The 57,359-nt window shown below is 47.8% G+C and carries 57 protein-coding genes and 1 riboswitch (2 of these 58 cut by a window edge); of the genes, 15 read left to right on the top strand and 42 right to left on the bottom strand.

All coding sequences use genetic code 11. From position 1 onward, the window contains the following. The 7 genes from ADS79_RS11345 to ADS79_RS11315 all read right to left on the bottom strand — a co-directional run. Positions 1-1,150 carry the 5' portion of a stage V sporulation protein D gene (locus ADS79_RS11345; RefSeq protein ID WP_049738514.1) on the bottom strand. It extends 779 nt beyond the left edge of the window, so 1,150 of the gene's 1,929 nt are visible here — the first part of the coding sequence; the start codon lies at positions 1,148-1,150; the stop codon falls past the left edge of the window. A gap of 63 nt (positions 1,151-1,213) precedes the next feature. Next, positions 1,214-3,670, bottom strand: a complete 2,457-nt coding sequence (locus tag ADS79_RS11340; protein WP_084765861.1) for a PASTA domain-containing penicillin-binding protein — start codon at positions 3,668-3,670, stop codon at positions 1,214-1,216. A 108-nt stretch (positions 3,671-3,778) separates the two neighbouring features. Next, positions 3,779-4,201 carry a cell division protein FtsL gene (gene ftsL2 / locus ADS79_RS11335; protein WP_049738513.1) on the bottom strand — a complete coding sequence of 141 codons (423 nt, stop codon included), beginning with the start codon at positions 4,199-4,201 and terminating at the stop codon, positions 3,779-3,781. 35 nt (positions 4,202-4,236) lie between these two features. Continuing rightward, entirely contained in the window at positions 4,237-5,181 is a 945-nt protein-coding gene (gene rsmH / locus ADS79_RS11330) for a 16S rRNA (cytosine(1402)-N(4))-methyltransferase RsmH (RefSeq protein ID WP_049738512.1), read from the bottom strand. 17 nt (positions 5,182-5,198) lie between these two features. Next, on the bottom strand, positions 5,199-5,630 hold the full coding sequence (gene mraZ, locus ADS79_RS11325) for a division/cell wall cluster transcriptional repressor MraZ (protein WP_049739062.1): 432 nt from the start codon (positions 5,628-5,630) through the stop codon (positions 5,199-5,201). Between the two features lie 152 nt (positions 5,631-5,782). Continuing rightward, complete coding sequence (locus ADS79_RS11320; protein ID WP_049739061.1) at positions 5,783-7,042, bottom strand: adenosylhomocysteinase; 1,260 nt, start codon at positions 7,040-7,042, stop codon at positions 5,783-5,785. A gap of 94 nt (positions 7,043-7,136) precedes the next feature. Next, complete coding sequence (locus ADS79_RS11315) at positions 7,137-8,078, bottom strand: LysR family transcriptional regulator (RefSeq protein WP_049738511.1); 942 nt, start codon at positions 8,076-8,078, stop codon at positions 7,137-7,139. Between the two features lie 124 nt (positions 8,079-8,202). On the opposite strand from ADS79_RS11315, the gene ADS79_RS11310 reads away from it, so the two are divergent. The 3 genes from ADS79_RS11310 to ADS79_RS11300 all read left to right on the top strand — a co-directional run bounded on the left by ADS79_RS11310 (position 8,203) and on the right by ADS79_RS11300 (position 11,560). Further along, complete coding sequence (locus tag ADS79_RS11310) at positions 8,203-9,474, top strand: APC family permease (RefSeq protein ID WP_049738510.1); 1,272 nt, start codon at positions 8,203-8,205, stop codon at positions 9,472-9,474. 173 nt (positions 9,475-9,647) lie between these two features. Further along, the gene (locus tag ADS79_RS11305; RefSeq protein ID WP_049738509.1) at positions 9,648-10,349 is read left to right on the top strand and encodes a FadR/GntR family transcriptional regulator; all 702 of its coding nucleotides are present in this window, start codon (positions 9,648-9,650) and stop codon (positions 10,347-10,349) included. Then, the gene (locus tag ADS79_RS11300; RefSeq protein ID WP_084765808.1) at positions 10,346-11,560 is read left to right on the top strand and encodes a CynX/NimT family MFS transporter; all 1,215 of its coding nucleotides are present in this window, start codon (positions 10,346-10,348) and stop codon (positions 11,558-11,560) included. Before ADS79_RS11305 ends, ADS79_RS11300 begins: the two co-directional genes overlap by 4 nt. Before the next feature lie 37 nt (positions 11,561-11,597). Here the strand turns inward: ADS79_RS11300 and ADS79_RS11295 are convergent, their stop codons facing one another. From ADS79_RS11295 to ADS79_RS11250, 10 genes are all read right to left on the bottom strand, one after another. Further along, on the bottom strand, positions 11,598-12,653 hold the full coding sequence (locus tag ADS79_RS11295) for an S-layer homology domain-containing protein (protein ID WP_049738508.1): 1,056 nt from the start codon (positions 12,651-12,653) through the stop codon (positions 11,598-11,600). A 168-nt stretch (positions 12,654-12,821) separates the two neighbouring features. Continuing rightward, positions 12,822-14,444, bottom strand: coding sequence for a bacillithiol biosynthesis cysteine-adding enzyme BshC (gene bshC, locus ADS79_RS11290; RefSeq protein WP_049738507.1), 1,623 nt, complete (start codon positions 14,442-14,444; stop codon positions 12,822-12,824). Between the two features lie 241 nt (positions 14,445-14,685). Further along, positions 14,686-15,243 carry a helix-turn-helix domain-containing protein gene (locus ADS79_RS11285; protein WP_049738506.1) on the bottom strand — a complete coding sequence of 186 codons (558 nt, stop codon included), beginning with the start codon at positions 15,241-15,243 and terminating at the stop codon, positions 14,686-14,688. A 53-nt stretch (positions 15,244-15,296) separates the two neighbouring features. Next, positions 15,297-15,695 (bottom strand): DUF3397 domain-containing protein, encoded by a 399-nt coding sequence (locus ADS79_RS11280; RefSeq protein WP_049738505.1) that lies wholly within the window; start codon positions 15,693-15,695, stop codon positions 15,297-15,299. Continuing rightward, positions 15,692-16,657, bottom strand: a complete 966-nt coding sequence (locus ADS79_RS11275) for a ketopantoate reductase family protein (RefSeq protein WP_049738504.1) — start codon at positions 16,655-16,657, stop codon at positions 15,692-15,694. Before ADS79_RS11275 ends, ADS79_RS11280 begins: the two co-directional genes overlap by 4 nt. Before the next feature lie 168 nt (positions 16,658-16,825). After that, the gene (locus tag ADS79_RS11270) at positions 16,826-18,364 is read right to left on the bottom strand and encodes an acyl-CoA carboxylase subunit beta (RefSeq protein ID WP_049738503.1); all 1,539 of its coding nucleotides are present in this window, start codon (positions 18,362-18,364) and stop codon (positions 16,826-16,828) included. A 14-nt stretch (positions 18,365-18,378) separates the two neighbouring features. After that, positions 18,379-19,152 carry an enoyl-CoA hydratase gene (locus ADS79_RS11265; RefSeq protein WP_049738502.1) on the bottom strand — a complete coding sequence of 258 codons (774 nt, stop codon included), beginning with the start codon at positions 19,150-19,152 and terminating at the stop codon, positions 18,379-18,381. A 28-nt stretch (positions 19,153-19,180) separates the two neighbouring features. Then, the gene (locus ADS79_RS11260) at positions 19,181-20,080 is read right to left on the bottom strand and encodes a hydroxymethylglutaryl-CoA lyase (protein WP_049738501.1); all 900 of its coding nucleotides are present in this window, start codon (positions 20,078-20,080) and stop codon (positions 19,181-19,183) included. A gap of 50 nt (positions 20,081-20,130) precedes the next feature. Then, a complete protein-coding gene (locus ADS79_RS11255; protein ID WP_049738500.1) occupies positions 20,131-20,343 on the bottom strand; it encodes an acetyl-CoA carboxylase biotin carboxyl carrier protein subunit in 213 nt (70 codons plus the stop codon). Between the two features lie 37 nt (positions 20,344-20,380). Continuing rightward, positions 20,381-21,718 (bottom strand): acetyl-CoA carboxylase biotin carboxylase subunit, encoded by a 1,338-nt coding sequence (locus tag ADS79_RS11250; protein ID WP_049739059.1) that lies wholly within the window; start codon positions 21,716-21,718, stop codon positions 20,381-20,383. Between the two features lie 298 nt (positions 21,719-22,016). On the opposite strand from ADS79_RS11250, the gene ADS79_RS11245 reads away from it, so the two are divergent. Beyond that, positions 22,017-22,484, top strand: a complete 468-nt coding sequence (locus ADS79_RS11245) for an N-acetyltransferase (protein ID WP_049738499.1) — start codon at positions 22,017-22,019, stop codon at positions 22,482-22,484. A gap of 172 nt (positions 22,485-22,656) precedes the next feature. Here the strand turns inward: ADS79_RS11245 and ADS79_RS11240 are convergent, their stop codons facing one another. The 3 genes from ADS79_RS11240 to ADS79_RS11230 form a co-directional block, all read right to left on the bottom strand. Continuing rightward, the gene (locus ADS79_RS11240) at positions 22,657-23,295 is read right to left on the bottom strand and encodes an RsfA family transcriptional regulator (RefSeq protein ID WP_049738498.1); all 639 of its coding nucleotides are present in this window, start codon (positions 23,293-23,295) and stop codon (positions 22,657-22,659) included. A gap of 142 nt (positions 23,296-23,437) precedes the next feature. Further along, positions 23,438-24,196 (bottom strand): enoyl-CoA hydratase/isomerase family protein, encoded by a 759-nt coding sequence (locus ADS79_RS11235; RefSeq protein WP_049738497.1) that lies wholly within the window; start codon positions 24,194-24,196, stop codon positions 23,438-23,440. Positions 24,197-24,292: 96 nt separating this feature from the next. Next, positions 24,293-24,670 carry a Spx/MgsR family RNA polymerase-binding regulatory protein gene (locus tag ADS79_RS11230; protein WP_049738496.1) on the bottom strand — a complete coding sequence of 126 codons (378 nt, stop codon included), beginning with the start codon at positions 24,668-24,670 and terminating at the stop codon, positions 24,293-24,295. Positions 24,671-25,125: 455 nt separating this feature from the next. On the opposite strand from ADS79_RS11230, the gene ADS79_RS11225 reads away from it, so the two are divergent. Both ADS79_RS11225 and ADS79_RS11220 read left to right on the top strand, forming a co-directional pair. Continuing rightward, positions 25,126-25,824: a helix-turn-helix transcriptional regulator gene (locus ADS79_RS11225; protein ID WP_049739058.1), complete on the top strand. Its 699-nt coding sequence runs from the start codon at positions 25,126-25,128 to the stop codon at positions 25,822-25,824. Positions 25,825-25,968: 144 nt separating this feature from the next. Further along, entirely contained in the window at positions 25,969-26,235 is a 267-nt protein-coding gene (locus ADS79_RS11220; RefSeq protein ID WP_049738495.1) for a DUF2626 domain-containing protein, read from the top strand. 204 nt (positions 26,236-26,439) lie between these two features. Here the strand turns inward: ADS79_RS11220 and ADS79_RS11215 are convergent, their stop codons facing one another. Continuing rightward, positions 26,440-27,558 (bottom strand): class I SAM-dependent methyltransferase, encoded by a 1,119-nt coding sequence (locus tag ADS79_RS11215; protein WP_049738494.1) that lies wholly within the window; start codon positions 27,556-27,558, stop codon positions 26,440-26,442. A 133-nt stretch (positions 27,559-27,691) separates the two neighbouring features. Here ADS79_RS11215 and ADS79_RS11210 point away from each other — a divergent pair, with 133 nt between their 5' ends. Then, positions 27,692-28,765, top strand: coding sequence for a coiled-coil domain-containing protein (locus ADS79_RS11210; protein ID WP_049739057.1), 1,074 nt, complete (start codon positions 27,692-27,694; stop codon positions 28,763-28,765). 14 nt (positions 28,766-28,779) lie between these two features. Here ADS79_RS11210 and ADS79_RS11205 read toward each other — a convergent pair whose 3' ends face one another. Both ADS79_RS11205 and ADS79_RS11200 read right to left on the bottom strand, forming a co-directional pair. Further along, a complete protein-coding gene (locus ADS79_RS11205) occupies positions 28,780-30,078 on the bottom strand; it encodes a CapA family protein (RefSeq protein WP_049738493.1) in 1,299 nt (432 codons plus the stop codon). A 94-nt stretch (positions 30,079-30,172) separates the two neighbouring features. Next, on the bottom strand, positions 30,173-30,820 hold the full coding sequence (locus tag ADS79_RS11200) for an MBL fold metallo-hydrolase (protein WP_049738492.1): 648 nt from the start codon (positions 30,818-30,820) through the stop codon (positions 30,173-30,175). A 63-nt stretch (positions 30,821-30,883) separates the two neighbouring features. Here ADS79_RS11200 and ADS79_RS11195 point away from each other — a divergent pair, with 63 nt between their 5' ends. Both ADS79_RS11195 and ADS79_RS11190 read left to right on the top strand, forming a co-directional pair. Next, entirely contained in the window at positions 30,884-31,387 is a 504-nt protein-coding gene (locus ADS79_RS11195; RefSeq protein WP_049738491.1) for a hypothetical protein, read from the top strand. Positions 31,388-31,525: 138 nt separating this feature from the next. Then, positions 31,526-32,965, top strand: coding sequence for an amidohydrolase (locus ADS79_RS11190; protein WP_084765806.1), 1,440 nt, complete (start codon positions 31,526-31,528; stop codon positions 32,963-32,965). 78 nt (positions 32,966-33,043) lie between these two features. Here ADS79_RS11190 and ADS79_RS11185 read toward each other — a convergent pair whose 3' ends face one another. The 7 genes from ADS79_RS11185 to ADS79_RS11155 form a co-directional block, all read right to left on the bottom strand. Beyond that, positions 33,044-34,864, bottom strand: coding sequence for an ABC transporter substrate-binding protein (locus ADS79_RS11185; RefSeq protein WP_049738490.1), 1,821 nt, complete (start codon positions 34,862-34,864; stop codon positions 33,044-33,046). 61 nt (positions 34,865-34,925) lie between these two features. Beyond that, positions 34,926-35,909, bottom strand: coding sequence for an ABC transporter ATP-binding protein (locus ADS79_RS11180; protein WP_049738489.1), 984 nt, complete (start codon positions 35,907-35,909; stop codon positions 34,926-34,928). Beyond that, positions 35,906-36,889 carry an ABC transporter ATP-binding protein gene (locus tag ADS79_RS11175; protein ID WP_049738488.1) on the bottom strand — a complete coding sequence of 328 codons (984 nt, stop codon included), beginning with the start codon at positions 36,887-36,889 and terminating at the stop codon, positions 35,906-35,908. Before ADS79_RS11175 ends, ADS79_RS11180 begins: the two co-directional genes overlap by 4 nt. A 3-nt stretch (positions 36,890-36,892) precedes the next feature. Then, positions 36,893-38,398: an ABC transporter permease gene (locus ADS79_RS11170; protein WP_141261030.1), complete on the bottom strand. Its 1,506-nt coding sequence runs from the start codon at positions 38,396-38,398 to the stop codon at positions 36,893-36,895. A gap of 13 nt (positions 38,399-38,411) precedes the next feature. Then, positions 38,412-39,788 (bottom strand): ABC transporter permease, encoded by a 1,377-nt coding sequence (locus ADS79_RS11165; RefSeq protein WP_174769628.1) that lies wholly within the window; start codon positions 39,786-39,788, stop codon positions 38,412-38,414. A gap of 373 nt (positions 39,789-40,161) precedes the next feature. Then, positions 40,162-40,698: a hypothetical protein gene (locus ADS79_RS11160; protein ID WP_049738485.1), complete on the bottom strand. Its 537-nt coding sequence runs from the start codon at positions 40,696-40,698 to the stop codon at positions 40,162-40,164. Positions 40,699-40,770: 72 nt separating this feature from the next. Next, on the bottom strand, positions 40,771-41,217 hold the full coding sequence (locus tag ADS79_RS11155; RefSeq protein ID WP_049738484.1) for a hypothetical protein: 447 nt from the start codon (positions 41,215-41,217) through the stop codon (positions 40,771-40,773). Positions 41,218-41,427: 210 nt separating this feature from the next. Between ADS79_RS11155 and ADS79_RS11150 the strand changes: the two genes are divergently transcribed. Continuing rightward, a complete protein-coding gene (locus ADS79_RS11150; protein WP_049738483.1) occupies positions 41,428-41,907 on the top strand; it encodes a DinB family protein in 480 nt (159 codons plus the stop codon). A 322-nt stretch (positions 41,908-42,229) separates the two neighbouring features. Here the strand turns inward: ADS79_RS11150 and ADS79_RS11145 are convergent, their stop codons facing one another. Next, on the bottom strand, positions 42,230-43,564 hold the full coding sequence (locus ADS79_RS11145) for a PhoH family protein (protein WP_049738482.1): 1,335 nt from the start codon (positions 43,562-43,564) through the stop codon (positions 42,230-42,232). A gap of 202 nt (positions 43,565-43,766) precedes the next feature. Here ADS79_RS11145 and ADS79_RS11140 point away from each other — a divergent pair, with 202 nt between their 5' ends. Further along, on the top strand, positions 43,767-44,387 hold the full coding sequence (locus tag ADS79_RS11140; RefSeq protein WP_049738481.1) for a YhcN/YlaJ family sporulation lipoprotein: 621 nt from the start codon (positions 43,767-43,769) through the stop codon (positions 44,385-44,387). A 44-nt stretch (positions 44,388-44,431) separates the two neighbouring features. Here ADS79_RS11140 and ADS79_RS11135 read toward each other — a convergent pair whose 3' ends face one another. The 3 genes from ADS79_RS11135 to ADS79_RS11125 form a co-directional block, all read right to left on the bottom strand. Continuing rightward, on the bottom strand, positions 44,432-45,619 hold the full coding sequence (locus tag ADS79_RS11135; protein WP_049738480.1) for a trans-sulfuration enzyme family protein: 1,188 nt from the start codon (positions 45,617-45,619) through the stop codon (positions 44,432-44,434). Further along, positions 45,616-46,779 (bottom strand): aminotransferase class I/II-fold pyridoxal phosphate-dependent enzyme, encoded by a 1,164-nt coding sequence (locus ADS79_RS11130; protein WP_049738479.1) that lies wholly within the window; start codon positions 46,777-46,779, stop codon positions 45,616-45,618. Before ADS79_RS11130 ends, ADS79_RS11135 begins: the two co-directional genes overlap by 4 nt. Before the next feature lie 96 nt (positions 46,780-46,875). After that, positions 46,876-46,995: riboswitch (SAM riboswitch) on the bottom strand. An 84-nt stretch (positions 46,996-47,079) separates the two neighbouring features. Then, on the bottom strand, positions 47,080-47,538 hold the full coding sequence (locus ADS79_RS11125) for a pyridoxamine 5'-phosphate oxidase family protein (protein WP_049738478.1): 459 nt from the start codon (positions 47,536-47,538) through the stop codon (positions 47,080-47,082). 150 nt (positions 47,539-47,688) lie between these two features. Between ADS79_RS11125 and ADS79_RS11120 the strand changes: the two genes are divergently transcribed. Continuing rightward, the gene (locus ADS79_RS11120) at positions 47,689-48,018 is read left to right on the top strand and encodes a DUF5665 domain-containing protein (protein WP_049738477.1); all 330 of its coding nucleotides are present in this window, start codon (positions 47,689-47,691) and stop codon (positions 48,016-48,018) included. Between the two features lie 14 nt (positions 48,019-48,032). Here the strand turns inward: ADS79_RS11120 and ADS79_RS11115 are convergent, their stop codons facing one another. From ADS79_RS11115 to ADS79_RS11105, 3 genes are all read right to left on the bottom strand, one after another. Beyond that, positions 48,033-49,427, bottom strand: a complete 1,395-nt coding sequence (locus ADS79_RS11115) for a hypothetical protein (RefSeq protein WP_049738476.1) — start codon at positions 49,425-49,427, stop codon at positions 48,033-48,035. Positions 49,428-49,622: 195 nt separating this feature from the next. Continuing rightward, a complete protein-coding gene (locus ADS79_RS11110; protein WP_049738475.1) occupies positions 49,623-49,898 on the bottom strand; it encodes a hypothetical protein in 276 nt (91 codons plus the stop codon). Between the two features lie 9 nt (positions 49,899-49,907). Then, a complete protein-coding gene (locus ADS79_RS11105) occupies positions 49,908-50,234 on the bottom strand; it encodes a YlaH-like family protein (RefSeq protein WP_049738474.1) in 327 nt (108 codons plus the stop codon). Between the two features lie 417 nt (positions 50,235-50,651). Here ADS79_RS11105 and ADS79_RS11095 point away from each other — a divergent pair, with 417 nt between their 5' ends. Continuing rightward, positions 50,652-51,125, top strand: coding sequence for a glutathione peroxidase (locus tag ADS79_RS11095; protein WP_049738472.1), 474 nt, complete (start codon positions 50,652-50,654; stop codon positions 51,123-51,125). Positions 51,126-51,210: 85 nt separating this feature from the next. Here ADS79_RS11095 and typA read toward each other — a convergent pair whose 3' ends face one another. Then, positions 51,211-53,052: a translational GTPase TypA gene (gene typA / locus ADS79_RS11090; protein ID WP_049738471.1), complete on the bottom strand. Its 1,842-nt coding sequence runs from the start codon at positions 53,050-53,052 to the stop codon at positions 51,211-51,213. A 135-nt stretch (positions 53,053-53,187) separates the two neighbouring features. On the opposite strand from typA, the gene ADS79_RS11085 reads away from it, so the two are divergent. Beyond that, the gene (locus tag ADS79_RS11085) at positions 53,188-53,805 is read left to right on the top strand and encodes a YhcN/YlaJ family sporulation lipoprotein (RefSeq protein ID WP_049738470.1); all 618 of its coding nucleotides are present in this window, start codon (positions 53,188-53,190) and stop codon (positions 53,803-53,805) included. Between the two features lie 189 nt (positions 53,806-53,994). Here ADS79_RS11085 and speD read toward each other — a convergent pair whose 3' ends face one another. From speD to ADS79_RS11065, 4 genes are all read right to left on the bottom strand, one after another. Then, entirely contained in the window at positions 53,995-54,399 is a 405-nt protein-coding gene (gene speD / locus ADS79_RS11080; protein WP_049738469.1) for an adenosylmethionine decarboxylase, read from the bottom strand. Between the two features lie 236 nt (positions 54,400-54,635). Then, positions 54,636-55,232 carry a hypothetical protein gene (locus ADS79_RS11075; protein ID WP_049738468.1) on the bottom strand — a complete coding sequence of 199 codons (597 nt, stop codon included), beginning with the start codon at positions 55,230-55,232 and terminating at the stop codon, positions 54,636-54,638. Between the two features lie 348 nt (positions 55,233-55,580). Next, positions 55,581-56,087: a DUF4446 family protein gene (locus ADS79_RS11070; protein WP_049739055.1), complete on the bottom strand. Its 507-nt coding sequence runs from the start codon at positions 56,085-56,087 to the stop codon at positions 55,581-55,583. A gap of 199 nt (positions 56,088-56,286) precedes the next feature. Then, complete coding sequence (locus tag ADS79_RS11065; protein ID WP_049738467.1) at positions 56,287-56,886, bottom strand: hypothetical protein; 600 nt, start codon at positions 56,884-56,886, stop codon at positions 56,287-56,289. 223 nt (positions 56,887-57,109) lie between these two features. Between ADS79_RS11065 and ADS79_RS11060 the strand changes: the two genes are divergently transcribed. Continuing rightward, positions 57,110-57,359, top strand: partial view of a YktB family protein gene (locus ADS79_RS11060; protein WP_049738466.1) — the 5' end (the start) only. Its footprint extends 401 nt past the window's final position; only the first 250 of its 651 coding nucleotides appear in the window; it begins with the start codon at positions 57,110-57,112; its stop codon lies beyond the right edge, outside the window.

Genomic DNA, 57,359 nt, shown 5'->3' with positions numbered 1-57,359 from the left:
TAAGGTCTATGCCTGTCTTTTTACCAAAACCAAATTTCTTGATGTATTCAAACAAGCGCTCTTTTTGCAACCGTTGTCCCATAGTTACAAAGCCAGGGTTACACGAGTTCTCTACGACCTCAAGCATCGACTCCTGACCGTGCCCCTGTCGTTTCCAGCAGCGAAGTCTTTTGCCGGCAACATTTATAAAGCCGGGATCATAAAAGCCTTCGTCCAGTTTAATGACGCCTTCATTGAGCGCGGCAGCTAATGTAACGATTTTGAAGGTGGAGCCAGGCTCATATGTTTTCCAGATGGGTAAATTGCGGTTGTATACCTCTACGGGATAATTCTGATATTGATCAGGCTGGAACGTAGGTCGACTGCCCATTCCCAAAATTTCTCCTGTTTTCGGATCCATTGCGATCGCCAGTACATCATCCGGCTGATAAGCAACGACTGCTTGGTCCAGCTCCCTTTCGATAAAGGATTGGATCGTCGAATCCAGTGTCAAATACATGTCCATACCGTTCACTGGCGCTACATAGTCCTCTGAACCTCCAGGCATAACCCTTCCCTTGGCATCTGATGGATAGGAGATGTGTCCCTTGGTCCCATTCAGGAAGGGGTCATAGATCTTCTCCAAGCCAGTCAAGCCTTGATTGTCAATTCCGGTAAAACCTAAAATATGTGCGGCCATTGTCCCGTTTGGATAAAATCTCTTCGTATCTCCAGCAAGGTAGATTCCTGGCAGATTCAGCTCTTGAATCTTCTTAGCCTTTTCGACCGAAATCTTTTTTCCTCCAGGTATTTGGTTATTGCTCATGGCTTTTTTGGTAATCGCTTTTAAGACGTCTTCTTCCTTTTGCTCCAGGATGACGGAGAGCTGTTTTGCGGTTTCTGTCGGATTCTTGATTTGTGCTGGTACGGCTACAATTGTCGGTACACTCATATTGGAAACGAGTTCATTGCCACTCCGATCGAGAATACGGCCTCGATTGGGTTTAAAATCAATCTCACGGTTCAGCAGATCATCTGCCATCTGAGCAAGCCCTGGTCCTTCGACCAGCTGCACGTATCCCAGACGAGTAATGAGTGCCGAATACAGCACGATGCCAATGATTAAAACTACAAAAATACGGCGGCGTACAGTTGCATTGGATACCCGCAAAGCGAGTCCCCCCTCGAATAGGTTGTCTCTTTTTACCATATTCGCCGGGGGGACGGGTTAGAACTATGGGCTTGTGCTCGTTTGGCCTTGCTGATTATTCGTTGCCGGAGGCGTGTTTGTCTGGGTATTTTGACCCACTTCTGTACCTTGTCCAGTAGGGGTCACAGGAGCCGTCGTACCGGCTTGTGGTGGTGTTGTACCTGCCGCAAGGGTCCCCGTTTGACCAGGATTTGCTGGCGGCTGGCTTCCTTCTGCCCCTGCTGGATTTGTCTGCACAGGCGCTGGCGGCTCAGACTCTGATTGCAGCGTCACCTGCAGCTTCTCTGTTCCAGCCAAAACCGTACCAGGCGGGATGCTTTGCTGAGTCACAAAGCCTGTCCCTGTCGATTGCACAGGAATGTTCAATAATGAACTAAACTCCATGACATCCCGTATCGACTTGCCTTTGAAGTCAGGCATTTTGGCTCCCTTTACCCGATCCGTGACAAGCAGGATCTGTTTTCCTGCTGCTACCTTCTCCAATGGCGCAGGGTATTGCTCAACAATTTTTGTCCCTGTACCAATCACCGTAACGGTTAAATTATCCTGCTTGGCACGAAGCTGGGCTGCAGTTGTGGACATCCCTTCGAATTTTGGCAGCGTCAGCTCGATTTGCGGTTGCACAGCCTGTACCGTTTGTACCTTTTTGCCAGAGCTGCTATTTGCAGCCTTGGCCGCATTCACCTGTTGCATATCTGGTTGCTGCTGCAAATATTGCAAGCTGCGCTCCATAATGGACTTAAATGCTGGAGCAATCATCGTTCTACCCCAAAGAGCATACCATTCATCCGTTGCCGGGTCGTCAATGACTACATAAACCAATAGTCTTGGATTGTCCTTTGGCGCGAATCCGATAAACGAGCCAATATAGTGTCCATCCATGATTTTACCTGTATTCGGGTCATACTTTTGTGCCGTTCCCGTTTTACCGGCAACATGGTAGCCTTCGATTTTGTACAGCTTACCAGTTCCGTTTTCACCCGTGACTACGGTTTCCAAGATATCTCTTGTCTGTTTTGCGGTCGCTTCGCTAACGACACGTCTGACTACTTCACGGCCGCTTCGCTCGACAACAGCTCCTGTATGTGGATCGCGCAGCTCCTTGACAATATGCGGCTTCAACAATTCTCCACCATTTGCGATTGCGCCAACTGCTGCAACCTGCTGAATTGCTGTTACTGTTACGCCTTGTCCAAATGTTGTTGCTGCCCAGTCACGTGGAGATTGCGGCTTCTCCAGGTTGATCAGGTTTCCTTTTTTCTCATACGGCAATTCGATTTCGGTAAGGGAGCCCATCCCGAACTTTTTAAAATAATTTCTGAGCTTTTCCAGCTTCAAGCGTTCATAGCCCAGTTTAACGAACACAACGTTACTGGAGCGCTGTACCCCTTCCAAAAAGCTGATACGGCCCCAACCCATCCCGTTGTTATGGTCACGAATCGGAATCTGACCCTTGATGGTGTATTTCCCTGAATCATATTCTTCATTCGGATTGAACTGTTTCTCTTCAATCGCAGCAGCCAGTGTAATAATTTTAAAGGTAGAACCTGGCTCAAACATCGAAGTAACCGCCTGGTTCGTATAATTCGTAATTCCTTGGTAATACGTATTCGGGTTAAACTGGGAGCGGTTTCCCATCGCCAAAATTTCACCTGTCTGCGGATCGGTTACAACAACCGTCATTCCTTTTGGATTGTACTGCTGTACGACCTTGTCCATCGCCTGTTCGACATAATCCTGTATCTGACGGTCGATAGTCAGGTAGACGTCGTAGCCATCCTTTGCAGGGATGTATTGGCCCTCTCCATCAGGAAGCTGGTAACCAGCACCGTCCTTCTGGAACTGCATCTGCCCCTTTTCTCCTTTGAGCTTATCGTTCAATTGCAGCTCGATCCCCATCTTCGGCTCATCGTATAGATCCATATACCCGATGACATGGGAGGCAAAGCTGTTATTGGGATAGAAGCGACGTGAGGTTTCGTCCAAAAAGATGCCCGGCAGCTGATTTTTCTCTACCTGCTCACCACTTGGCAGCTTCGGAAATTGCAAGGCTAATATCCGATTCTTCTGATCCTCGGTAATTTTTTGTCCATAACGACCGAGCTCCACCACTTTTGATTGCTTGGTCAAAACCTTCACCAACTCAGGTACGGGCGCATTCAAAATGGGTGCGAGGCTTGTGGCCGTGAAGTAAGGATCGCGCACTACATCTGTATCCTTGTCATCTCGCGGGATAAGCCTTGCATTTACAGTGTACCCTTTTCCTTCGTAGGCAAGGATTTCGCCGTTGCGATCCTTGATGGAGCCACGCTTCGGCTTCAGTGTCCGTTCCCGATCCCATTGACCTTGTGCGTGCTCCATAATTCTGGCGGCATCAACTGTCTGAATCCAGTAGATTCGAAAGCTTAATCCTGTAAAGATCAGGATCGTGCACAGGGCAACCATCAGCAGCCGGAAATTCATTTTTCGTTTCGTATCCATCATCCACTCACTCCATTAAGTCTTTGTTCATCGTATTTCGACTCTTTTTCCTGTTGTGAATCCGACACTTAAGAAAAAATGTTACCGCACCATCGGCAGTAACATTCATTAATGTTGTGTAGTTTGATTTTGTTGTGATGACGGAATCGAACTTGCCTGAACCTTTGCCTGACCAATCGTATGTACTGCATCCGCATTGTATGTCATGCCTTGTCTTTCTGCTTCCTGCAGAATGCGATTCCCGTTGCTCAGCTGCTCAATTTGCAGCTGGAGCGCCGTATTCTTCTCCGTTACGATTCGGTTATCTTTTTTCGTACTCTGAATTTCGTAGTTGTATTGTGAAATTTGCGAGTAGCCGACGCCTACCAAGCCCAAAGCGACTACCGTCAGAGAAATAAACAAGAGATACAGCAGCTTCTCCCCTGTCGGTATCGTTGGCTTGATTCGGATCGTACGCTTTGTTGTTTTCGTTACGGAGCGCGACTGTTGTTCCAACTCCACAGCCAGGTTTCCGCGGTAGTAGTAGCTCATCGCTTTCTCTCCTTCTCTTTGTTGTACTATAGATCCTACAGCTTCTCCGCTACCCTCAACTTCGCCGAACGCGCGCGTGGGTTCGCTTCCAATTCTTCGTCAGAAGGCAAAATCGGCTTGCGCGTAATAACCTTTACAATCGGTTCGTTCCCACATGTACATATCGGAAAGGATGGCGGGCATGTGCAGCCTTTTGCTAAATCCTGATACACCTGCTTGCAAATCCGGTCTTCCAATGAGTGGAAGGTAATGACGCTTACTCTGCCTGCTGGATTCAGTACATCAACCGCATCGACAACAGCCTCTTTAAAAGCATCCAGCTCATCATTTACTGCAATACGAATCGCCTGGAACGTGCGCTTCGCAGGATGGGGACCAGTACGTCGTGCTGCTGCCGGAATTCCTCCCTTGATCAATTCCACCAGCTCGCCCGTCGTCTCGATTGGCTTCTTTTGACGCTGTTGGACAATTTGCCGGGCAATTCGCCGGGAAAATTTTTCTTCGCCATATTGCCAGATGATATTTGCGATCTCTTCTTCGTCCCACTCATTAATGATGTCATAGGCAGACAACGTCGCCTGCTGGTCCATGCGCATGTCCAGCGGTGCATCGGCATTGTAGCTAAAGCCGCGCTCTCCCTCGTCCAATTGCGGCGAAGAAACACCCAGGTCGAACAAAATTCCGTCCACACCTGTGAGCCCCAAATCACGAATCACGTCTTTGAGATGGCGAAAATTACTCTTAACCAGGGTTACTCTATCCATAAAGGAAGACAATCTCTCACGGGCATTGTCCAGCGCCCAGTCATCCTGATCGATGGCGATCAATCGACCACCTTCTGTCAGGTGCGAAGCGATCAAGCTGCTGTGTCCGGCTCCACCCAATGTGCAATCTACATAGATGCCTCCTGGGCGGATGTTTAGTCCAGCTACAGCCTCTTCCCGCAATACAGTTACATGATGAAACGACAAGATCGTCACTCCCGTTCTTCTTGCTGCTACAAATTAAAGTCCACAAGTTTTTCAGCGATCTCCCCGAACGAGCCTTCGGACTGGGCAAAATAGTCTTCCCAGCGTTCCTTGCTCCAAACCTCCACACGGTTCGATACGCCAATAATGACACATTCCTTTTGCATGCCAGCATGGTCACGCAGGTTAGGCGGTATATTTACCCTTCCCTGCTTGTCCCACTCACATTCGGTTGCACCCGAAAAGAAAAAACGCGTAAAAGCACGTGCATCAGCTTTGGTAAAGGGAAGAGTCTTCAGCTTCTCCTCTAATTGTTTCCATTCTTCCATCGGATAAGCAAACAAGCATTGGTCCAGTCCACGGGTAATAACAAAGGAAGCTCCCAATCCTTCACGGAATTTGGCAGGGATGGTCAGGCGGCCTTTTTCGTCGATGCTATGCTGAAATTCCCCCATGAACACGCCCATTTCCCCCACTTTCCTACCTGGAGGCTCCACTTCCCCCCACTTTTCCCCACTTGAATGCCTAAATCTATTATAAAAAAAAATCCTGCATTTGTAAGCAGGATTTTTTCGCATATTTTTTTGCCGGGAAAGGACGGTTTTCGAGGGGACTATTCGACCCAGCTATCCAGGTACGATTTTTGCTCGTCAGTCAATTTGTCGATTCCGATTTGCAAAGCTTCCAATTTGTACTGAGCAACCATTGCATCCAGCTCATAAGGTACGTTCAGGACGCTTTTGCCAATGTTTTTGTATTGCTCGTTCACATAAGCCAAGGAAACAGCTTGCAGCGCGAACGTCATATCCATGATTTCTGCTGGGTGTCCGTCACCTGCAGCCAGGTTAACTAGACGGCCTTCTGCCAAGAGGTACACTTTTCGACCATCAGCCATGACAAATTCTTCAATATCTTTACGCACAATGCGAGTCGAAGTCGACAATGCATTCAGCTCAACTTTGTTTACTTCGACATCGAAGTGACCAGCGTTGGACAAAATTGCGCCATCTTTCATCACTTCGAAGTGCTCTTTGCGAATCACGTCGCGGTTGCCAGTTACAGTAACGAAGTAATCGCCTTGTTTTGCTGCCTCGAGCATAGGCATTACTTCAAAGCCATCCATATATGCTTCTACTGCTTTGATCGCGTCAATCTCCGTTACGATAACTTTTGCGCCCAGACCCTTTGCACGCATAGCAACACCTTTACCGCACCAGCCATAGCCAGCTACGACAACGGTTTTTCCTGCAACAACCAGATTAGTTGTGCGGTTGATACCATCCCAAACGGATTGACCTGTACCATAACGGTTGTCGAACAAGTATTTGCAGAACGCATCGTTTACGGCAACCATCGGGAATTCCAGCTTGCCTTCTTTTTCCAATGCTTTCAAGCGCAGGATACCTGTTGTTGTCTCTTCTGCACCACCACGTACTTGGGACAGCAGATCGCGGCGCTCGCTGTGCAGGATTGTCACCAGATCGCCACCATCATCGATGATCAGATCAGGGCGTGTTTCCAAAGTTTTGATCAGGTGCTCTTTATATTCTGCCGGATCTGGATTGTATTTTGCGAAAACGCGAATGCCGTCTTCTACAAGCGCTGCGCAAACGTCGTCTTGTGTAGAGAGTGGGTTGGAACCTGTGATTGTTACTTCAGCGCCACCCGCTTGCACTACTTTTGCCAGATAAGCGGTCTTCGCTTCCAGGTGCAGGGAGATCGCTACTTTCAAGCCAGCAAACGGCTGCTCTTTTTCAAAACGCTCGCGAATGCGGTTAAGAACAGGCATGTGCTCTTTTACCCAGTCAATTTTCAGATGTCCGTTGTGTGCCAACGACATGTCTTTTACAATGCTTTCAGAAATCATGTTCATGTATGGATGGGCCTCCTTCATATCAGAAACAATCGAGTCTATCATATCATACGCAAGTACTGCCATCATCTGTTTTTCCTAATAACGGCATATTCTACCTGACCGAATTTGTTTGAACAAACGAACCTCCTTCGCAAGCAGCCTTTTTTTCCCCCGACTCTCCCGCTGTCAAAATTTCCAGAAAGCGCAGTAGAGCTTGGGGCATCCACTTCTTCTTATGATACACTAATTGGCGATAAACCCGTACATCCGGATGGGAAAAAGGTAAAATAACCAGAGAACCATTCTTTACTTCCTCTGCTACCGCTATATAAGGAACCAAGGCAATGCCCAAATCATATGCCACACATTGCTTGATAGCTTCCAGGCTACCGAATTCAAACGACGTCACAATCGTTGCTCCTGCATCGCGCAAGACAGCCTCCATGATCGAGCGATAGCTGCATCCCGCTTCTGTAAAAATCCAGTTCGCCCCTGAAAAATCGTGTGCCTCAATCTTTTCCTTTTGCGCCAAGGGATTGGTAGGAGCCGCGACGACGACCAATTTTTCCTCGCCCAAATTAAGATTGGTTAGCTCTGGATGATCCTGCAGCCAATCGAGAACAAAGGCAAAGTCATACCTTCCTTCCTTTACTCCCAAGCGTAAGTCATGACAAATACCGGGATGCAAGGAAATACGCATGCGCGGCTGCTCCTGTCGAAACTTTTGTAGAAAAGGAGGGAGATAAAAAGCGGCAAGTGACTCTACCGTTCCGACAGTGAGTGTCCCAGCCAGCTCCGCCTGCTCAGAGAGGATAGCCTTGGTCTCGTCCAGAATAGCAAGCAATTGCTCACTGTATTCCAAAAGCACCTCTCCAGCATGTGTCAGCCTGATTTTTCTGCCCCATCGTTCGAACAAGGTCACGCCGAATTCTGTCTCAAGATTTTGAATCTGTGTCGTCACGCTTGATTGCGCATAGCCCAATACTTCAGCAGCACGAGTAAAGCTGTTCCATTTCGCTACCTCTCGAAAGGTTTGCAAATATCGGGTATCCATCCCTTTCCTCCTTTCTCATCGAAAAAACCGATTCATCTTATCTAATATTATAGATAACTCCGATCACTAAGTCTATGCTACACTACGGTTACAAGTCACTGAACAAAAAAAGAGAGGGATTCATGTGAGTAAAGCTGCTTCACAAGTACCTGGTCTTGTCAAAACATTGGGACTGCCACAAATCGTCGCTCTATACATCGGAGCCGTCATTGGATCGGGAGTTTTGCTCATTCCAGGATTAGCCGCAGAAATGGCCGGTCCAGCCTCCATTCTTGCCTGGGTTCTGATGTCCGTACTGGTCCTGCCTATGGCAATTACAATGGGACTTTTATCTGCACGCTATCCTAGCTCTGGCGGCGTCTCTACATTTGTCCGGAACGCTTACGGAAACAACGCCGGGAACATCGTCGGGTGGTTTTTTCTTTTGTCCGTTCCCATTGGCGCTCCGATCCTCAGTGTAACCGGGGCGAACTATTTGGCTGTTTTGCTGAATTGGGGCGATCTGCAAATTTATGTCGCTGCCGCTCTGATCCTGATTACTGTTGTACTCATGAATGTATTCGGTATGCACGTTGCTGCCCGAGTACAAACCATTGTCGTTGCCCTCATCATTTCGATTCTGGTTTTGGCCATTGTCGCTTCCTTGCCACACGCTTCTGTAGCCAACTTCACTCCTTTTGCTCCTCATGGCTGGATGAGTGTCATATCCGCGGCGGGTCTGTTGTTCTGGTGCTTTATCGGTTGGGAAGCAGTGACGCATTTGTCAGAGGAGTTTGTAGATCCGAGGAAAAATGCCATTCGCGGAGTTTTGTGGAGTGCAGGTATCGTATCACTGCTTTACTTGGCTGTCGCTTTCATGACGGTTGCCACCCATAGCTATGGCGCGGGAATATCTGCGGCTTCCCTCAGTATTATGGTGCAGCTATCGCTTGGACCAGTAGGAGGATGGATAGTTGCTGTCACCGCTTTGTTCATTTGTATCGCAACAGCCAATGCCTATGTCGGGGCGGCATCACGGATTGCCTACTCGCTCGCAACCGAAAAGATTGCACCACGCTGGTTCGGCATCCTGCACGCAAAGTATCGCACACCAGTAGGCGGGCTTCTGTTTCTTTCTCTTTGTTTTGTCGTTGTCCTTAGCGTGTTGTATTTTGGTGTAATCAGTCTCTCTGAACTCATCGTTTTGCCAAACGCAACCTTCTTCGCTACCTATATCGGTGGTTGCCTGGCAGGAGTTCGGCTCTTGCATGACAGCCGCGCAGGACGTCTGGCAGCCTGGACTTCACTCGTATTTACAGTCGGTTTATACCCGTTCCTCGGTTGGTCGGCTCTGTACCCGATCGTGATTGCCGTCATCTTGTTCCTGTGGCAAAAGCGATACAAAAAAACTGCCTAAACAGTAAAAACCAGAGCCCGTCCAGACGGGCTCTTTTCTATTCCCCGCCCTCTTTTCAAGCCGAAAGTGCCCACTATCTCCTGACACTTTCCTAGCTAATTGCTATTGGCAATCGACAAAATCTCTGATAAGATAAGCACATTCCCAATCATCCGATGTTTGGAGGTTTGCAAATGACATTACAAAAAACTACCCGCTCCTCTTTGGTCAAACAAGTCGTGGATCAGCTGGTACAGCGTATCGAAACAGGCACATGGTCCGTTGGAGAACGAATTCCCCCTGAGCCGGAGTTGGTAGAGCAGCTGGGAGTGAGCCGGAATACGCTGCGCGAAGCCGTACAGGCCTTGATTCATAACGGCATGCTGGAAGCTCGGCAAGGGGATGGGACCTACGTACGTTCTTCCAGCGAATTTGGTGCCGCGATGCAGCGACGCCTGCAACGCTCAACAGTCATTGAGATTCTCGAGGTCCGGCATGGACTGGAACGGGAGATAGCCAGACTCGCTGCTGCCCGCAGAACAGATGAGGATCTGGCTCTGATTCGTGAAAAGCTGACGCAGTCTCAAGCCATTCTACATGATGCTGAAGCCTACACGCTCGCTGACCTCGATTTTCATATGGCGATTGCTTCCGCTACTTACAACGGCGTCATGATTGACCTTTATAAAAACATGTCAGAGTCCCTGCATTACTCCATTAGCGGCACGCAGGAGCTGGTAGACATGAAGGATATCCTGTTCAAGCACCACACCGCTCTTGTCGAGGCAATCCGGGTGCAAGACCAGAGTGCCGCGGAAGAAGCGGCTAGCAGCCTGATACAGGTGAGCAAGACAGCTCTCATGCAGCTGATCAAGGAAGGAAGTATTCAGTTATGAACTCTCAAGCCATGGCTGCCGCGTCAAAACCACATGTGCAGCCAGCCACTCCAAATCCCATTCTGATCATAGCCGGCATTATTCTGATTACCTTTACCATGCGCTCGCCAATCACTTCTATCGGGCCTTTGGTTGGCTCCATCCGCGCAGACCTTGGCTTATCCAATGTCATGTCCGGTTTATTAACGACTGTTCCCCTACTGGCATTCGCCGTACTCTCGCCTTTGGCACCTAGTATCGGGCATCGCCTAGGTACGGAGCGAACTTTGCTTGCTGGTCTGATTACTGTACTCATGGGTATTCTATTGCGATCTACAGGATTCGTTTTTACCTTGTTCGTTGGAACTGCTTTCATCGGCGCGGGAATTGCTATTTGTAACGTGCTCATCCCAGGACTCGTCAAGCAGCGTTTTCCGCAAAAGGCAGGACTTTTGACAAGTGTTTACACCACAACGATGTCCATGTGCGCCGCTATCGCATCCGGAGTCAGCATTCCTCTCGCTCAAGGCGCCAATCTCGGTTGGCAAGGCTCTCTCGGTTTTTGGGCGATTGTCGTCCTGATCGCCATTTCTGTTTGGCTCCCTCAGCTTCGTGCAGCTGGCAAGATGTCAGCTGCTACAAAGGTGAGCACCCCGAAAAAAGGGCTCTGGCGGTCAGCTCTCGCCTGGCAGGTCACATTGTTTATGGGGCTGCAATCCTTTCTGTTTTATTGCACCATCGCCTGGCTCCCTGCTATTTTGCAGCAGAACGGAATCAGTTCAACAAACGCCGGATGGTTGTTGTCACTTGTGCAGGTCATCAGCTTGCCAGCCAGCTTTTTAGCCCCTGTCCTGGCATCCCGGTTTCGTGATCAGCGCATGATGAGTGTCGTCATTGCTCTTTTGTCGTTGCTTGGTTGCAGCGGATTACTGCTGAACGGAAACATGGTTGTACTTGTACTTTGCCTGATTTTCCTCGGCTTGGCACAGGGTGCAAGCATAAGCTTGGCCCTTACTTTTATCGTGATCCGTTCCGAAAATGTGCGCCAAGCAGCAGAATTGTCTGGCATGGCACAATCGGTTGGCTATTTACTCGCTGCACTCGGTCCACTTTTCATCGGCTATGTTTTTGACCTGACCCATTCGTGGACTCTGCCTCTCATCACACTTATGATCGTAAGTGTACTGCTCATTTTTGCCGGAATCGGCGCTGGACGAAATCAAACCGTCTAAACAGAAAAAAGGCGCGCATATTTGCACGCCTTTTTTCCTATTCGTCTTTTCCGATCATTTGAAACGCTTTGCCATCATGGGAGGACAAGTAGAAGGTTTTGTCGATGCTTCCTCCCAGCTCACCCGCGTAATATTGCACGGTCATTCTATACTTGCTGTTTCCGATCTTTGCAAAGTACATCAGCTCATTAAACCGTGGGAATCGAATATAATCATATACCTCGTATTGCATGAATGAAAAATGTTCACGCAAAAACGATTCGCTGGCAGGAAGCTTCCTTTTCTTCACATACGTTTGCAGGTCATCAAAACGACGGATCTTCTGCTGGTCCATCACTTCACGTACAAATGATGAGACTGCCTCCGTCATCCCTTTTTTCTCGTCATCCGTTACATTCCCTGGAAACAACTCTTCAATTTTATGATCCAAGCGTGTCAGCAAAACGACAGCCTGCGCTCTGCTAATGCTTTCCTGCGGGCGGAAGGTCCCATCCGGGTACCCAGCCATAATCCCCATTTTGTAGGCAGGATAGACTGTCATCACTTGATCTGCATTTTCGATAGACAAATCAGAAAAGAAAACGGACTTGGTTCCGCGATATTTTTCCCCCTCAAATTGATGCCCCAAGGCCGCCAGGAGCACACGCGTTGCCTCCAAGCGATTCATGCCCTCAGCCGGTTTTCCGGTCGGCATAATTCCTGCGGCAACCAAATGACGATACGTATTTTCTGACCAGCGGCCTTTGGCCTCTGCTAAATACGTCTCTTGTATAAACGCGTCAGGCTCATGTCCCATAAACTTTGGAATGATTCGTTCTACCAGAGTCAGAAACTGCTCCTGCGTAATCGTTTGCTCAGGTCGGAAAGTTCCATCTGGATAGCCTTGAATCATGCCACTTTTCGCCGCACTCGCAATGTCTTTGGCCGCCCAATGTCCTTTTATGTCGGTAAAGGAAGCAGTAGGTGAAACGACCCACTCTTCACGCGCATCAGCCTTTGGCAAGCCGCCTGTGGCCATTCCTGTCAGCAAAAACGACAGAGCCAGTGCCAGAGCGGTGGTTTTTTTCCCGATTCGTCGCCAATTTTTCTGCATCTCGAGTACCACCTTTCACAACAGCAATCTATTACTAGGACGCAGTTATTGTCGGAAAAGTTTCAGCATATTTTGCTAAAAATGTTACCAAAAAAGAACAACCGACCACACGCGTAAGCGATCGGCCGGTTGTTTTCACTTGTTCACTACCTGGTACATCATTCCTGTTTATACGTAAAAGATCTGATGCGTCCCGTCGTGAACAAACGGTGATTCCACCAGCCGATCCACGAGGGATAACCCGTACTTGTTGGCATATGGGAAAATCGACAGCTTGCGCTCCTGTAATCCACTGTCAGGCAGCAAGGAAGCCTCAATCCGTTTTACCCGTAAGTACTCCACATCCTCCTGCTCTTGCAGGGAGCGTACCAAACGCTCTTCCAAAAAAGATACTTGTTCAAGCAACAGTCTCGTATTCTTTTCTGCCAACCCTCTCAGTCCCTCATCCAAGCGCACCACTTCTTCGACGAGCGGTTGGTACATCGCTAATAATTGTTCCCGTGTAGCCGCAAACTGCTCTTGCAACGGATGGGGCTCTTGTCGTGCTTCCCATTCCTTTTTCCAATCAGTAAATCCGTTCAACACCTGCTCCAAGCGCAGATCCAGTCCCTCCAGAAGCCTTTGCTGGGCACCCTCTACCAGGGTGATAGACATCCGCGGCAAAACGATCGGCATTTGCATGTCAAACAACTCAAATACTTCGCGATAATACGCCCAGTACGAGATTTCTCCTGGACCACCAATAAAGGCTATCGTAGGAAAAAGATGTTCCTGCATCAGTCCTCGTGATACCACATTCGTACTGAAGCGCTCTGGATGCTCAGCCGCAAGCTTGAGTAGCTCTTCCCGGCTGTACGATGCTCGCCTGTTTACGAATCGGTCTCCATGTCGCTCCAGAAGAAGTCGATCCTGTCCTTCATATAGAAACAAATTGGCTTGGTGCTCTTCTACCTCAAGCTGCAATGGATATCCTGCGGTCTCGATGCGATCTGCGGATTTCATTAGCAGGTGGCCAACTTGTTCATTTTTTTCAATGAGCTGTTCAAAAACGGGACGCTCCAACTCCCTTACGAACGGAAGAGATGACTCTATCAGAATCAGTCCATGCTTCCCGAACAATTGAGCCATCAACCGCGCAAACCACTCCGCCACGTTTTGCGAGTCAGCAGCCGTCTGAGTGAGCAACTCACGAATCTGACGGGTCTCAGACGTCTCTGTTTGTGCATGGAAAAAGCTGTCTAAAAACTGCTTATATGCTTCCTCACTCAAGGGGAGACTGCTTGCGGAAACGCGGCCTTTTTTATTCAGCTTCATTCGCTCTTTATGCAGTCTTGTTTCTCTGTCAGTCAGCCAGTAAACATGGTCGATTTCATCGATATCATGATCTTCTCCTGCGATCCAAAAGACGGGGACGACCTCTGCCTGCAGTTCATTCGAAAGCTTTTTTGCTGTCTGAATCAAATGAACCGCTTTGTGAATCGTATAAAGCGGACCTGTCAGCACTCCTGCTTGCTGTCCGCCAATGACAACATACGTGTCCGGGCGTTTCAGCGCTTCAATTCGTTGCAGAGCCTCTTGATGATTTCCGATTTTTTGGTTAAACGTATATAAGCCCTCTGCCAGCAGTTCCCGATGGGAGTAAGACCTGCCTCGAAGATACTCCAACCTGTCCTGGTACGACTGTATGTCATAGGGATTATGGGCAAAAAATTGTAGCGCAGAGGCATTTTGCTGCTGGTATTCCTGTGCCAGCCGATTTGCCAATGGAAGCGCAAGACATTCAACATTCATGCAAGCTCACCTTTCTCAACGTGTAGGAAAGTTTAACCACTCCACCGCGCGAAAGCATCCATGCTCACACTTTCCGGAAGGCATACGAATCTTCCGCCAAAACGCGGTCGCTCCTCGGTGAACGGCCTCGATAGAGAATTTTTTAGGGCCATGGGTCTCTGCAAATTATACCACGCTCGAAAGCGACAAAAAACAAGACAACCCGCTTTTATGGGTTGTCAAAGTGTAGGACATGCTTTCTTTAAAATTGTGGAGGGGTGACAGACCAGATCAATACGACCTCTTCTTCCCCTGTATTCTCAATGGAATGAGTTTTACTGCTATCAAACGATATGCTGTCGCCTGTCTCCAAAACGTGCTCCTCATCATTAAAACGGGCAGTCACTGTTCCTTTGATAACAGTAAAGCACTCTTCACCGTCGGTTTGAACGAACTTATCTACTACCATTTCTCCTGGGGCCAGACGTACTTCAAGCATTCCCAGCTTGGCACTTCCTCCCATCGAGAGCAACGAATACGTCCCTGTTGATTCTGGAAAAACAAGTTGTCTACGTTTTTGCAAGCGAGTCACATGAACCTGTTTCTGGTCGATATCTTCAAAAAAATGAATGATGGGTGACTCGAGAGCCTTGGTGATTTTCCACAAGGAGTCTAAAGAGGGCTGTGAAATTCCTCTCTCCACTTGGCTGAGTAAGCCTTTGCTTAAACCGGTTTTGCCAGCCATAATCTCCAGCGTAAAACCACGCTCTTTCCGAATCATACGAATCTTGTGTCCGATGGTCTCGATGGGAAGTCGCATAAGTTCCAACCTTCTTTCTTATCGGAATAAATACGATATGTATTTCCAGTGCGTTACACGACACCCATCGTCTTGATTATTCCGGTCGTAAACAGCACTATATATACAATTCCAAACATGAGAAACGACAAACGCCATGCGGAAAATCCAACCTTACGCAGGGAGAGCTTGCCTTTCCACTTCACCTGAATCCAGCCTAACAACACAATGGTCACTAGGAAGAAACCAACTACCCACCACCAGAACGACAAAGCCTCTGGCCAGATGAGTCCATAAGCAGAAACGGCTGAACGAATCACCAAAAGATTCGTGATATTTATCGCCCAACGGCCTGCCAGTCGCTTGTCCCTCTTCCATCCATACAAAATCAGATAGACGATAGGAAATCCAAGAAACGGCACAACCGTTAACGTCCCCCATAAATAGGCCCAGATATTTGCAGGCACGGTCATTTACTGTCGCCTCCCTCCTTCCCCATTCCCATTGCTGATTTCAGGGTGATCACACGAAACAAGGTTTCATGCAATGGAGTTGGAATCCCGGCCAGCTTCCCCAGTTTCACGATGTAGCCGTTGATTGACTCCACTTCTGTTTGCCTGTGCCGCTTCACATCCTGCAGCATGGAGGAAAGATTTCGGGAAGTATTTCGGCATATGGCGACAATTTCCTGCCAGTCCGTCTCTCCTAATTTTTGTCCGGCATACTCTGCAACAGCACTAGCTTCTTGAAAAAGCTCTCGCATCAGCTTTTCCGTATGCGGATTATCGAGAAGAGCACCATTTGGAATCTCAAAAAGTGCGGTTAACGGGTTGATCAGAGAATTGGCCATCAGCTTACGCCATGCATATGGCTTGATTGATTTTTCAAGAACAGCCTGTATGCCAACAGACGTCGCCCATTCCACAAAAGACTGAATCACAGGATCACTGCTGTTTCCATTCTCCCATGGCCCGACACGTAGTACGCCACTTCCTGTATGCACCACTTCCGTTCCTGACAAGCGTCTTGCCCCTTCTGTATTGATGGCAAAGAAGCTGCGTCCTTCGGATAGTACGTCATGCAAAAGCTCATGATGGCCCATACCGTTTTGCAGCGCGATGATCCGTGCCGTGCTGTTTAATCGACGAAGCGCTGGCAATATAGCAGGCAAATCTGTTTGCTTGACGGTCAACAAATACAAATCCGCCTCAGGCAAGCCTTGCTCAATCGGACAAGCATCGATCGGGACAAGCCTCAGCTCTCCGTCTAATTGGGTGTAGATGATCCCATTTTGCGCGAGCTGATTTGCCTGGAGTGAACTGCGTGTGACTACTGTGACGGTTTGACCAGCGACTGCCAACCTTGCCGCATACAGCAACCCAACTGAGCCACCGCCAACCACAACGGTCCTGTGTACCTTAGCTTGTGACTGCATTTGTTCACCTACATTAATCATTACTTATTTTTAAGAATAACAGAGTTTAGGAGATTCTTCAATTGATTGGAACAAAAAAGATCAAAATTATCGAAAAATTACTCGGTTTTTGCTCTTATGAAGAGAAAAATAGACTGCCACCGGAATCGTGACAGTCTGCGCTGGTATTTAGACAGGATAAACGGGGTGCTTTCGATCCGAAAAGACCTGGCGCTTGCCTTTGTATACTTCATAGCGGCCAATGAGCTCTTTGCGCAGATCACTCGGTGGAATAATCGCATCAACGATCAGGTTGGAGGCCAGCAGGTACAGATCAATGTCTTCCTGGTATTCCTTGCGCTTCTCGGCGATAAAGGCCTGGCGCTCCTGCGGGTCTTCGATCGCCTGAATTTTATTGCTGTAGACGGCATTGATCGCTGCCTCAGGTCCCATTACCGCAATTTGCGCATTTGGCAATGCCAGGCATGCATCCGGTTCAAAAGCCGAGCTCGCCATCGCGTATAGCCCTGCTCCGTATGCTTTGCGTACAATGACCGAAATCTTCGGCACAGTCGCTTCGGCCATAGCCGAGATCATCTTGGCCCCGTGGCGAATAATTCCCGCACGCTCTACTGCCGTACCGATCATGAAGCCAGGTACGTCAGCCAGGAACAAAAGCGGGATTTGAAACGCATCGCACAGCGTAATAAAACGTGCCGCTTTATCGGCGGAATCAACGAACAGTACGCCACCCTTTACCCGCGGCTGATTGGCGATGATTCCAACCGGTTTGCCGTCGAGTCTTGCGAGTCCGGTAACCAGTTCCTGCGCAAACAGCTTTTTGATCTCAAAGAACGAGTCAGCATCTACCAATGCGTGAATCAGATCATGCATGTTAAAGGCCGCATTCTGATTCTCCGGCACGATGCTTGTAATCTCCTTGGCGGTCTCGATCGGAGCTTTTGCGGTCGCAACCGGTGGTTCGTTTGTATAATTAGCCGGAAAATAGCTGAGGTAGGTACGTGCAGACTGGATAGCTTCTCCTTCACTTGCAGCAAGCACGTCACCGCATCCACTGACCGAGCAATGCATCCGGGCACCACCAAGCTCCTCCAGGCTCACTTTTTCACCAATGACCATTTCCGCCATGCGTGGCGATCCCAAATACATGCTCGCGTTCTTTTCCACCATGATGACGATATCGCAAAAGGCAGGAATGTACGCTCCACCTGCAGCAGAAGGGCCAAACAGGATGCACACTTGTGGAATTTTTCCCGAGAGCTTCACTTGATTGTAAAAGATGCGTCCAGCACCTCTGCGCCCTGGAAACATTTCTAACTGATCAGTAATCCGGGCACCTGCTGAATCTACCAAGTAAATGAGCGGCACACGCATTTTTTCAGCGGATTCCTGAATACGAATTATTTTTTCAACTGTTCTTGAACCCCAGGAGCCTGCTTTTACCGTTGAGTCATTTGCCATGACACAAACGGTTTGACCGTTCACTTTTCCAATCGCCGTCACTACGCCATCAGCAGGCAGATCACCCGCCATGACATTCGCAAACAGGCCATCCTCTACCATAAACTCGTCGTCAAACAGCATTTTTAAGCGGTCACGAACAAAAAGCTTGTTTTGCTCCTTCTGCTTTTCGTGGTACTTGGCTTCGCCCCCTTTTTCCACGTGGGCGATTTTCTCTCGAAGTGTCTCTTCCAGCTGCTTGTTCATCAGCGTCCCCCTCTTCACTCTCCGCGATATACCGGCTTTCTTTTTTCTTGAAATGCTTGCAATCCTTCCAAGCGGTCTTTCGTTGGAACAAGTAACTGATACGCGTTGCTCTCCAGTGCAAGACCAGATGCCAAATCGACTTCCATGCCACAATCAACCGCAAACTTTGCCTGAGCGAGAGCAAGCGGTGCATTGGCAGAAATGTCGTGCGCCATTTGACGGGCTGTTTCCATTAACTGCTCCAGAGGTACAACCCGATTAACCAATCCAATGGTTAAAGCTTCGTCGGGCTTCACACGTCTGGCAGTAAAGATCAATTCTTTCGCAATTCCTTTTCCCACCAGGCGCGGAAGACGCTGTGTTCCTCCCGCTCCGGGGATAATGCCCAAAGCTGTTTCCGTCAGCCCCATTTGCGCCGTCTCACTCATGATGCGAATGTCGCAAGCAAGAGCCAGCTCAGTGCCGCCACCCAATGCCAACCCATTGATGGCAGCAATAACGGGCTTCGGTAATTTTTCCAATTCGCTGAACGTATCGCGAATTGTCCTAATGTATTGCTGCACCTGCTCCTGTGGCATCGTTCGACGTTCCTTCAGATCGGCACCGGAACAAAACGCCTTGTCTCCAGCGCCCGTCACGATGACAACCCTGATTTCTTTGTCGAGAGCAATCTCACTGATCAGGCGTCGGAGTGTAAAAAGCGTCTCCAAATTGAGGCAATTGAACACATCAGGCCGCTCAAGAGTAAGTACGCCAAGCAAGCCTTCTTTATGCAAAGAAACCGTCATGCCGCTTCCCTCCAGGATAGTTTCGGTGTTACACAGTCTTGCAGGCCAGAGACGCCTTGAGCACTTTGGAGGACAGCTCCCGTCCCAATTGCTGTTGAATAAATGCACCCGCCTCAGTCAAGCGCTCAAGGTCTACACCGGTTTCATAATCCATCCCATGCAGCATGTACACCAAATCCTCTGTCGAGATGTTTCCTGCCGCTCCTGGAGCGTATGGACAACCACCGAGACCGCCGATCGAACTGTCAAATGTACGCAGACCCTCGTCCAGAGCGGCTGCGACATTCGCCAACCCTGTGCCTCTCGTATCGTGAAAGTGACCGGCCAAGCGCTCAGTCGTAACATCCTTCACAAGCGCTCCAATTTTTTCATGGACCTGCTTTGGTGTTGCCACTCCGATCGTATCCCCAAGTGATACTTCGAATACACCCATTTCCAGCAATGCATTCGTCACGCGCCGACTATTCTCAAGTGGAACACTGCCCTCATAGGGACAACCGAACACTGTCGACACATAGCCTCGTACCCGAAGGCCGAGCGTAAGTGCCTCGCGTGCTACCTCCTGCAAAACAGGAAATGTGTCTTCAATGCTTTTGTTGATGTTTTTTTGATTGTGTGATTCGGAGGCAGACATGAACAAAGCCACCTCTCTTAACCCGCTAGCCGCTGCACGCTCCAAACCGCGTAGATTCGGAACCAGCGCACTAAACGTCACATCAGCCGGGCGAGCGATTCCCTGCAAGACTTCCTCGGCATCTGCCAATTGTGGAATCCAGCGCGGATTCACGAACGAGCTTGCCTCTACACGTTTTAAGCCAGCTGCAACAAGTTTATCAATCAACTGAATTTTAGCTGCAACCGGAACGATTTCTTTTTCATTTTGCAAGCCGTCGCGCGGCCCTACTTCTACGATTTGTACCTTGTCCATTCACTTCCCCTCCTTTCCTAGCGGGCGCTCAGTTTGTAATCATTCTAATACTATTCGAGAACGACGATGATATCTCCATCGTTGACGAAGTCGCCAATGTTCACTTTTACCTCAACAACATTGCCAGCAGCTTGTGCTTGCACGGGTACTTCCATCTTCATAGATTCCAAAACGACCACATCTTGCCCATCACTTACTTGATCTCCAGCTTGTACAAGGACTTGAATAACGGTTCCTGCCATAGTAGCTGCTACTTGTTTCATAATCAGATCCACTCCTCTTTTTTATCGTGAAGCCATTTTATTTAGAAACACGCTCTTGCACAAACCAGGTTGTGTAGGCGCCAGCAGTGAAGCGTTCGTCTGCCAATACCTCTTGTAAAAACGGAATGTTCGTTTTAATTCCAGTAATCTGAAATTTCTCCATCGCTTCTTTGGCTCGTACGACAGCTTCTTCTCTCGACGCACCCGAAACAATCACTTTTGCAATCATCGGATCGTAGAAAGGTGTGACTTGTGTCCCCGCCTCTACCCCGTCATCAATGCGAACAAAATCTAGTACAGGTGGTTGATAAAGTCCGATCGTACCTGGAGATGGCATAAAGGATACTGGATCTTCCGCATACACCCGCAGCTCAATGGCATGCTGCAAGGCTTTTACGTCTGCCTGTGCAATTCCAAGTGGATTGCCCTTTGCGATCTCAAGCTGCATCGCTACCAGATCAAGTCCTGTCATTTCCTCTGTCACCGGGTGCTCTACCTGCAGACGTGTATTCATTTCCAAAAAGTAAAAGTTTTTGTCCTCGTCCACGATGAACTCAACTGTGCCTACTCCCGTATAGCCAACTGCTTTCGCAGCCTGAACAGCTGCCTGGCATAGCTTTTCACGAGTAGTCTGATCGAGAAACGGGGACGGACTTTCTTCCAGCACCTTTTGATGACGTCGCTGTATCGAGCATTCGCGCTCCAACAGATGAATGACCTCGCCATGCTCATCACCTGCGATTTGCACCTCAATATGATGCGGACGCTCTACGTATTTCTCCACATACATCGCGTCATTACCAAAGTATGCTTTTGCACGCCCTTTGGCTGACTGGTAGGCTTGGCGCAATTCTTGTTCGTCCCGGCAAATTTGCATGCCGATTCCTCCGCCGCCAGCACTCGCCTTTAGCATGATCGGATATCCAATGGTCGCGACAATCTCCACTGCCTCATCCGGCGTGTTGACTGGCTCCTCACAACCTGGCACGACAGGTACGCCAGCTTCCTGCATGATTTGACGGGCTGTCAGCTTGTCACCCATCTGTCCGATGACTTTTGGCGAAGGTCCAATGAATACGAGCCCTTCATCACTAACTCGCTGGGCAAAGGCTTCGTTTTCGGATAAAAGACCATACCCAGGATGAATCGCATCGGCATTTGTACTCTTGGCTGCTGCAATAATGGCCTCCACATTTAAATAACTGTGTGGGACAGGAGGTGGACCGATATGCACAGCTTCATCCGCTTCTCTCACATACGGCAAGTCCTTGTCAGCATCAGAATAGACAGCGACTGTAGCGACTCCCTTCAGCTTGCATGTGCGAATAATTCGTCTGGCAATCTCACCGCGGTTTGCAATTAGTACCTTACGCATGGCAACGCTCCCCTCTTTCACAAACCCGCATGCAATCGAAAGCGTTTTCAAATGGATGACCGGTTTGCGTCATGTATTTACTACCTCCTATTGTGCCATGAGATTGAAAAGAGTTCTAGGCTGAAATTTTAAAATTTTCCCAAGGGAGTGAAAATATTTCTTGATGAAGCCCTCCGTTGTCGCTTTTTATAGCGTCGATTTAATAAAAACTCTACGGAAAGAAGATTTATGGTGTATAATAGGTACGAGTGGCCTAATGGTGGCCCGGGTAAAGAGCTGTGAGAGGAGTGGCTAACCTATGTTTGAGGTAAAACGTTTGCAAATCAACTACAAGACGCTGGAGGAATTCCAGAAGTTTCGCGAATTTGGCCTGGAGGAGCTTTCGATGAAGGAAGACCTGGAGGCGAACATCGTGGAAAACGATTCGGAATCTCCTTTTTATGGTATTTACGACAACGATCTTTTGGTAGCGCGGATGAGCCTCTACAAAATTGACGGGAAATACGATCGTTATTTCCAGCCTACACAGGATTATTATGAGCTGTGGAAGCTTGAAGTCCTGCCTGATTACCGTGACAAGGATTACGGAACAGCTCTGGTTAACCACGCGAAAAGCTTTGGCGCACCAATCAAGACAAACTCTCGTTGCCGCGCCGACCAATTCTGGCTGAATATGGGCTTCACACCTGTAAAGTACAACCCTATGCGCGATCGTGGTGAAAACCCATACGTTTGGCTGCCCGAGAACGTTGGACTGCAAGACTAGCGCTCCCCTTATATGAAAAGACAAAAAGAAGCGGCGAAAACCGCTTCTTTTTTACGTGTGTAAGAAATGACAAGCATTCGGGCCCAAGCGCATAGCAAGCTTCCACGAAAACGTGGTCGCCCTTCCGTGAGCAAGCCTCGATAGAGGTTTTTTATGTAGGCAACAGCGCCCTCTACTTTTCCACTCGCTCCAAATTCCCGTTTTCATCCATCTTAAAGATTGCTTTGGACGAATCTTCTTCTTGCAAAAAGGCTAGCTTGCGTGCGCGCTCCATAATTTGCACCAACGCACGGTAGTCATCATTAACTCCGCGCACCTGTTCAAGCTCTCTTCTTGCCTTTGCATGAGCTTCTGTCAATTCTTTTATTTCCAATTCTTTTCCTTCCAACTCTTGTTCCAGCTGCCTCAAACGACGGGACAATTCTTTTTGGTTGACCAGCATCCGAATAACTGATTCGATCTGCTGCTCTTCATCATCGGTTTGTTTGGATACTTCGCCTGTAACTGGTGCTTGCCGCTTCGGAGGCAATGCAACAGCCTCTACTTCCGGAGTGCCTTGTGCAGGAGCAACCCTGCCCATTTTTTTCAATTGCTGTCTTTGGCTTTTGGCAATGGAAATCGCGGCATCATATCGCTTGCGAACGCAGCTGTTCCATCGGAAGCCGCACGCAGCCGCAGTCCTTCCCAACCTTTGACCCACTTCTTCAAATGCGGCAAGCTGTGTACCGCCCTCGCGTATGTGGCGCAAGGTGACTTCCGCCAACACTAGATCGTCATCTTCGGTCCATGCGTCTTGTCTGGAAGCTACCATATGAGTCCCTCCCGTTACCTTTAAAAAGGATGATGTAGTTCATCCTATGCTTTTCCCTACTCTTGTAGAATCGCTTTCTACTAGAAAAAGTATGTCCAAGCGAATAAATGTTTAAACGGGAGAAACCTTTCGCGGCAAGTCGCTACCTTTTGGTGAGAAACTTTTCCACCACGGCTACATGTGCATCACTGCCCCATATTCCGGCACATTGCTCAATTTCTTTAGCAATCCGTTCTGATTGTGGCAAGCCCGCCCGTCTCCACTGCAAAATTCGCATATAAGCCACAATTCCGATGAGCGGCTGTGCAGCGATCTTGCGGGCAAAACGAAGGACATGCTCCTCCAACTGGTCAGCGGAATGTACCTCATCCACGAAGCCATATGTCTTGGCCTCCTCGGCAGACAAGCGTTCGCCAGTTAAAAGCAAAGCCAACGCCTTGGACTCGGGCAATGTATCCAACAAACGACTTCCTCCGCCCCATCCAGTCGTGATGTGCATGCTGATTTGTACAAATCCGAATGACGCCTTCTCGCTGGCAAAACGAAAGTGGCAAGCCCCCGCGAATTCACAGCCTCCACCAACAGCAGCCCCATTGACCATCGCGATAACTGGCTTTGCGTATTGATCAATCGTAGACAAAAGAGCCCCCACCTTGCTCAAAAGTGGATGCGCCTGTTCGTATCCCCTGGCTGCGATGAACTGGTTCAAGTCTCCGCCAGAGACAAAGCTTCTACCTGTGCCCGTGATAATCAGGACTTTGATGCTTTCATCTTCAGCGCATTCCTGTAAGGTAGCAAGCAGTTCATCGACCAGCTCCACACTGATCGCATTATGTACCTCCGGGCGATTAAGCGTAACTGTAGCGATGCCCTCGTTCTTGGTTATGTATAACGTTTCCATTTTGGCTCCCCAACCTTTTCATCCATCTGATTTACCTTTATTTTACCGCCAAAAGGGGAAAATGAGAAAAAGAAGAGGCCATCAGCCCCCTCTTCTTTAAGACAGCAAATTTTTCATTGCGGATGAATTAAAGCCTACAATCAGATTCTCGCCGTCCGTGAGAATCGGGCGTTTGAGAAGCTGCGGCTCTTCACTCAGCATTTCCAACAGCTCTTTTACAGACATGTCGTTGATGTCTACATCGAGGTTTTTGAAACGCTGGCTTCTCGTGGACAGAATCTCATCCAGTCCATTCGAAGTCATTTTAATGATATCAAGCAGCTCTTCTGCTGTTGGTGGATTTTTGAATAAATGACGCTCTTCGTAATTCACTCCGTTCTCTGAAAGCCATGCCTTGGCTTTCCGACAGGATGTGCAGCTCGGATACGTGAAAAACGTTAATTTTTGAGTATGTGTACGTTCAGCAACTGCCATCGGTTACCCCTCCGTCTCATCTATACAATATCGGTTGATTTATTACAGGTGTTGCTAAAAAGGATTCTTTATGTTGGCAACATGCACTTCCAAAAAGTTAGCTAATAAAAAAACCTTCTTTAATTCGGATTATAAATGTGTTATTAACACTATGTCAATAGTAGTTAATCTAAAAACTAGGCGAAAATTACTTATCTCTTCTGCTCTTGCACACTCCGACCTTAACAATCTAAGGAAAATCGGATACACTTATTATGATTTGTCTTATGAAAACCTCTATCGAGGCTTCCTCAAGGAGGAGCGACCGCATTTAGCGGACGGTTTACATGCGCTCCGGAATTCATAAGCCTTTTCAAAGAGGAGCGACCGCGTTTCAGCGGTTGGTTTTTATGCGCTCCAGAATTCATAAGCGACCGCTTATGAATTCTTATACGTTGAAGAAGGGGGTACCAAGCATGGATTACGATGCACATAAGTTGACCAGTGCTTTAGCTGACCCCACCCGTTTTTCCATTTACCAATTCGTCGCATACAGCAAAGACCCAATCACTGTCCAGGAAGTAGCTGACCACTTTTCGATCCATCCCAATGTGGCTAGGCTGCATTTAACCAAACTGGAGGATGTCCATTTGCTTACAGCCGTTACGGACAAAAGTGGCAAAGGTGGACGACCCAGTCGATTGTACTCACTGTCTGACCAAGTCGTGAGTCTACAGTTTCCACCCCGTGACTATCAGCTTCTGGCCGACATCGCGATTGAAAGTCTGCTCTCGCTAGGCGAAGCGGGTAAAGCCGCTTTGATTAATATGGGACATCGTATCGGTACAGAGATGGCAAAACGGGCGGTTGCCCAAAGCGGAATTCTGTTAAAAACGGCCACTATGGATGAAAAGCTGAGTTTGATTCATCGCCTTGTCGTTGCACAAGGATTGAAACCTGACATCGAGGTATTATCAGATGGCAAGCTACGCTTCCGTGTAAACAACTGCACGTTTTCTGATTCAGCCAAAAAATATACAAGTTCTGTATGCCATATGCACAACGCCCTTTTGATGGGAATATTCGAAACGTACTTGGGGAAAATTGAATTACGTGAGGACGAGTCCATGCTTGGTGGATGTAGGTCATGCAACTATACGGTGATTCAATACTGATAAGGAAGACAAAAAAGACGTCATAGGCTGTCGTGATGACAAAAATACGTCATACCTTAACCGTTTACACACATTCGCCCGTCCTATATAATGGGGTAGGAATCTTGTAAATCTTACCGTTCTATGCAAAAAGGGGGGACAAAAATGGATCGTATGTATCGCGTTCTTGGTTTCTGGACCATCGTAATCGCGCTGATGGCGTTCTGGGGCGGTTTGTACCCAATGTCGCTCATCTTCTTCGGTTTGACTGCATTCTTCGTAGCTCTGAGCTATATGAGCTTGACTGAACGAACGTACTTAAACATCTTCTTCGGCTTCATGTTCGTATCTTTCGTAGGATTCACGTACTATACGTTCTTCGTGATGCCAGTAGGACCACAAGAACACGCTTTCTTGCAAATGATCTTGTAAGAAAACCTTTATCGAAGCTTTCTCAAGGAGGAGCGGACGCTGAGGTACCTTGTCATGCGCTCCAGACTTAATAAGCCGCGTGCTTATTAAGTCTTATACGTTAAGAAAAAAAGATGCTCTTCTCGGGAGCATCTTTTTTGTCTATTGCATAACCGTTTTGTCCAGAACCCACGCAAGGAATACAGCGGGCTTTTTTATTTACAGCTAGCGAAAGCGCAGAATAGTCTGCTCGTCTATTTCCTTGGCTTGGACCATGACCCGGAATTTCCCCCCTAATCCTGCCGGGTCAATCAATTGCTGAATCGCGCGGTTTCGCTTCATCGCAGGGCTTCGAAATGGATCCGTATCCATGTGGGACACTGCCTTTTCTAGTAGTCCGTTGCGCATTAAAAAGCGATCCTGGCGCATGTACGCCCATTCTCGCAGACCTGCCTGCACGCCGTATGTACTCCAGTCTGAAAAGTTGACATGTGCCGTAATGTCCTGCTCTCCTGTATGAATAAAAGGATTGTCATGTGCCACGTGACGATAATAACACATGAGCGTTCCTTGCTTGCGGCTTTGATGATACAGCTCCTCCTTCAGGTCGCCGTAATCGATTGTCACTACAAACCCCTTTTTCAGAAGTCGCGAAACATCCTGCGCTGCCTTTTCCAGCTCCAGATTCACCTCGATTCGCATGCCAACGGGGAGCTTCCTGTCCAATGCTTCCAGATAAGGTGCCAGCTCAGGTGTTACCTTTCTGCAAACCTCTACAAACTCGCCCCCTCGTTCCGTAACCCAAACCTCCTGCCATCCGCCCTTTGCTTTTTCTGCGATATGAACAGGAAAAGCGTCCAGCCATTCGTTCGACAAAATGACTCCTTCGATCCTTACCTGCTCCGCTGCTTCCTCCAGGGACGAAAACCATTGTTTGGACACCTCATGCTCCTGGAGCGCTTCCCTTTGGACCTCGCGATGATAAGGACTCGCTTCGATCATCATAACAGTCAAGGTCTCGTACAGCTCCGGCGCGGCGTCACGAATCCGATCCAGCATGTGTCTGCATTGCGCCCCTGTCCCCCCACCGATTTCTACCAGCGTGGGAGCAGGCATATTACCTGCCCGGCACATATCGATTACGGCATCTGCCAATGTCTCAGCAAATACAGGGTGAACGGACGCGCTCGTATAAAAGTCTCCTTCTTTTCCTACCTTGGGCTTGTCTGACATGTAGTAGCCAAAAGAAGGGTGGTAGAGTGCCAGCTCCATATAGCGCGAAAATGGAATGGCCTTCTCGGGTTGCTTCTGTATTTCCTCTCGAATCAGCGTGTTCAAGTCCATTGGGCTCTTCTCCTGCTATCCAAATTCAAGCTATTAAGGCTATAATACGAAAAGAAGTCATACAATGTGAAAGAGATCATGAGATAAGGGGTTCTCGAGACTAGTTCCCATCATGAAGGCAAAAGGTGAAAATATGCGCAAATTTCTGCTCATCCTGTTCCTTCTCGTATGTCCATTGACTGTATTCGCTCAGGAAGAGACGTCCATTCCTTTGGAGCAGCTGATCTTGCAGCAGCATTTCACGCAAAAAGAATTGGAGCGTACACTCACCTTGATCAAGGCGGAAGAAACACGGACTTACGGGGAGATTGCACGGATTGATCTTGATCTGCAGCGCCAAAAGCTTGTGATAGAAGCCATGCAGCGACATGCAGGTGAAGTGGCCAGAGCCTACTACACAGGTGAACGTGCCAATCTTCTGACCCTATTGTTAAATGCAGAAAATTTCAATGAGTTTCTGCTAATGTTTGATTTTATCCAGATTTTATACGAGCATGATATCAAACGTTTGGAAGCCTTCCAGGCAGAACGGACCAAATTGACCGCACTTCAGGCTGACAAGCAAGGCCGCCTGACGCTCCTCCGGGATACCCGCCAAAAATACGAGGCACAATTGGCCGAGATGCTTGCAATCCAGGCTGAAAAGGAAAAGAATGTGCAAAAGCTGGACGACCCGACGACAGTTGAGGCACTCATGGATCATCTTATTGCAGATTGGGAAAAGCGCGGCTTGCCTGCCTTCCAAACGTTTTTCGGGATGCTGGCCAAGGTCATGGTTCAAGTGCCAGAGCTCGCTACACCGGATCGCATCCAATCTGATGGTCTTTTCTCGCACACCTTGACCATCAAGCAGGATGAATTTAACCAGTTTTTGATAACAAAAGACGAGCTGTTCAAGCAATCACACTTCTCTTTTGAAGATAACAAATTAACTGTCGACGGCACCTACGATCATATGCAGCTTCGACTTGTCGGCGAATACGAGCTCGTCTCCCCTTCTCAGTTGAAATTTCACATTACCGAACTAGCATTTGACGGATTCGCCTTGCCTCCGTCTACTATCGAGGAAATGGAAAAGACATACGATCTTGGTTTTTATCCGGAGCTGATCTCCCCAAACATTCAGGTAGAGGGAATCACGATGCTCAATGAGGAATTAAAGCTACAGCTAAAACTGAATCTTCCATTCGGATTTGGAAAGAAATAAGGCCAGCTCATTTGTCAGCTGGCTTTTTTCTTGGAAACAATCGTGTTTACGTGCTGCGGCATCTCTTTTTGCAATTGCTTCATGTAGTTGATGGCTTCCTTCGTCAAGGTTGGGAACTTCTCGTTGTTCTGGAGCCTTGCGAGTGTTTGAGGAATCGGATAAATGACATAATTACGCTTGCCATTCTTGCGGTAAAAATAAACGTAAGTCGGAATCATTTCTGCCTGTTCAATGCTTGCTTCCCCTGCTTCACTTTTGTGCAAGGTAAGCTGGAGAATCGCTCCCACATCCTTGTAATCCCAGCGTTGTGCAGAAATGAAATTGCCGAGAGAATAGGTGATTAAGCCTCGATGCTGACGGCCATCCTCCAGTGTGACGGTTTTCCACTCATAGGGTTGTACGACATGCGGATGAGCGCCTAGAATCAGATCGGCACCATAGGTGAGACAAAGCTCTGCTATCTTCTTTTGCGAGTCGTTTGGAAAGCGTTGATACTCTTCCCCGAAATGTAGGGCTACCGCCACAAGATCAGCACCCTTTTCCCTTGCCCGCGCGATGTCTTTTTTGATTAACTCTGGTGAAATTAGATTAATGAGATAATCTTTGCCTGCTGGGATAGGAATCCCGTTCGTGCCGTAGGTGTAGGAGACAAGCCCAAGGGTAAAACCATCTTTATGGAGCAGCAATGGCTCGTCGCGCTCCTCTGGACTGGAAAAAGTACCTGTGTGTAAGATACCAGCTTGATCCAGATATTTGATTGTCTTCAGAACGCCCTGCTCGCTACGATCCAATGAGTGATTGTTCGCGGTAGATACAGCCGTAAAGCCAACCTCTTTTAAAGTCGGGGCAAGGGACTCTGGTGAATTGAACATGGGATACCCGGAGTACCCTGCTCCACTTCCGCTCATGGTTGTTTCCAAATTTCCAATCACCCAGTCCGCTTCCTTGAACAGCGGCTCTACATGAGTAAAGAAAGGTCTGAAATCATACGTTTTTGTTGTGGGATTCCATGCTGCGTCCATCTGCTCCTGATGAACCATGATATCGCCAACGGCCATGACCGTGATGCGTTGTTCAGGAAAACGGGATGGAGGCTCGACAGGTGTTGTCGTCTGCTCCCCAGTGCTCTCTCCTGTACTCGTCTGTGTTTGCGGATCGGACTGCGCAGACGGTGCAGAATCAGATGACGGGGGTACGTTTTGAGCAGGAGTTGTGGAGAGCTGTTCCTTTTTGGCAGCCGGCGGAACACAGCCAGCTACACTGGTGCACCCAAGCGCAGCAACGAGCGCCCATAAACACCATTTTTTCTTCATAACTCGTAGCTCCTTTTTTGGTGTGACCCCTACCTCTTTCGGCGCCTGTCTGCGATATCCTCTCTTCTATGCCAAAAGAATCCCCACAAACGGCCTAGCGTAACAGCCCTGTCACAAACGGATTAAACGTTTTCTCGGAATCAATAGTCGTTTTTGGTCCATGTCCCGGATATACGATTGTCTCATCGTCCAGTTCAAACAGTTTGTCCTGAATGCTCATCATTAATGTTTCATAATCGCCACCCGGCAAATCAGTACGTCCGATGCTTTGCGCGAACAAGACGTCGCCTCCGAAGCAATGCTGTCCGATGACAAATGAACAGCTTCCAGGTGAATGGCCTGGTGTGTGCAGGACACGAATCGTCAAGCCAGCCAGCTCAAGAGTTTGTTCATCCACAAGCTCATGCTCAGCCCGCTGGCAAACGATTGGCTCTGGCAGATTCCAGCGGCTCGAACCGTTCAAATCCGGGTTTGTCAGCCACTCTTGCTCAAGTGGATGAATATAGACAGGAGCTTTTGTCAGCTCTCTTACTTGATTGAGTCCACCGATGTGATCGAGATGGGCATGAGTCAATAAAATGGCTACGACCTGTTTCCCCGCAAGGGCTTGCAGCAGATTTGCCGGTTCCATTCCCGGGTCGATGACAATCGTCTCATTGGTTTGCGGATTGGTCAGGACATAAGCATTCGTCTGAAATCCTCCCAGTGCAAAGGATTGAATAGTGAGTTGTTGGTCGCTCATAGGAACCTCCCTGATTTTTTGATACGATAGAGTAAATTGACGTTTTTACGAGGTGAATAGTATATGCGCCATATGTACGGTGTGGAACTACACGTGCCGGCTGGCAAACTGCCCGGCTTCTATGCTCAAGTCATACATAAAATCGGGGATCATGTCAATGTCTTTGACCGGGATAAACTGCTTTTTATCGTCGAAACAACGGAAGAGCGCGAAAAGCTGGAAGCCATTCTAACAAAATCCTCGATGCTGGGCGATGTCTTTTCTCTCCTGCTTCTTCCCGCATCCGCCGAGCTTGCCCATCTAGATGATTCCGGCTTCATCAGTCCAAATGAAAACATGTACCTCTATGCCGAGATCGTATCAATGTTTACCCTCACAGCTGGCTCTGGTTCGGTACAGGATCGCTGGGCAGCCATTGAACAGTTGCAAGAGCATTTGCTCGGAATGATTCCCCAAACGGATGATGAGGCACCTGTCTATATCATCGACAGGAATCTGGCAGAGCTTGCAGAAGGCATTGTCCGTGCTTATCAGATTCCCCTCACCTGGTTGCATCATGAATCGTAAACTGCCAAAGCAATGGCAGCGGGGGCAATCCAAGTGATCGGCAACGCCGAAAACTGGAATAAGGTAGATTTTTCATGTTAAGGAAGATCAATCATGCTACAATGAAAGTCTACACAATTTTTAGGCTGGAGGAACTACATGAAAAAGAAATGGACTTTATTATCTGTAATGGCCCTGGCGCTTGCCTCGGCAACTTTTTCAACGACCCATGCTGTCGAGAAGAAAAGTGCTGATCTCATCATCAAAAATGGACAAGTCTTGACGATGAACAGCAAGAAGGATCGCTTTGACAACGGAACCATTGTGGTCAAGAACAACAAGATCGTGGCCGTTGGCGATGCAAAGCTGGCAGATGAATACAGCGCACCCAAGGTTGTGGATGCAGGTGGGGATATCGTGATGCCCGGCATGGTTAACTCCCATAACCACGTGCCGATGGTCGCTTTCCGCAGCATCGGAGAGGAAGGCGTTGGAAACAGACTGTTCGAGGTCTTTTTCCCGCTAGAGGGCGAGCTCCTCTCCCGTGACCTGATCTATAAAGCGTCCATCCACGGGGCCATCGAAATGGCCATGGGTGGAGTGACCACCTACTCCGATATGTACTATCACGAAGACGAAATTGCAAAGGCAACGGAAACTATCGGGATCAGAGGCGTGCTGGGAGAAACCGTCATCAGCTCTCCGGTCGTAGACGCTCCAACGCCGTATGGTGGACTTCAATATGCCGAAGAGTTCATCAAGCAGTATAAAAACAGTGATTTGATCGTACCTGCCGTGGCGCCGCATGCTACATACACAGTGAGCCCTGAGATGCTCAAAGCTTCGAAGGCTCTGGCTGACAAATACAAAGTACCGTTTATCATTCACGCAGCTGAGTTTGCCGACGAGCCGCAGCGGATCGAGAAAAAGTTTGGCGTGAAAGCCGATTCGGTCATCAAATATTTTGACTCTATTGGCATTTTGGACAATAACACCATTTTGGCGCACGCCATCCACATTTCGGATGAGGATATTCAACTGATCAAACAAAAAGGTGCGACCATTGCCCACAATCCGATCGCCAATACAAAGGGTGCAACAGGTGTAGCTCCTGCTATCAAGATCGATCAGGCAGGCGTCGCAATGGGACTGGGAACAGACGGACCTATGAGCTCCAACACGATGGATGTATTTGGAACCATGGGATACGCCGCTCGCGTCCATAAACTGGTAAACGGAGATCAAAGCCTGATGCCACCGAGCAAGGTCGTGGAGCTGGCGACTATCGGAGGAGCCAAGGCACTCGGACTTGGAGACAAAATCGGTTCCTTGGAAGTAGGCAAGCTCGCGGACATTATCATCGTTGACGTCCATGCTCCAAACACATTCCCAACCTACGATCCATATGCAACGATTGCTTATGCAGCCGGTCCACAAAACGTCACCGATGTGATCGTCAACGGGAAAATCATTGTGGAAAACAAAACGCTCAAGACCTATGATTATCAAAAAGATTTGAAAGACATGACCGACGTATACAACAAAGTAAAAGAAGTGGAGCAAACATTGGAATTCCACAAAAAGAAACCACAAAACTAAAGTCAAAAAGCCTTTCTGCCGGGATAACCGGATGGAAAGGCTTTTTTTGCTTTTGACGTCATCACAATTTACGATTTCTTATTTGCTGCTCTCAGCATACTTTTTCAAGTATTCCTTCACTTTGTTTGAGTCTGATTTTAGCTCCAAGCCCGTTTTGACCAAAGGCGTAAGTGTCGAGGAAGCCTTGAACTTATTGTCATTATACGTTTTGATCAATTCCTCCTGATTGATTGCATACAAGACTGCTTTTCTCAAATCCTCGCTTTTGGATACTTCTCTGTTTTCCAGATTAAACAAGAGATACGCTACCCCGTTGCTTTCGAGCGTTTGCAGCTTGAGCTTGCTGTCATTTTTCACCAAGTCGAACTTCGTTTCAGGGATGCCGTAATAGACATGGATCTCCCCGCTGCGAAGTGCAGCAAGTGCGCTGTCCGCATCCTTGATGAAGCGTACGACCAGCTTGGAAATTTTCGGTTCGAACTCTGTTCCTTTGCGATAGCCTGGGTTTTTATAAAAGACGGCTTCATAGTCGTTTTTATAAGAGAGAATATACGGACCGCTTGCGGCAAGTGCATTGTTATACGTAGCGCCTTCTGTGACCGTCGCCTGATCCCCATAGGTAATGTCCTTGTTCACATCGTATTTCGCTACGTCAAACGTATTGATGCTCTCTACCTGCTTTTTGGAAACAATCCCTGCCGATTGATGGGCCAAATAGTTCAACACCTGTGGGAACGGTTTTGTGGTCGTAAGCTTCACTACTTGATATTTCCCAGCTTGGTTGTCAGCATTCGCCTTCTCGCTCGCAAGTTCACTGATCGGTGCTTTTACTCCCTTTTCAAGCGCCTCTTTGATCGTACCGCCGCCTCCGGATTGTTTTGCCGAAGTAAGGGCGTTCAAGTCCGTCACAATCTCGACATTTTGAATATGCTCATGCAAGCTATAGGTGCGATGATCTGGTACGGCATCCTTGTTTTTCGCTCGGTTCAAGGAAAAAACAACATCCTCTGCCCCTACTCGCTCTTGCGAATCAACCGCTAGCTTGTCTTTGATTTTGGCGAAGGTAATGTCGTCACGAAGCAGGAAGTAGTAATCCGAATTCCCTTCTGCGATAGCGTAGTTGTGAGACAGCGCACCCTCTGCCGTAATTTTGTCGTCATCGGTGAGATTCACCAGACGGACATACATATTCGTATTTAACATGTTAATCGAACCGTCATTTCCTTTGATCGGGTCCAGAGAAGTCAGGCTGGAGATGGCTTGCTGTAAAATCAATGGGTCTTTCCCACGCTTGGATTCGTCTACAAAATCAATTGCTTCCCATACCATCGATCTGGATTTGGACAACCGAACGCTGCTTTCCTTCAGCACGGTGTGGTTCAGCCCCTGGCTTTTTAACGAAACATACAGCGGAGCGATATATGCCTTATCGAAAACGAGACGCTGCTCCAATTTTTCATAGGTGGCTTTGTATTCGTCCGGGGTTTGCGAGGCTGCTGTATCAATTAGCTGGTCAATCTCTGGATCACTGATCGGCCCCTTGTTATAGTCGCCTCCCGTTTTGAACAACGATCTAACTGCGTAGTCTGGATTGCCGGTTACCGTTGTCCAGCTGGAGATGGCGACGTCAAAGTTCCCTGCCTTTTCTTGCGCGGTATAGCTACCGAAATCAGGCTGCAGATTTAGTTTGACTTGAAAGCCGGCTTTGGACAGCTGATCGCGAATGACGTTGGCATCTGTTTCATCTCTGCTTTGCGTGAGCAGCACAATCTCTACCGGCTTTTGAATACTCGGCTCCTTGCTCTCCTCCTTGACAACATCCTTTTTCGAAGCAACCTCGCATCCGCCTACTACAAGCAGCGTACTTAGCAAAAGTGCGGATAATCCTCTTTTTTTCATCTAAAATCCTCCTGTCCGTTATCTGACGCTATGTATAACCCACTCAAAAAGAAATGAGGAATTAATGGTAGTGAATCAGCCCTTTTGCCAGCTCCACCGCTCGATGGCAAGCCACGTAATGCTCTGCCTCAACCTCTGTCCATTCCGGATCTTTTTCTTGACAGATACTCTCTGCAAAAGGACATCTTGGTGCAAAACGACAGCCTCGCTGCGGATTAATCGGAGAGGAAATCTCCCCTTTCAAAATGATCTTCTCCTTCTTCTCCAGCACATTGACAGAAGGGATAGCCGATAGGAGCGCCATGCTGTATGGATGCAGTGGCCGTTTGAAAAATGCAGGCTTCGGTGCCTTTTCAATGAGCTGCCCCAGATACATGACCCCAACATGATCGGAGATGTGCCCTATGACCGACAAATCATGCGAAATGAACATATAGGTAAGTCCGAGCTGTTTTTGCAATTTCACCATTAAATTAAGGATTTGCGCCTGAACAGATACGTCCAGTGCACTGACCGGCTCATCGCAAACAATGAAGCTGGGATTGATCGCAAGCGCTCTGGCAATGACAATCCGCTGCCTGCGTCCTCCGTCAAATTCATGCGGGTACGAATTGCTGGCACTCTGTGGCAGTCCAATCAACTCCATCAGCTCAGCTACTTTAGCTTTTCGCTCCCTGTCCGACTTGTAGATGCGAAAGAAGGTCAACGGCTCCTCCATAATCTGTGAAACGGTCATTCGCGGGTTCAGGGAAGCATACGGGTCCTGGAAAATGATTTGCATATGCTGCCTCATTTGTCGCATTTCCTCTTTGCTAAAAGCCGTGATGTCCATTCCTTTAAACAAGATTTTGCCTGCTGTCGGCTCGTGGAGGCGCAGGATGACTCTGCCGAGAGTGCTTTTCCCGCAGCCAGATTCCCCGACGATTCCAAGCGTTTCTCCTTGCTTTACAGCAAATGACACGTCATCTACGGCATGCAGCAAGCCTTTTGGCACCGAAAAATGCTTTTTAACATGCCTGATTTCGAGCAGATTTTGCGTGATCATGCTTTCACCTCATCTCTTACCTGGAAGTGGCATTTGCAAAGATGCGCCTCTCCCTGCCATGCTGGTGAAATCGTCTCGCAAATGTCCTCCTTGTATTTGCATCTGGGGTGAAAGAAGCAGCCTGTAGGCAAAGCAGCGGGATTGGCCATACTCCCTTCGATTTGATAGAGCAGCTCCTTGTCTTCCTCCAGCTTTGGAATTGATTCAAACAGCCCCATCGTATACGGATGCTTCGGATTGGTGTAAACCTCTTGCACAGTCCCAATCTCGACGATTTCCCCGGCGTACATGATCGCTACCCGATTGCAGGTCTGGGCGACTACTCCCAAATCGTGACTGATCAAAATCAAGGACATGCTGTATTGCTCGCGCAGCTGCTTCATCAGCTCAAGCACTTGCGCCTGAATCGTTACATCCAAAGCGGTGGTAGGCTCATCTGCGATCAATAGCTCGGGATTGCACAGCAAGGCCATCGTAATCAGTACCCTCTGCTTCATACCTCCGGAAAATTGATGCGGGTAATCACTGTAGCGGTCTGCTTTTACCCCGACGGTTTCTAACAGCTCGATGACTTGTCTTTTCGCTTCTTTTTTGCCAACTTTTTTATGGGTCATGACCGCTTCTGTCAGTTGTTCACCGACACGCATAATCGGGTTTAGCGCCGTCATCGAGTCTTGAAAGATCATAGAAATCCCATTGCCGCGCAACTGTTTGTTTTCTTTTTCCGTGTTGTGAATCAGGTTCTTCCCTTTGTACAAAATCTCCCCGTCTACGATGATTCCCGGCGGGTCTGGAATCAGCTGGATGATCGAGAGCGCCGTTGTCGTTTTGCCTGCCCCTGTTTCACCGACGATCCCCAAGCTATCTCCTTTTTTGATTTCAAGATTCACACCATTCACTGCTTTTACTACAATGTCTTCTGTCACGTAATGGACATGAAGGTTTTTGATTTCGAGTATGTTTTCCACTGTCTCACCCATTTTCTATTTCAGCTTTGGATCTAAGGCATCTCTCAGTCCGTCTCCAAAAAAGTTAAACGACAGCACCATTAAAATAATGGCGATTCCCGGATAAACGGCCAGATATGATTTCGATTCGAGATAAGCGCTCCCGATTTTTAAGATGTTGCCCCACTCTGGAATATGAGGCTCGACACCAAGTCCCAGGTAGCTCAAGCTGCTGGTGGAGATGACGGCGATCCCGATCGTCAGTGTGGCTTTGACAATGATCGGTGCCAGCGAATTCGGAATGATATGCTTGAAAATGATCGCATGATCCTTTGCCCCGCAAGCTCTCGCCGCTTCGATAAACTCGAAGTTCGATACGCTCATAACCGTTGCCCTCATCGTTCTCGCATAAGTAGGTATGTATCCGATGCTGAGCGCGATGATCAGGTTGGTCGTATTGGCCCCGAAAGCCGCCACGATTGCGATAGCGAGCAGCATGCCAGGAACTGCATATAAAATATCCAGCGCTCTCATGATGAAATTATCAATGTATTTGCCATAAAAGCCCGATACCGTACCTAATAATCCACCTATGATTACTGGGATTAATGTCGTCAAAATACCAACAAGCAGTGAAATTCTTCCCCCGAAGACGATTCTGGAAAAGACACATCTGCCAAAATCATCAGTTCCAAACGGATACTCCAAGCTCGGCGAGAGCAACAGCGTTGAATAGTTGTTCTCGATCGCGAGCGAATATTCAAAAGTGAAGTAGCTGCAAATCGATAGAGAGAGCAAAACGGTAATAAAGAGGAGACCAAGCGTCGCCATCGCGTTTCGAAACAGCCTTCGCACAATATCCACCCATGTGACGAGCACTTCTTTGTTGCCATGTCTGATTTTGTGCAGCAGTGTAAGCCCCAGCAGCAAGGAAAAAAGATTGCCCGTAACCGATGTGAGAAGTAACAGGTAGGCAAGCGGCAGTAATTTGCTTGGTACCTCCCCCTTTTTCACAAACAGACCAATCACAACCAGCGCCACAATGTGCAGAAGACTTATCGCGAAAAGAATTCCCATGCCAAGTAAAAACAGATCGGCCACATAAGGCTTGAAAAGATTCAAGGCTGAGATCAGGATTACACAAAAGTTCGTCAGCGCCATGTAGATCGATAAGGTATACTCGATTGATTTTTCCTTTTTGAGCATATCGAGGGCTGCAATCGTGATTAAAATATTGCCTGCAAGCAAAGCGACGATGAGCGAGAACCCGAAAATTCTTGTCGAAGCTCTGATTTCATTGTCTTTCAAAACATCGCTCCTGATTTTCAAGGAAACGAGTAGCTGGTGCAATCCGAACACGAAGTAAATGCCGGCCACTACCAAAAAAGGGACCGATACCGTCTGCTCAAATAAATCATAGCCAGCGAAACCAAACAAAATGGCCAAGACGATCGAGGCTGACGCCGCAAAATTAGAAAGCTTGTATTCCTGAAACGCTTTTAGCTTCCGTTTGGTTTCTCGTTTTAAATAGGGAGTATTCATCCATGCACCTGCTTTAGTAATCATTTATTTTGGATCGAATCCGCGGATCGAGAAAAGCGTACAGCAAATCCACGATCAAATTGACGATCGAAATGGTCACTGCTACATAAATGACACCAGCCAAAATCCCCGGAATATCCGGAATAAACTGCTTGTCGACAATGTAGCTGCCGATTCCGTTGATGTTAAATACTTTTTCAGTTACCGCAGCTCCGCCTAGCATACCGCCAAATTGCAAGCCGATTACTGTAACGATCGGGATAAGTGCGTTTCCCAACGCATGCTTCAGAATGACTTTTCGCTCACTCAGCCCCTTTGCTTTTGCTGTCACGATGTAATCTTGGTGAATCACCTCGAGGGTAGATGACCTCGTCATTCTCGCTACCGATGCCGCCAGTCCAGTTCCCAAAACGATAGCTGGATTAATGACAGATAGCCAGTTGTCTGGATTAAAGGTAGCCGGGAGCCATTGGACCTTGATGGAAAAGTACAAGATCGCAACGAGTCCTTGCCAAAAATCTGGAATGGATAAACCGAGCAGAACAAGGACCATAAAGCCATAATCAAAGAAAGAATACTGCCTCGTGGCTGAAATAAGCCCAGATGGGATCGCCATACAAATGGCAATGATCAAAGAAATGACTGTCAGTTGAAGTGTAATCGGCAGCTTGCGCATAATTTCCGTTGATACAGTTTCGTTGCCCGCGAACGATTTGCCGAGATCAAACGTAATGAGTCCTTTAAACGAGTTCCATAATTGGACGAGATAAGGCTGATCCAGACCATAAACCTGATTAAAGTGCTTTAGCTGCTCAGGTGTAGCCGTCTGCCCGAGAATGTTCGCCGCAGGGTCCAAGGGTGACAAGTACAGGATCGTAAAAACGAGAAACGTCACACCGAAAATGACAAAGACCATCATGACCAATCGATCAAATACATATTTCAAATACGGCTTGCTGTAAATCGCAATGAACACATACATCAAGAGTCCGGGGATGAGGGACGCTGCGAAAAACAGCGGATTTTTAATCAGCTTGGAAAACGTACTTCCATAGGTAACTTTATTGATTCTGGCAGCTTTCATTGCTTCGTCGACATGAGTGGCAACCTGTTCTTGAAACACTTTTTCGACGAGCTTTTTTGTTTCTGCTTGCAGCTTTCTTTCGTTTATCTGCTTATTGAAAAAGAGGTATTTGGTCGTGAGCTCATAGCGTATATCCGCCGCAAGCTGCTCCTCTACTCCTGCTTTGCGTAAGCGAAGCTTTGTTTCCTCTCGCCATTTGAAATAAGGATCAGATTGCTTTTGAATGAAAAAGACAACCGAGACAATCAGATTAATCGGTAATCCGGAAACGAAGAGAAGAATTTTGTAGAGCTGATTTTTCAGCATTTTTTCATAGGTAATCCCAATCCGATCTCGAACATTTGGAGCGCCTGTTGTTTTTGGCTCCTCCTGTGCAATGCGCTCTGTATTGATATTGGCCATACACCAACCTCCAACGGAAATTAAAAAAGACAACAAGAAACAAACTGCGATCAGTTTGCTTCCCGTTGTCGGGTCAGCTGAAAATATGAAGATAAGGTTGCACGTTATAATTCATACAATTCCAAGTTGTTTAGTTTGAATTATATGCACTTGATTCATTCTATAAAAATCCGTTTGAACAGTCAATACATTCGTGAAACATTTATTTGTTCAAGTTGGCCATCCAGCCACGAAAAAACCGTCACCCTCCAACACATGGAAAGTAGACGGTCCGCGACTACAATTGATCAAATCGAAACCAGACAACCTTGTTATCCGTAATACCAAAATTGGCCATATACTTGCTTCCTTTATATACGACCTCTTTTTCTCCAGTCGCCTCACCATACAGCTTCTTCATTTTCTCAACACTGTCATACATGGCAAGGCCACGATATGTCTTTAGCATTTCGGCGTCTTCCTTGGCAACTCCACCGAGCATAATCGATTGGAGTTCGCCCTTCTTCACCTTAACAATCACCTGAGTGCGGTTCACGAGCAGCATGCCCATAACGGCTTCCCCTGCACCAGTTGCCATCTGATCAACTGTGTAGCTTTCTCTTGTTACCATGTCCATGAAATCAGCCTTGCTCGGTTTCAAAAGGTCCATCGCTTCTTTAATATTCTGGCCGAGATAAATACCGTTTATGCCATATTCCTTTTGATTTTCTGGATCAAAAGAGCCTGCTCCCTCATTTTGTGCGGAACATGCGACCAGCATCAATATCACTGCTACGAAAATGGCCAGGAAACGATACGTTTTTCTACTATTCATTCTGCTCACCTACTCTAGCCCGGTATGTACATCGCTTATCTTACCTTACCAACCGGCTAGGAGCAAGGAGTCTTATTCTCGTGGACCGCTTACCTTTTGACGGGGGCGATTGGGGGGCTGATTGTTGTTCACACTTTGTTTAAAACCCTCTAAAATTTTCAACAAGGAGGCAAAAAACGGAGAGCCAAAAACCGCAACAATTCCCCAGAGCCATGTACCGACTTGCCAGGAGTCTTCCACATAGGCTGAGGGGGCACCTGTGAGGATCAGAGCTGGATCGAGGCCAAGCATCCCGAATATTCCACTCGCTGCAACAACAGAAATGAGCAGATTAAAAAATCTTTTGTGATGCATGAGTCTCGCAGCATGATTGTGATCCTCCCAGCAGTCGTTTTTCGCCTCGTAATCTGTGGCTAAAAAAGGGACGATAGACTTGCATGCCTCAGTTACACCTGCAGCAGCACTCGATACTGCCGTAATATAAATTAAAAAAGCGATCGAAGAATCCAGAGTGACCATCTTTTCCCCTCCCCTATCACATATATATGGTCAGACGGGGACAACTTGCTTAAAAAACATGGCTACGCCCCATGCCATTTGGGCAGCTGCGTTTATACTTTTGATCGGTGAGAATTTTCTAAAAAAACAAGCTGCATGTTGTTTCCGACAAGCCTGTTTTGCTGTAACATGAGAATGGTATTCTACCTAAAGGAAAGGTGGTCATTTTCCATGCAAGATCAAGCATTCATTTGGAATCAATACGATTTGATTCGTGGTATGACGCTGGCTACACTGGAAAACATTGACGAAGAAACAGCAGACATCATTCCAGACAATTTCAAAAATAATATTCGCTGGAACCTGGGACATATCCTATTGTGTCAGGATTTCCTGCTGTTTGGTCCTACCGGAGCTCAGCTACCACCAGCCTACGGTGCCTTGTTTGCTCCCGCCACCAAGCCTGCCGATTGGCAAGGTGATATTCCTTCATTGGAGACACTAGCTGCGCAATTTAAGGAACAGAAAGCTCGGATCAAGGAAGGTTTGCAGGATCGATTGAATGAGCCGTTGCAGCAGCCATTTAAACTGGGCGACAAAGGCACGATTCACACCTATGGCGAAATGCTGACCTTCACTCTATACCATGAAGGCATGCATATGGGATGTATTTCCGGATTACGCAAAGGAATCGCAGCAGGTACCAAATAGATCACCATAGAACGTGGGGAAGCTGCTCCCGCGTTCTTTTTATGTCCAAATAGAAAACCGCCCCCAAGAAGGGAGCGGTCCTTTGTCGAGCCCAATTGCTTTTATGGGGTACTACCGGTTATTCTCTTTAGCACTTCAACCTCCATAGTAGAGAAAAGTTATCTAAAGGAATCGGTTTTCGCCATTGTGACTTTCGTCAACTGCTTGATCATCGTTATCCACGGATCTTCGCCTCCTGCAAGGCTATGCGCCGGTTTAACAAGAATCATCGGGCTCGACAAGAACTAGTATGAACCGTTTTTAAGATTCTATACACGAGGCTCTACAATAAATCTGCGGCCAACTGAGCAAGTACACTGCGCTCTCCTTTTTCCAGACGGATATGCCCTGCCAGCTTTTGATCCTTAAATACTTCCACTACGTACGTCAGACCATTGTTGCTTTCATCCAGATACGGATGGTCAATCTGTTCCGGATCGCCCATCAAGACGATTTTTGACCCGTCGCCTACGCGAGTCAATATCGTTTTCACCTCGTGTTTGGTTAGGTTTTGCGCTTCATCGATGATAATGAATTGACCTGGAATGGAGCGTCCGCGAATATAGGTCAGTGCCTCTACCTGCAAGCTCCCCATTCCGGCAAGAATTTTATCCAGATCACCTGGGCGCTTCGTGTTAAATAAATATTCTAAATTATCATAAATCGGTTGCATCCACGGCCGCAGCTTTTCTTCCTTTTCGCCGGGCAAATAACCGATGTCTTTTCCAAGTGGAACGATGGGCCTCGCCACCAAAAGCTTTTTGTATTTCTGCTGATCCTCAATTTGTAGTAAACCTGCGGCCAATGCCAGCAGGGTTTTTCCAGTTCCGGCCTTGCCCGTCATGGTGACGAGCGGAATATCATCCCGAAGTAGTAATTCCGTAGCCATACGCTGCTGCACGTTACGAGCGCGAATTCCCCAAATCGGATCATCATCTGATACAAGCATCTCCAATGACTTTCCATCATTGTCTACCTTGCCGATGGCAGAGATCGACGGATTCAACTCATCCTTTAGCACCAGGAATTGATGGGGGTAAAAACGGTAACGAGGAAAACAGGAGGCTAACTGCAGCTTTCTTGTTGTGTAGTACGTCTTGATGATCTCGGATGCCACCATCATTTTTTGATACCCGGTGTAAATACTGGAATGCTCGCCGACAACCCGATCCGAGAGAAAATCCTCTGCGGATATATTCAGGGCATCAGCTTTGACGCGCATCAATGCGTCCTTGCTGACGAGAATGACTGGTCGAGGCTGTGGTGCCAGATTTTCTTCCTCCTGCAAATTTAGGGCAACCGCCAAAATACGGTTGTCATTCGTCATTTCTGTAAATTGCTTCTGCAGCTTGTGCAGGGACGAGTGGTTCAGCTCTACACGGAATAACCCCCCTGTTTCTAACGTTATTCCGGTATGCAAGTGCCCCAATTCCCGGAAGCTGTCCAGAAGCCGCGATACGTACCGAGCGTTGCGGCCAATTTCATCCATGTACCTCTTTTTGGAATCGACTTCTTCCAACACCACAGCGGGTATGACAATCTCGTTGTCAGCGAAGGAAAACATCGCCCGTGGATCTTGCAGGAGTACGTTGGTGTCCAGTACGTAGATTTTCTTCAAAATCTCGCCTCCTAATACCCATCTTATATACCCTATGCAATTTTTGGAGGGATGCTCAAGTGTGGCGACGTGATGTACTAAAGTCTATGTTCACTGTCCCACAGATAGACGGACCATTGCCAGAATGAAATCAGGCAGCAGGGAACACAATACTTGTAACCCTGCCCTCCGCAACGAGGAAGGCAATACCGGGAAAGGGAGAATGCCTGTGAAACGGATCGTAATCGGCTGCCTCGGTGTTTGCTTGCTGCTAACTGCATGCATGTCGAGCAATAAACCACCGGCGAATCAGGCTGCGCCACAGCCCAATCAACAAGCCCCCCATACGCAACGCGTACAGCAAACTACCCCAGCGCCTGCTTATAACCAGTCATCGCAGGCGACAGCGGATCGCCTTGTACAGCTCGCTACACGTGTGAAAAAGGTTCATGGCGCTACGGCTGTCGTCATCGGAAAGCTGGCTGTCGTTGGCATTGACGTAGATGCTCATCTCGATCGTCCTGAAGTCGGAGTAATCAAATACTCCGTTGCGGAAGCCCTCAAGGAAGACCCTCAGGGTGCAAATGCAGTCGTCACCGCAGATATTGACATTGTGCAGCGTCTGAAGGAAATGGCTGCTGATATTCGTCAGGGCCACCCTGTCTCCGGATTTGCTGAAGAGCTCGCAGATATCGTAGGTCGCATCATTCCTCAGCTGCCGAGAAATGTGAAAAAAAAGGAAGAGCCTACGACAAAGACAAATGAACAGCGTATGAATAAGGATGGCAAAGCAACGCCGCATGGAAATAACAAGATTAACGTCAATCGCGGGACTACACCATAAAGTCTAGGTTGTGCTTTGCAAAAGAAAGAGGCATTCCCCTCAGGCTAAGCCCGGGAGAATGCCTCTTTTTGTTCCTCTATTTTTGGGAGTGGCGGCAGATATTCCAATGCCTGCTTCAAATCCTCAATCAAATCGTTGACGTCCTCCAGGCCGGCAGAAAGACGAATGAGTCCATCCGTGATACCACGAGCTGCGCGCTCCTCGGCAGGCATGGCTGCATGCGACATTGTAACAGGATAAGAAAGAATCGTTTCCACTGCACCGAGACTGACCGCTACAATCGGCAGCTTTACCCGATCAAACAGCGCCTTCGCCCGCTCCCGACTGCCTACATCAAAGGAAAGCACGGCTCCATGCCCGCTCGACTGGCTTGCTTGAATTTGATGCCCTGGATGGTCCTGCAGGCCCGTATAGTACACGTGTGTGATTTCAGGATGGGCCTCAAGCCAATGCGCCAATTGATCCGCTGTATTCGTACTGACGTCCAGGCGTGCCTTGAGCGTTTTAAGTCCTCTCATCACCAGCCAGCAATCCTGCACACCCAGAATGGCTCCCATGCCGTTCTGAATGAAATAGAGCTGTTCTCCCAGAGCAGCATCACGAGTGACGGCCAATCCAGCAACAACATCACTGTGTCCGCCAATGAACTTGGTGGCGCTGTGAATCACGACATCGGCCCCCAGTTCTAGCGGGCGCTGGTAATAAGGCGTCATGAACGTATTGTCCACGATCACGAGCAGGTCTTGCTGTTTGGCAATCCGACAGACGGCTGCGATGTCGGTTACTTTTAAGGTTGGATTCGAGGGGGTTTCCAGGTAAATCCCTTTTGTCTCGGGTGTAATCGCTGCACGTACCGCATCGGTCGAGCTCGCATCAACAAAGGTCACCGAGATCCCCATTCTCGATAAGACTCGGGTCAAAAAGCGGAAGGTTCCCCCGTATACATCCTCTGCCACTATAACGTGGTCTCCTGCCGAAAAGAGCATGAATACACTGGAGATGGCTGCCATTCCCGAAGCGAAAGCAAAGCCTCGCTCTCCCCCTTCTAAACCTGCAATCGCCTCTTCCAGTGCCGCCCTGGTCGGGTTGCCCGAGCGTGCGTAATCAAATGCAGGAGGCTGGTCCAAATCTGCCTGATGGAAGGTAGAGGCTTGATAAATCGGCACGGACGATGCACCAGTAACTGGATCAAAGCAGGAAGTACCATGCAATACTTTTGTCGCAAAATTCATCGTACAGCCCCCCCAACCACAAGACTTGCATCCAAAGCTTGCGTGAGATCCGCCACCAGATCATCCGGGTGCTCAATCCCGACTGACAACCGTAAAAGTCTGTCGCACACCCCGACATACTCCCGAATTTCTTGCGGAATATCCGCATGTGTCTGCGTCGTAGGGTATGTACATAACGACTCTACACCACCCAAGCTTTCCGCGAAGGATACCAGACGCAGGTTTTGCAAAAACACGCCTACCTGATCAACCGATTTCAACCGAAACGATACCATGCCGCTAAAGCCGCTCGCTTGGCTTTTTTGCACGTCATGATCTGGATGCTCGGCCAGGCCAGGATAAAAGACCTCTGTCACGGCCGAATGCTCTTTGAGCTTACTCGCTACTGCAAATGCATTGGATTGGTGACGCTCCATTCGCAGAGCCAATGTCTTCATCCCGCGAACAAGTAGCCAGCTATCCTGTGGTCCCAGCACTGCCCCGATCGAATTATGCAAAAACCTGATCTTTTCAGATAACTGGCTCCCTTTTGTTACAATCAAGCCTGCGAGAACATCGTTATGTCCCCCCAAATATTTGGTTGCACTATGCAGCACGATATCTGCTCCTAATTCAAGTGGGCGTTGACAATAAGGAGTCATGAACGTATTGTCTACAATCGTCAATAGCTCATGCCGCTTTGCCAGCTGTACTACTTCTCGTATATCTGTTATCTGCATCAACGGATTCGTAGGCGTCTCGACAAAGATCGCTTTCGTTTCCGGACGAACCGCTTCTGCTACTTTTTGGATATCTCGCAAATCTACATACGTAAAGGTCAAGCCATAACGTGAGAGCACCTGCTCAAACAGGCGATAGGTTCCTCCGTATAAATCAAGTGAAACAATCAGATGGTCCCCCTGGGAAAACAAGCCCATTACAGTATGAACCGCAGCCATTCCCGAAGCACATGCAAAGCCTGCATCACCTGATTCTGCTTCGGCGATTGTCTCCTCCAGTACAGAGCGGGTTGGATTTGCCGTACGCGTATAATCATATCCTGTACTCTGTCCCAAGGTTGGATGACGATAAGCGGTAGCATAATAGACGGGGAAGTTAACCGCCCCTGTTTTTTCATCTTTTCCCACGCCTGCCTGAACGAGTTTAGTTTCCAATTGCATCTAAATTTCTCTCCCTCCATTGGTGTTCGAGGGGCATGAAAAAAAGCCCCCTTTCCTCTGAAAGAAGGCTTTGATTACGTTTCCGTAAGCAAGACCTTCTCATCTTTCAGAGTTTGAATAACTCTGCAGGAATTAGCACCATTATCTCCCTGTATGTTACAGGTGATTGGTTGCCGGGCATCATCGGGCCAGTCCCTCCGCCGCTCTGGATAAGAAGATTGCTATTCAATTTGATTGCTTAATACTAACGGATAGTCCGCTTTTTTGTCAACAGGATTTTCCACAAATCCTTTTCACAGCTTATTTCGCGTTTTTGAGAGCTGCCATCACTTGATTGTCCAGCTTGGCCGCTGCATTTTTATCATACGTCTTTTCATATTGTGGTTCGACCGAAATACGGGAACCATAGAACATAATGTCTCGAATCGCTTCGATGGTGATTTCAACCATCGCCAGTTTGAGCGGCACCTCTTCCAACCGTTCGGTTTTGAGAACAGCCTTTCCATTAATGGCAAATGAAGAACCAGCCCCGATCAGATGGAGCACCACTTGCGGTTCTTTTGCGATATTGGCTAATATTCGGGAGCGGTTGTCCACAGCAAAGCGTATCGACTCAACATTCGGCGCAAAGGTCCAAGACAAGGAGCTGAGCGATGGTGCACCCGATTCATGGTCGATTGTACCTAAAGTAATGAAACGCTCCTTTTGCAAGAGCGCAAATAATTCTTCAGACAATGATCGGGAAACGGTTTCAGCCATTCCGATCCCTCCTTGTAAAGTTTTGTATCTCTATTGTACCTCCCTACAAGGGTAGTAGGCAAACGTTACCTCGGTCGCTTGATTCTACCAAGACTTTTCCCTTAAACTGGTAGATAACCAAGCCCCATAACGAACAAGGAGGTTGGACGCATGTCACCTACAGAACGCATGCTTGCACAAATTGATCAGATGCTCCGGGAGCTCCACGAGGTTCGCGAGCTGAACGAACGGATGCATAAAATAGCCATGTTTCTAGAAGATATACGATTAGCTGATGTGATCCAAAACTATACAGCCCCGCGCAAGCTGCTCTGGATTAATTTCCTCGCAGGTCTTGCCCGGGGTCTTGGTTTAACAATTGGTACCGCCATTGTTCTTGCGCTGCTTGGCTCGCTATTGACACAATTTCTTTCTGTCCCGATCATCGGAGATTTCATACGACAGTTGATTGAATACGTGCAGTCCTATCAAAAGCCTTAAAGAATAGTCATGACCTACTTACCACGTTCTTTGTGGTCACGCTCTTTGTTGTCATCGTCATTTTGACCATCCCAATTCTGGTCATGCTTTTTCCAATATCCATATGCATTTCCATTGGGATGATTATCTTTTTCCTTCCCTTTTTCTTTTTTCTCTTTTTTATCCTTGTCATCATCGTCGTGATCGTCATCATGATCTCCAGGCTTGACAACTACTTTTGTACTATGGAAAATGTCTGCCTGCTTCACTAGCTTATCTTCCTGATACAGCTCAAAATGAACCGTTTTTGCACTGTAGGAGCGATTTTTGAATGACAGCTTGATTTCAAATTCGCCTTTGTCATTCGGCTTGACCTCTTGCTTCTTTCCGTCCGGTGCAAGAACGACCAATTTGGTTTTATCCTTTTTGCTCCATCCAGCAATTGAACCCTTTACCTGAACCATTTTGTTTTTAGGATCAAGTACAGCAGTTCCCGTGATGGCGTAAGCTTTCTCCTCTTCTTTTGCAGGAGCATTGACAACCTCCACATCTACAGAGGCAGAGTCAATTTTTTTGCCATTTTTGTACAGCTCAACAAGCGCCTTGTCTGCTCCAGGCGCTACATTCTTCAATGTAGCGGAAAAGCTACCTACGCCATCCCACAGCTTTTTTACTCCTGCTTCTTTTTTCTCACCATTGTAGGTCACATAGACTTTATCAGCGCCTTGCTTCACTACGCCCTTGATCTTTAGCTCTTCTTTTTTCGCATCCAGTACGGTTACCGTATGGAGAATCATATGCGCTTCTTCCACAGCTTGCGGGATCAGCTCTACCTTTTCACTATCAACAAGGGTTTTGCCTGCATAGGCATTGATCGTCACGTATTGTTTGGTAACACTGCCTAAAGCCGCGAAGGTTACGGTAAAGGAATGCTCGCTGGTTGGAACCACATCGATCGTTCCGCCATCCGGCTTTGTGACGACTACCTTGGTTACCTCTGGCGTCACGATTCCTCTGATGTATACTTTATTATCTTTCGTCTGAGCGCTAACACTTACAATTTCTTCTTTCGCTTCTGCGAAACGGACCTCCAGCCAAATCTCGCTGTAGTATTGGTTGTAAATACGCTCCCACTCTTCTTTATTCTCTTCCATATACGTTTGCAGCTTCGTATTCAGATGAATGCTGTCTACGATGATATACAAATGATCGGCCTGGTTTTTCAGAAGCATATTTAATGTCGTTGGGTCGTTTTTAGCCAATTCCTTGAGATTGTAACGAGTCACTTGCTTGCCTTCGTCATTCATGACAACCTTTGTCGCACTTGGCGAGGCAATTGAGCTTGCATTGGCCAAAAATGGTGTAACACCACCGATAATGGCTGCCGCAGCCACAACTGCCAATACCGGCTTGGTCACGTACTTTTTCATTGGTAAATCCCCCTTCTATATTGCCAATATCATAATGTTGCTTTGGGCACAGTTACTGACGCCGAGCCTTTGGAAAAAGTTGCATCGGTACAAAAAACGAGTCTTAGTACCTACAACCAAAGCATAATAATCAAAAAAACTCCTCTCAGCCTGGTTGAGCTCTTGGCTCAATGCTGGAGGAGTTTACTTTCTACTTCATGATTGATTGTACTTTGGTTCGCTTTCGATAGCGATCAGCAAGGATTCTACGATTTCTACGGGGTATTGGCTTTCCCATGGTCCAGACTCTGATAGACCAAACAAAACATACCTGCCGCCTTCCTTTCGATATCCGAGCTCATGAATCAAGTGATCCTCTTGGAGCAATTGGAGAAAAAAAGCAGCCGTGTCCAATGCAGATTGATCCGTTGGTCTGGCGTCTGCAACTACTTTAATTTGCAGCCAGTTGATCAGGACGTCTTCCCGTTTCATGTGAATGCCTCACTTTCTTTGGGTTTGCTCTGGCTTGATTCGCAGCTTGACAATGACCAGGATCGCGATTGCGACCAGCATTGCACTTTTCACTGGCAGCTGTACGTCCAAAATAGCGAAAATGAGTGCTCCTGCAAACAACAGGACATACAGGAAAATCGTCTTGAGGATCGGCATCCGAATCCGAGTGGCGAAGCCCAGATAGTAAACAAGTATTAATTGAACAAATAAGATCCACGCCCGATTGTGATCGGCCCAGAGTCGAAAGCTGTCAAAAGCAGACAGTTGATCCGGATTCGCTGGTACATATGTAGAAGCAAGTTGTACCCAGTCCATAATATCCCCCTTCAGTTGAGCGCACGACTAGCTTTTGTCACGCAGGGCCGTGCAAAAAGTTCCAGCAGAGCATCCAAGTCGGATAAAACGCAAACGAGCTTGTCTCCTCCATCTTTCGTCCTGATTCCCCATATACATAACACAATGTATAGATCTTCCAGAATGAAGCGAATAGTCACTTTCTGCAAAAGACGCTTGTTGTCCAGGAAATCGCTTATCGGACTTGGCTTACAGTCCTGCGGCGACTCCTTTGCTACCCGGTGCAGCACATCAATATCTACCATTTTACTTTATCAGGTGGTTGTTGCCCTGTCAAAAATGGAAAGCCTCGGATTTTCACCGACACCTGCAGGCTGGCACGAATAAAGATGGACATGTTATGATGGTGGCACTTACATAGAAAAAGGTGGGAAAAGCATGAGCCTGTACGATCTTTCTGTAAAAACTATTTCCGGAGAAGAAAAGACACTTGCAGATTACAAAGGAAAAGTACTCCTCATCGTAAATACAGCGAGTGCCTGCGGTTTGACTCCTCAGTACAAGGGACTTCAAGACCTGTATGAGCGTTATCAAAGCAAAGGACTTGTCGTGCTTGGGTTCCCATGCAACCAATTTGCTGGCCAAGAACCAGGCACCGAGGAAGAGATTGCAGCTTTTTGTGATCGAACCTACGGCGTAACCTTCCCGATGTTTGCAAAAATTGATGTAAACGGTCCAGATACCCATCCGCTCTATCAATTCCTCAAAACGAATACACCCGATGGAGAGAGCCAGGACATTGAATGGAACTTCGCCAAATTCCTCATCGATCAAAACGGCAAAATTGCAAAGCGGATTGGCGCCCGCGTGCAGCCTGAGGAAATCGCGGCTGATATCGAAGCTCTTCTATAAGAAAGACAACGTTTCGTTATATGTAAACAAAAAGCCGCACGGTCCCTTAACAGGACGTGCGGCTCTTTCATATGCCTGGCAAGCCTTACGCTTGTGGCTGTGCTTCCCAACGTCTTTGCTTCTCATAACGTTCGCGGTCTGATTTGTTCAGATACTTTTTGCGCAGACGGACGGACTGAGGTGTTACTTCACAAAGCTCATCATCATTCAAGTACTCCAACGCTTCTTCCAGCGTCAAGAGACGTGGTGTTTTCATTTTTACGGTTTCATCCTTGGTTGCAGAACGAACGTTTGTCGCATGCTTTTCTTTACATACGTTTACAGTCAGATCGTTATCGCGATTGTGCTCCCCAACGATCATCCCTTCATAAACCTCAGTACCTGCCTGGATAAACATGATACCACGGTCTTCTACAGACATCAGGCCGTACGTGGTTGCTGTACCCGTTTCGTGGGAAATCAGAACACCTGCGTGACGACCTCCAACCGGTCCTTGAACCAGTGGGCGATAGCTATCAAAGGAGTGGTTCAAAATGCCGTATCCACGCGTAATCGTCAAGAATTCCGTACGATAGCCAATCAATCCGCGGGATGGAATGATAAATTCCAAACGAACTTGTCCAAAGCCGTTGTTGATCATGTTCACCATTTCAGCTTTGCGTTGTCCCAGCGTTTCCATGACCGGACCTGTGTATTCTTCTGGAACGTCAATCACCAAAAACTCGGCTGGCTCCATTTTTTGCCCGTCGATGAGACGAACGATTACTTCCGGTTTGGATACGCCTAGCTCGAAGCCTTCACGGCGCATATTTTCCACGAGGATGGACAGATGCAATTCGCCGCGGCCAGATACAACAAACGCATCTGGTGAATCTGTTTCTTCCACACGAAGAGATACATCCGTCTCAAGCTCAGCCATCAGGCGATCGCGCAGCTTACGGGAAGTAACGTGTTTACCTTCACGACCAGCAAATGGACTATTGTTAACCAAGAACGTCATTTGCAGGGTAGGCTCATCGATTTTCAAAAGAGGCAATGCGTCTGGGTGATCGACGTGACAAACCGTTTCCCCAACGTTGATATCAGCCAAACCGGCAATCGCTACGATATCTCCCGCTTTTGCTGTTTTTTGCTCAACACGCTGCAAACCAGAAAAACCGAACAGCTTTTGAATACGCATTTTCTTCACTTCGCCATCGCGAGTGGTAACGGAAACCATTTCATTCAGGTTCATCGTTCCGCGATAAATACGACCTATACCGATACGACCCAGGAAGTCGTTATAGTCAAGCATGGTTACTTGCATTTGGAGGGGGGCATTTTCGTCTGCGTCAGGTGCAGGCATATGTTCAATAATGGTATCGAACAGTGGGCGCAGATCGCCTTCGAGCTTGTCTGGCTCCATTCCAGCGATCCCTTGCAGTCCAGAAGCATATACGATTGGGAATTCCAATTGATCCTCTGTAGCGTCCAGGTCAATGAACAAATCGTATACTTCGTTGATTACTTCTTGTGGGCGGGCATTGTCGCGGTCTACTTTGTTCACGACAACAATTGGGGTTACTTTGGCTTCCAATGCTTTTTTCAAAACGAAACGGGTTTGTGGCATACAGCCTTCAAAAGCATCAACGATCAACAGAACACCGTCTACCATGCTCATGATCCGCTCAACTTCACCGCCGAAGTCAGCGTGACCCGGTGTATCCAAAATGTTAATCGTAAACTCATTGTATTTTACCGACGTAGTTTTAGCCAAGATGGTAATTCCGCGCTCGCGTTCCAGGTCATTGGAGTCCATCATTCTCTCCTCTACCTGCTGGTTGCTGCGGAATGTGCCCGATTGAATCAACAGTTTGTCAACCAATGTAGTTTTCCCGTGGTCAACGTGGGCAATAATGGCGATGTTGCGTATGTCAAGACGCTTCATGTGAACCTCCTAGTTTAAGCATACCATTCATATTAACAGGTCGTGAAACATGGCACAATGGGTAGTTTTTACGGCAGCCACTTCCAGAGTAGTGTTCACCAATTTCATCATACTAAGTGATGGAGGTGTCTACCCATGAAAATGAACGGTCTTATTTGTCTGGCTGGTCTGATCGCCGTCTCTACTGCCATGGCTGGATGTGCGAATTCAAGTACGGGACCTTCGAAAACGACCGCTCCCCATACACAAAATGCAGCTTATCCGCATACCACAGCCCCCCAGCGCATCAACACGCTTGGTTTTGATACTCCATCTACAGGAATCAACGCCCATAATTATCGAAGTGGGTATACAGCCAATGGCTTTAATCAAAATTTATCAGAACAATTGACAAAAGCAGCAGATGACGTGCCGGGTGTGGATAGAGCAACGGTTGTGGTAAGTGGGACAGATGCAGTAATCGGAATCCGCATTCGATCGAATCTAGGTGAACCACAGGCTCGTGTAATCGAGCAACAAGTGCACGCAGCAGCTCGCGCCGTAGCCCCAACGTACCACATTCGCGTAAGCTCTGATGCAAACACGTTCAACCGGATTCGTGCCCTCCATGCTGATATTTATCACGAGGCAACACACCGGACCAATGATGTCTACATGCATTCCAACGCAACGAACAGCATAACCAACACGTCTACAGAATTTCGCGAGCTGCTCCATGACTTGAGAAATGGCGGTATAACCCCATCCCGTTAAGAAAACCTCTATCGTAGCTTCCCCAAGGAGGAGCGATCCCGTTTTAGCGGAAAGTCTCCATGCACTCCAGAAATGATAAGCCTTGTGCTTATCATTTCTTATACGTTAAAAAGCTCACGGGATGCGTGCGCGAACCCCCACGTAAAAGAGGTGCGGAAACGATCCGCACCTCTTGAATACTTACATTTGTTACTTACTTGCCAATGCAGCCACTTTCATTTCTGGCTCAACTACTTGCAATTCACCTGTTCCGCGAACCAATTTCTTCGCGTAGGTTTTCTCCGGCTTCAGCACGGATACCAAATAGTCAATGGCAACTTGCGGGTCAACCGTCTCACCACACGTGTAGCAATCCAGCGCAGCGAATCCGCGCTCAGGATACGTGTGAATGGACAGGTGGCTTTCCGAGAGAAGAACCAGTACGGTAGCACCCTGAGGAGAAAACTGCTTTGCTTGTACGCTTAATACTGTAGCACCACTTGCCTCAGCAGCTTCAATCATTTCCTTTTTCAAAAACTCTGCGTCGTTCAACAAGTCAAACTGAACTCCCCATGTGTCAACAGCAACGTGTCTTCCGAAAGTCGAATATTCCATCTTTCGGTTCCCCCTTCCTAACGAGTGTAATGTTAAACATCGCTAGGACCTGCGTCATTCACTAACGGGGGCGGTTTCCCTCTTGTTATCCACCCTTTAAAGTGAATCCTGGTTCCTAATCCTGTTTCCAACGAAAACAACCATACCATGCATCGGCCTAGTTTGACAATACTTTTTTCCAAAGAATATCGTAGAAATAAAAAAATGGGCTGCATACGCACCCATTTTCTCCTGATTTATGCTTCTAATTCAAACATTCGCTGCGATAGAATAGCCAGTCTAGTATCAATCGCTGGCAGCTTTTCCGGGGCAGCTTGCTTTGCCCAATTCCGCAAATCCAGCCAACGATCCGTTTCCTGGCGCAGCGACTCTATTTCCTGCTCACTTCCCACTTGCTGGAATAGAGATTCCAATTCATGGGTTATACTAGGCGAGGAATTCTCAAAGATAGAGGTTTCCTCGTCACCAGAAATTTCTTGAATGCTTACGACAGATCCTTGATCGTAGTGATACACGACCGTGAAGCCATCATAAATTCGATGGACAATGCCATAGCCACGGAACGTTTTCATTGCCTTACGCATTGCATTTGCCAGCTGTCGATCCCGGATGAGATAAGAGCTGTCACACGAATAGCGATTGCCGACACGCAAGAAGCTCAATTGAATTTCTCCGTTATTGTCGGTCAGAATAACGTCACGGTCACCATTGTCACATACTTTTACATCAACTGAGATGTGTTCGTTGGTGAAGAGCGAGACGAATTGGTTCAGCTCTTCTTCATTCACCGTAAAATAGGCCTTGGCGTAATTGGTTGCTAAACGCTGTGCCATAAATATCTCCTCAATTCTTTTGGTTTGCAGTGGCCAAACTTGACCTAACTATGATCCAAATATGAGGAGTTACGCTAAGTGTCAACGAACGAACGCTGTAGAACCTGGCCTTGCCCCGGGAATCGATAATCGATTTGGGTAATGAAGGCGGATCACCTACTTTTTGTATTTAACGAAAAAAGCCTTCCTTGACACTTCTTATTATACATCAGACGCAATCAAAAGTCTTGAGCAAAAAGCAGATGAAATCTTCCAAAATGGCTCAATATCGGGCTTTAACCGGATGGAGAAGGAAAGAACTCCCTCATTCAAACATATGCTAGCGATTTCAAAGAAATTCAGCGTAATTTATGCACCAACCGGTTGATTCATCGCTTTACGAATGGCAGCCTGCTCTTCTTCGGACAAAGTGTACGCCGAAGTGCCTGCCTCCAATGGTTTTGCATATACGCGCGATTCTTCTCGCCCAAAGATGCTTGTAATGACAACGCCGTTTTGCGCGTCATCGATGATTGCCATGGAAAAGCTCAAATCACTACCGACATCCCCAAACGCATTGTACCGTATCACAGCTACTTTCCCACACTGTGCAGCAATTCGCTGGGAAAGACGATTCACCACGAATTGTTGGTCATTTTGAAACTTTTTCACTTCATCGACCTGGTCAAGCAACCGATGCATCCCTTCCTCCAGATTTGCACCGCCCACTCCTGTCATAAAACGGTTAATCGATTTGCGCAGTCGGCTAATCCGCAGCGACTGCATGATGCAGACGAGGAGCAAGACAACATTTAAAGCGATGACAGCCAACAGTAGAATTCCCACATTGGAGATTTCTGATAGGAATGGTTCCAAAACATTTTCTTCCTTTCTGGTACTTGGGTACATAGTCACTTCAATCCTTTTATATTGTACCTTGGTCGCGTCGCCCATTCAAACAAAGTCTTTTCCAAAAACCAAAAAAAGCGACACTCTCTTAAGCGAGATGTCGCTTTCTTCATTCCGTATGCCAATGCGATAAGCTCATCGTCCTTTGGTTATCCTCCAGTCTACCCTACGCTTCCAAGAGCAGCATTTCTCGACGGAGCTGTTTTAAGCGTTCCTTAGATTGTTTCATTTGCGCATTGTCTTCTGCTTGCATTGCATCATATAAGGTAGCCAGCTCATAATCCAGTTCCAGACGTAAAACAGGAATACGCTCTTCCAAATCACGGCGTTTCAAAGCGGCAATTACCTGATCCATAGTCACATTGAAGGATTTTTCGTAGATCACTTTTTTCTCAGCTCCTTTTATTTCCACTATTCTGATGGCTTCTCCATAGCGGATATGCTTCAGCTGGACCCTGTCGTCAAAGATTGTTCGGATGATGGCATGCCCTTTGGCGTGCACAACGAATTTCTCCAGGACCTGGGCCACGCGCTTGTCATAGACAGGTATTCCTGCCAAATGCAGCTTGTAGGAACCATTCACTCGCTGCATTTTCCATGCGGACTTACCATCTGTGGTGTTCACGAGGAGGTGAAACTGCTCGGGAGACTCCTTCCACTTGACGCTCACCCCTGCTTCCACCAGGGCCTGCAACATCGCGTGCAACGTCTTGCGGTCAAACCAAACGGCCAGATTGAAATACTCCAACTCAGTGCCGAGATTCATCAAGGCTCCTCCCTTTAACAGAATACTCAGATATCACTTTCGCTGTAAGGGAGTGAGTGGTATATCATATTATTCAGGCGAAGGTTTTGCTATTCATATCCCGGCATGTATTTTTTTCCTACGTGGTATGATATCATATGGAGGATTCCAAGCTCCCTTGACAGGGACTTTCGCCCATTTCTTCCCTTGGTGCGATGATGTCTTAAAAAGAGGTGTTTGTTGCATGTCAGCGTTTTCCGGTTTCACGCAAGAAGATTTCGACGTTTTTACCATTGACGGGTTAGATCAGCGCATGGATGCAATCAAATCGATTGTTCGCCCTAAGCTTGAGTCACTCGGTCAGCATTTTGCTCCCCTACTCTCCGTGTCTTGCGAAAACGAGATGTTTTACCACGTGGCAAAGCATGCTCGTCGCACAGTCAATCCTCCTGCAGATACATGGGTTGCCTGGGCCGCTGACAAGCGGGGATACA

This window comes from Brevibacillus reuszeri (assembly GCF_001187725.1).
Classification (GTDB): Bacteria; Bacillota; Bacilli; order Brevibacillales; family Brevibacillaceae; genus Brevibacillus; species Brevibacillus reuszeri.
This window is presented reverse-complemented; position numbering and strand designations above follow the sequence as displayed.

Bases quoted from the DNA above. Each gene is read 5' to 3' on its own strand.
- ADS79_RS11340 (WP_084765861.1), bottom strand. From the start codon at position 3,670: ATGGATACGAAACGAAAAATGAATTTCCGGCTGCTGATGGTTGCCCTG.
- ftsL2 (WP_049738513.1), bottom strand. From the start codon at position 4,201: ATGAGCTACTACTACCGCGGAAACCTGGCTGTGGAGTTGGAACAACAG.
- ADS79_RS11320 (WP_049739061.1), bottom strand. From the start codon at position 7,042: ATGAACATGATTTCTGAAAGCATTGTAAAAGACATGTCGTTGGCACAC.
- ADS79_RS11315 (WP_049738511.1), bottom strand. From the start codon at position 8,078: ATGGATACCCGATATTTGCAAACCTTTCGAGAGGTAGCGAAATGGAAC.
- ADS79_RS11305 (WP_049738509.1), top strand. From the start codon at position 9,648: ATGACATTACAAAAAACTACCCGCTCCTCTTTGGTCAAACAAGTCGTG.
- ADS79_RS11300 (WP_084765808.1), top strand. From the start codon at position 10,346: ATGAACTCTCAAGCCATGGCTGCCGCGTCAAAACCACATGTGCAGCCA.
- ADS79_RS11295 (WP_049738508.1), bottom strand. From the start codon at position 12,653: ATGCAGAAAAATTGGCGACGAATCGGGAAAAAAACCACCGCTCTGGCA.
- bshC (WP_049738507.1), bottom strand. From the start codon at position 14,444: ATGAATGTTGAATGTCTTGCGCTTCCATTGGCAAATCGGCTGGCACAG.
- ADS79_RS11285 (WP_049738506.1), bottom strand. From the start codon at position 15,243: ATGCGACTTCCCATCGAGACCATCGGACACAAGATTCGTATGATTCGG.
- ADS79_RS11280 (WP_049738505.1), bottom strand. From the start codon at position 15,695: ATGACCGTGCCTGCAAATATCTGGGCCTATTTATGGGGGACGTTAACG.
- ADS79_RS11275 (WP_049738504.1), bottom strand. From the start codon at position 16,657: ATGCAGTCACAAGCTAAGGTACACAGGACCGTTGTGGTTGGCGGTGGC.
- ADS79_RS11270 (WP_049738503.1), bottom strand. From the start codon at position 18,364: ATGAACAAGCAGCTGGAAGAGACACTTCGAGAGAAAATCGCCCACGTG.
- ADS79_RS11265 (WP_049738502.1), bottom strand. From the start codon at position 19,152: ATGACGGTTTCTTTGCATAAAGAAGGCTTGCTTGGCGTACTTACTCTT.
- ADS79_RS11260 (WP_049738501.1), bottom strand. From the start codon at position 20,080: ATGGACAAGGTACAAATCGTAGAAGTAGGGCCGCGCGACGGCTTGCAA.
- ADS79_RS11255 (WP_049738500.1), bottom strand. From the start codon at position 20,343: ATGAAACAAGTAGCAGCTACTATGGCAGGAACCGTTATTCAAGTCCTT.
- ADS79_RS11250 (WP_049739059.1), bottom strand. From the start codon at position 21,718: ATGCGTAAGGTACTAATTGCAAACCGCGGTGAGATTGCCAGACGAATT.
- ADS79_RS11245 (WP_049738499.1), top strand. From the start codon at position 22,017: ATGTTTGAGGTAAAACGTTTGCAAATCAACTACAAGACGCTGGAGGAA.
- ADS79_RS11240 (WP_049738498.1), bottom strand. From the start codon at position 23,295: ATGGTAGCTTCCAGACAAGACGCATGGACCGAAGATGACGATCTAGTG.
- ADS79_RS11235 (WP_049738497.1), bottom strand. From the start codon at position 24,196: ATGGAAACGTTATACATAACCAAGAACGAGGGCATCGCTACAGTTACG.
- ADS79_RS11230 (WP_049738496.1), bottom strand. From the start codon at position 24,670: ATGGCAGTTGCTGAACGTACACATACTCAAAAATTAACGTTTTTCACG.
- ADS79_RS11225 (WP_049739058.1), top strand. From the start codon at position 25,126: ATGGATTACGATGCACATAAGTTGACCAGTGCTTTAGCTGACCCCACC.
- ADS79_RS11220 (WP_049738495.1), top strand. From the start codon at position 25,969: ATGGATCGTATGTATCGCGTTCTTGGTTTCTGGACCATCGTAATCGCG.
- ADS79_RS11215 (WP_049738494.1), bottom strand. From the start codon at position 27,558: ATGGACTTGAACACGCTGATTCGAGAGGAAATACAGAAGCAACCCGAG.
- ADS79_RS11210 (WP_049739057.1), top strand. From the start codon at position 27,692: ATGCGCAAATTTCTGCTCATCCTGTTCCTTCTCGTATGTCCATTGACT.
- ADS79_RS11205 (WP_049738493.1), bottom strand. From the start codon at position 30,078: ATGAAGAAAAAATGGTGTTTATGGGCGCTCGTTGCTGCGCTTGGGTGC.
- ADS79_RS11200 (WP_049738492.1), bottom strand. From the start codon at position 30,820: ATGAGCGACCAACAACTCACTATTCAATCCTTTGCACTGGGAGGATTT.
- ADS79_RS11195 (WP_049738491.1), top strand. From the start codon at position 30,884: ATGCGCCATATGTACGGTGTGGAACTACACGTGCCGGCTGGCAAACTG.
- ADS79_RS11190 (WP_084765806.1), top strand. From the start codon at position 31,526: ATGAAAAAGAAATGGACTTTATTATCTGTAATGGCCCTGGCGCTTGCC.
- ADS79_RS11185 (WP_049738490.1), bottom strand. From the start codon at position 34,864: ATGAAAAAAAGAGGATTATCCGCACTTTTGCTAAGTACGCTGCTTGTA.
- ADS79_RS11180 (WP_049738489.1), bottom strand. From the start codon at position 35,909: ATGATCACGCAAAATCTGCTCGAAATCAGGCATGTTAAAAAGCATTTT.
- ADS79_RS11175 (WP_049738488.1), bottom strand. From the start codon at position 36,889: ATGGGTGAGACAGTGGAAAACATACTCGAAATCAAAAACCTTCATGTC.
- ADS79_RS11170 (WP_141261030.1), bottom strand. From the start codon at position 38,398: ATGAATACTCCCTATTTAAAACGAGAAACCAAACGGAAGCTAAAAGCG.
- ADS79_RS11165 (WP_174769628.1), bottom strand. From the start codon at position 39,788: ATGCTGAAAAATCAGCTCTACAAAATTCTTCTCTTCGTTTCCGGATTA.
- ADS79_RS11160 (WP_049738485.1), bottom strand. From the start codon at position 40,698: ATGAATAGTAGAAAAACGTATCGTTTCCTGGCCATTTTCGTAGCAGTG.
- ADS79_RS11155 (WP_049738484.1), bottom strand. From the start codon at position 41,217: ATGGTCACTCTGGATTCTTCGATCGCTTTTTTAATTTATATTACGGCA.
- ADS79_RS11150 (WP_049738483.1), top strand. From the start codon at position 41,428: ATGCAAGATCAAGCATTCATTTGGAATCAATACGATTTGATTCGTGGT.
- ADS79_RS11140 (WP_049738481.1), top strand. From the start codon at position 43,767: ATGCCTGTGAAACGGATCGTAATCGGCTGCCTCGGTGTTTGCTTGCTG.
- ADS79_RS11135 (WP_049738480.1), bottom strand. From the start codon at position 45,619: ATGAATTTTGCGACAAAAGTATTGCATGGTACTTCCTGCTTTGATCCA.
- ADS79_RS11130 (WP_049738479.1), bottom strand. From the start codon at position 46,779: ATGCAATTGGAAACTAAACTCGTTCAGGCAGGCGTGGGAAAAGATGAA.
- ADS79_RS11125 (WP_049738478.1), bottom strand. From the start codon at position 47,538: ATGGCTGAAACCGTTTCCCGATCATTGTCTGAAGAATTATTTGCGCTC.
- ADS79_RS11120 (WP_049738477.1), top strand. From the start codon at position 47,689: ATGTCACCTACAGAACGCATGCTTGCACAAATTGATCAGATGCTCCGG.
- ADS79_RS11115 (WP_049738476.1), bottom strand. From the start codon at position 49,427: ATGAAAAAGTACGTGACCAAGCCGGTATTGGCAGTTGTGGCTGCGGCA.
- ADS79_RS11110 (WP_049738475.1), bottom strand. From the start codon at position 49,898: ATGAAACGGGAAGACGTCCTGATCAACTGGCTGCAAATTAAAGTAGTT.
- ADS79_RS11105 (WP_049738474.1), bottom strand. From the start codon at position 50,234: ATGGACTGGGTACAACTTGCTTCTACATATGTACCAGCGAATCCGGAT.
- ADS79_RS11095 (WP_049738472.1), top strand. From the start codon at position 50,652: ATGAGCCTGTACGATCTTTCTGTAAAAACTATTTCCGGAGAAGAAAAG.
- typA (WP_049738471.1), bottom strand. From the start codon at position 53,052: ATGAAGCGTCTTGACATACGCAACATCGCCATTATTGCCCACGTTGAC.
- ADS79_RS11085 (WP_049738470.1), top strand. From the start codon at position 53,188: ATGAAAATGAACGGTCTTATTTGTCTGGCTGGTCTGATCGCCGTCTCT.
- speD (WP_049738469.1), bottom strand. From the start codon at position 54,399: ATGGAATATTCGACTTTCGGAAGACACGTTGCTGTTGACACATGGGGA.
- ADS79_RS11075 (WP_049738468.1), bottom strand. From the start codon at position 55,232: ATGGCACAGCGTTTAGCAACCAATTACGCCAAGGCCTATTTTACGGTG.
- ADS79_RS11065 (WP_049738467.1), bottom strand. From the start codon at position 56,886: ATGAATCTCGGCACTGAGTTGGAGTATTTCAATCTGGCCGTTTGGTTT.